Below are 57671 nucleotides of genomic sequence, written 5' to 3' on the forward strand. Positions count from 1 at the left end.
GAGAACGACGACATCGGTACGCTCAAACCCACCCAGGAACGCGCCATCCCCGATGGGAAGGGCGGCTGGAAGATGGTGAGCGACGCGGATGCCGCCAAGCCAGCTAGCCATCCCGCCCTACCGCCAGCGGCCAAGATCGATCCCAAGCAGCTGGGGCCGCTCAACGACAAGGGGGTTTATCCAGGCGGCGATGGCAATAGTTACGTGCGTGTCGGTGACGATCATTATCGGGTGAATTACGACCAGTCATTGAAGGGTTGGATGGTTGTCGATCCCAATCGGCCCCACGACTTCAGCAGGAGCGTGCCGGTCAAGCTGGATGGCAAGGGGGGTGTTGAGAAGGTCTTGCCTAAGCCGGAGCTTCGAGGAGGAATACATCCACGCATAGGCGAAAGAATGAAAGCCGAGGAAGACGTAAAGCAGAAAGAGAAAAGGGCTGACTCAGCTAAGGCTGAGTGGGAGAAAGCAGAGGCGAATTATAAATCTGATCAAGAAGAACACGCCCGAGCTAAAGCTGAATTGGAACAGCATTCAAAAAATTACAACTATATGGAAAGCGAATATAAATTGGCACACGATAAAAATTCGGAATTGGGTGAGTTAGCCACGCCACAAAACAAAGCTACAGAAGCTTACTTCCAAGGCCAAAAAAATCATCTGGGTGAAGTAGTTCGTAAGGATCAAGAAAAAGAGAGCTCTTGGGATTCGAAGGTCAAGGACGCTCGTACCGAAGCTGATAAAAAAAAGAAAAATTACGAGCAAGCCCAAAGCGAGCTTTCAGATGCGCAGAAAAAGTTGCGTGATGTTCAAGAGCGTCGCTGACAAAATCTCTCCACGAATCGCCAACAAGCCTTGGGCTACACCGCAGGCTCGATCCGTACCGGGGGTGTCAGCACCAATCTGAAGCAACTGCCACCTCCGGCCACGCGCACGTATTCGAGCACGGCCTGATTCGCCTCGGCCATCTGGCGTGCGAGATAAAGCCCGAGCCCGGTGCCGTACTCATGTGTGGTGTAGAACGGTTCAAAGATTTGCGCAGCCACTTTCGGTGCAATGCCGGGGCCGCGGTCGATGACTTCCAGGATCGGTACGCCATGTTCACCGTGACGAACCACGACCAGTACGCGGGCTGGCTCGCCGGGCATGCGGCCGTAGCGCAGCGCGTTCTGCACCAGGTTCCAGATCACCTGATGAAGCTGTTGCGGGTCGGCCACGGCGACGACCGGTTGTGCGCTGTTGTCGATCACGCGCAGCGAATCGTTGCCGATGTCGTTGCCTTGTTTGTATTCGTCGACGAAACCGTGCGCCCAGTCGCCGAGGTTCAGCGTTTCAGGGCGTGAGCGCTCGCGCCGCGACAACTGCAGGATGTTCTCGATGATGTCGTTGAGGCGGCTGCAGTGGTTGTTGATGATCTCCACCATGCGCAGGTCGGTGGAACTCATTTCATTCGATTCGGCCAACAGCTGCGCGGAGTAGCGGATGGCTGCCAGCGGATTGCGGATCTCGTGCGCGATAGAGGCGGAGAGACGGCCTAGCGAACCGAGCGTCAGTTCTTCTGCGCGGCGTGATACCAGCGAGGTGTCATCCAGGAAGATCAGCACCAGTGAATCATCGTTCGGCGCGAGGCGGCTGAAACGCGGCACCACTTCCGGCATGCCGTCGGCGAGCTGGGTGGCGGTTTCGTCCAGCTTGCCGGAGGTGATCCAGTGATACAGGCGGCGCGACAGTTCCGGCGCTACGCGGCCGAGGTCGCGCTGGTCGGACGAGGGATTGCCCAGCAGCATCCAAGCCGATTCGTTGATCTGGTGGATGCGGTTGGCGTCGTCCACCAGCATCACGCCGGTTTTCATGCGGCGGATGATCAGCTCATTGACCTGCGCCAGATTGACCAGATCGATGCTGCGCTGTTCGGCGAGCGCTTCGCTGGCGCGCAATTGGCGGCCAAGCACGTTACACAGCACCACGATCGCGAAATAGGCCATGCCGAACAGGCCTGATTCGAGGAAATCGCGGTCGTCGACAGAAGCCGGATGCGGCAGGGAAAACAGTGTGCGCCCAAGTACACCCAGCGTGGCTGCCGCGGCGAGGAATAGCGCAAGTCTCAGCGGCAGCAGCAGCGCACCTGCGGCCAGATTGACCGCCAGCATCATGGCGATGCCGATGCGTGCGTCGTTCATTGCGGCGATCGCCAACACCGCCGCGACGATATCCATCAGCAGCGTGCCCAGGATGCCCAGCCAGCCCAGCGCCTTGGTCAGGTGAGTGATGGAAATCACCGCCAGGGCGAACAGCAGGTAGCCGGCGGCAACCACTCGGGCCAGGTCGGCGCTGTCCAGATGCGGCCAGCCCATGCCGCTGGGTGTAAAGGCCAGCCCCATGTAGACCAGTGCCTGGGCCAGCCGGAAATAATTCAGAAACAGCAGCTCGTGACGGGTGGTCGTGCTATTGGGCGAGTCGACGATCGCGCGGCTGGACACGGTTGGCACACTCACGAGGAGAAGTGGGTAAATGCCCCTTTCCCTTCCGGGGAGAGGGTTGGGTGTGGGAATAATCTTGCGCTAGAACAACACCGAAGCGCACTCCGATGCAGCACTTTCGCAAGATTGCCCCCTCGCCTTAATCCTCGCCCCAAAGGGGAGAGGAAGCAAACACCACAGGCCCGCCCCTTTCCATCGCACCCCGCTTCCGCGAAAATACCGGGCCGTATTGCGCGGTTTTCCCCGACGCACTGCACGCGCCGGTAGTGCGTAACACCGCCGTCCGTTCTCCCAAGCCTGTGCTGTGGCTACCGCGCAGGCTCGATCCTTCCCCATTCACTCGAGGTAGCGAATGAATTTCCACGAGTACCAGGCCAAAGAGCTGTTCGCGCAGTACGGCATTGCCGTGCCGCCGGGCAAAGTCGCAAGTTCCCCCGACGCCGCCGTCGATGCCGCCAAGCACCTGGGCGGCACGCAATGGATGGTCAAGGCTCAGATCCACGCAGGCGGCCGCGGCAAGGCCGGCGGCGTCAAGTTCTGCAAAAGCCTGGATGACGTGCATGCCGCCGCCAAGGGCATGCTGGGCAAGAGCATGGAAACCTACCAGTCCGCCGGCCGTGCGTTGCCGGTGAACCTGGTGCTGGTGACCGATGCCACCAACATCGCCAAGGAGCTGTACCTGTCGATCCTGGTCGACCGCGACAGCAAGGCCGTCACCTTCATCGCTTCCAAGCACGGCGGCGTGGACATCGAACAGGTGGCCCGCGAAACGCCGGACGACATCCACACCATCGTGGTGGACTTCATCGAAGGCCTGCAGCCTTACCAGTGCCGCCAGCTCGGCTTCGCGATGGACCTGAATCCCAAGCAGGTCACGCAGCTCACCAAGATCATGCTGGGCCTGTACAAGCTGTTCAACGAGAAGGACCTGTCGCTGGTCGAGCTCAACCCGCTCGCCATTCTCGAAGACGGCAACCTCGCCGCCCTCGATGGCAAGGTCAATTCCGACGACAACGCCGAGTTCCGCCATGCGGACCTGGCCAAGATGCGCGACCTCACGCAGGAAGACGCCGCCGAAGCGGCCGCCGTGCAGCACAACCTCAACTACGTGACCATGGACGGCAACATCGGCTGCATGGTCAACGGCGCAGGCCTGGCCATGGCCACCATGGACGTGATCAAGCTGGCGGGCGGCGAGCCGGCCAACTTCCTCGACGTCGGCGGCGGCGCCACCAAGGAGCGCGTCACCGAGGCGTTCAAGCTGATTCTTTCCTCCGACAAGGTGAAGGCCATCCTGGTCAACATCTTCGGCGGCATCGTGCGCTGCGACCTGATCGCCGACGGCATCATCGCCGCGGTGAAGGAAGTGGGCCTGAAGATTCCGGTGGTGGTGCGCCTGCAGGGCACCAATGTGGAGAAGGGCCGCGAACTGCTGGCCAACTCTGGTCTGGCCATTACGTCGGCCGACGATCTCAACGACGCGGCGAAGAAAGCCGTGGCCGCCGCGAAGTCGAAGTAAGGAGCGATTGAACCATGAGCGTATTGGTCAATAAGAACACCAAGGTGATCGTGCAAGGCTTCACCGGCCAGCAGGGCACCTTCCACGCCGAACAGGCGATCGACTACGGCACCAAGGTGGTCGGCGGCGTGACCCCGGGCAAGGGCGGCACCGAGCATATCGGCCTGCCGGTTTTCAACAGCGTGGCGGAAGCCGTGGACGAAACCGGTGCGGATGCATCCGTCATCTTCGTGCCGCCGCCGTTCGCGGCAGACTCCATCCTCGAAGCCATCGACGCCGGCGTGCGCGTGATCGTGACGATCACCGAAGGCATCCCGGTGCTCGACATGCTGCGCGTGAAGAACGTGCTGGCCCAGCATCCGGAAACCGTGCTGATCGGACCGAACTGCCCCGGCATCATCACCCCGGACGAATGCAAGATCGGCATCATGCCGGGCCACATTCACATGGCAGGCAAGGTCGGCATCGTGTCGCGCTCCGGCACGCTGACCTATGAAGCCGTGTTCCAGACCACCAACGAAGGCCTCGGCCAGTCCACCTGCATCGGCATCGGCGGCGACCCGATCAATGGTCTGAACTTCATCGACTGCCTGAAGCTGTTCCAGGACGATCCGCAGACCGAAGGCATCATCATGGTCGGCGAAATCGGCGGCAGCGCCGAAGAAGAAGCGGCGGAGTTCATCGGCGAATACGTCAAGAAGCCGGTAGTGTCGTTCATCGCGGGTGCGTCGGCTCCGGCCGGCAAGCGCATGGGCCATGCCGGCGCGATCATCTCCGGTGGCAAGGGCACGGCGGCTGCCAAGTTCGCTGCGCTGGAGAAGGCGGGTGTCACCACGGTGAAGTCGCCGGCGGATCTCGGCAAGACGCTGGCGGGTTTGCTCAAGAAGTAATCAGTTGTGTTGCTACACATAGCAGAAGGGCCGCGGTGGCGCGGCCCTTTTGTTTCTTACGTCAGTCGAGATTGCGAAGCTTTACCCGGCATAGGCCTAAGTCTTCTGTATGAATTCTACGCCTTCAGCTGTATTTTTGGGATCAGCTGGTGAAAATTCGTAGGTGTAAGGACCATTTATTTTGGGACCTATTGATCCCATTGATTCCAGTGACACATCGTGTTTGCCGTTTCCTCGGATAGTTACGCTGCCGTCCTCGTTTGAAGTGACACTGGCGACGTCCTCGAAATGGGCGTTGATGGGTCCGTTTGCTTTGATGGGGTCATCTTCACCTTCTTTGAGTTGGGTCGTCCCGTATCCGGACATGTCAATGTTAAGAGCGCCGTCTGCATCTTCGGAGTAGTGGATCTCGGGAGGGCGAGGGTAAGAGTGTGCCGGTTCATCCGAGTGAGTGCTTGATGATTGCGGAGTGCCTGGTTGCGAGGGATTTGGAGGGGGCGGCTGCCAAGCAGGTGAATCCAAGCCCGAACCGCGTGCACTGGAAGAAGACGTGCCGATGGTTGAACCCTCAGAATGAGCGGGGAATGTGGCGTTGGAGGTGAGCGTCGGTGAGGATGTCTCGGGTTGCTTTGGCGCGGGCTGCTCAAAAGCATGGGTGGTTTGCTGAAAGTTATTCGGGTAATTCGGGGAGATGGTGGAAATTGACATATAGATGGGCTTCCCATGGTTGAGGATAAGCCTTGTTGGCAAGGCTCGATCAAAATATCCTCCGGACTGGCTAGCTGGCGGTATCGGCCTATCTTCCAAGCCGTGTTCCAGTCCACCAACGAAGGCCTGGGCCAGTCCACCTGCATCGGCATCGGCGGCGACCCGATCAATGATCTGAACTTCATCGATTGCCTGAACTTGCATTGCAGCGATCAAAACAAAAGGGCCGCGGAAGCGCGGCCCTTTTGTTTTCCTGATTCCCCGTTGGCGTTTTGCGGATCGCCACACGCTGGCAACTTCGTGCGCTTTTGATCAGTGACGGCTAACGTTGGTGCGGGTCGTCCACGCTATTTGATGCTCGTCACTACTGTTCGACTGGAACCATCTGGGACAGGAGGGCCATAGGTGAAATAGTAGGGGCCATTTCCGACGTATTGCTTGTTCCCTATGGACACGTTATACGGACCGTTTCCGCTGACAGTAGTAAGGTTGCCATCGCGCCAGAATTTAGCCTCCTTCCCGAAATGGGCGTCGTAGCTGCCGTTGATGTTGTAGACACTGGTATTGCCCATCGTGAGATGAGTGTTGCCGCGTAATCCGCTTATATCAATAGGCCCGCTATGAACAGATTCGCTATAAATTGGACTGTTCTTTGTTCTAACGTCAGGAGTTCCTGGCGCGGCAGGGTCAAAAGTGAAAGGCGACCCATTAGGCTGATCCGCGCGTGAGAACGAATGGCTCCCACGGTCAATGCGTATTTCGGGATTTGGCGACGAAGCTGGCGAGCTTCCGGCTTTGGCCATCTCGAATGAATCTGTTGTGTTGATCGGCGTAGCCAGCGAATTCGGAATTTGCATGATTCAGTACCTCACATAAATGGATCTTGCCCCTGAATGACGGACACTCCGTCAGTCGACAAAAGAGGAAAGCCTTGCCGATCAGGGTTTGGCCAACATAATTCCGGAATGGGTATGGGCAGGTGGTAGAGATTTGCACTGGTTGTCGGACATGCGTGATCTTCAGCATGGGCGGTCCTTATCCCTGGGGGATAGGGACCGGGTATATCGGGTATTGACCTGCGGGTGGCGGCGGATTGAGAGGGCGGGAGGGTAGGAAGAGTCCACCATCCTGTGGATTATCTTCTGGGGAAGGCTTTACCGGGTGAGCAGTAAAATAATGACTCATAGCAACAACCGTTCTGTGGAACTCATCCGTGATGGGGCCGTGGCTGGCAGGGCGGCCCTGTTGGGCGCCCGATGAGGGAGCCTGGTCGACTTGGCGAGAAGCGCGACCGCCTCCGTCCCCAGTGCTGATTGCAGGTCCGGAGGAGGAAGATAAGAACGGATTGGCTGCAGGGGTAAGCGTTGGCGACGATGCTTCGGGGGTGTTTGTCGCCGACTGCGCGGTATTGGGTGTCATGGTCGGCTGGAAATCATTCACATGATTGACGAGAGATGAATCGATACTTGGCATAACAGGAATCCAGATAGTTGACGATTGCCTTGGCGAAAAGCCTTGACCAGCATGCCTCTTCGCGTTCGTTGGCTGGCAGTACGGATTTACCGTTCCACGGATGTCATCGTTGAGGGCCGCTTTGCTTAAGAAGTCATCGGCTTCGCGATGCAGTGAACAAAAAAAGGGCCGTGACAACGCGGCCCTTTTGTATTTTTATGAGTTAACCAGGATTACGAACGGGTTCCCTTAGGGAAGGCTTATAGGTATCCGTTATGGAAGGCTTAGTCGTGGGAAAAGAGGAATCCATAGTCATAGGGCTAGGCCGCTCCATTGGGTAACGCGGTGGGTAACGACTATCGCTAGTGGACCTATCGGGAAGTGAGGAATCGACAGGGTCAGGCCGCGCCGCTGGGAAATACCCTGGGTCCATATCGGCAGCACTCATCGATGGTTTGGAATACGCCGGCTTTTGGGTGCCAGTGGACTGGCAGGAGCCGTTTCCGGCCTCAGATGACATGGGTCTGGACTGAGGTGGCAAGGCTTGGTTGCCTGATGATTGGTCCGTGCCTTGTTGGCTCGATTGCGAATAACCTTGTTGAAGAATTGCCAAACCCAGGTGTGGTCCATTCGGCGGCGCAGGATTATTGGAATTTATCCAGCCGGGTGTATCCAGGTTCGGACCTCGCGCTTTGGCGTCCATCGAACTGGTGCTGGTGGCCGATCCGGGGGAAGAGGAGAACGGATTGGCTGTAGAGGTAAGCGTTGGCGACGATGCCCCAGAGATGTCGGTTGCCGACTGCGCGGTATTGGATGTCATGGCCGGCTGGAAGTCATTCACATGATTGACGAGAGATGAGTCGATACTTGGCATAACAGGATTCCAGATAGTTGACGATTATCTTGGCCAAAAGCCGTGACCAGCATGCTCCTTCGCGTTCGTTGGCTGGCAGTATGGATTTACCGTTCCCACGGATGTGATCGTTGAGGGCTGCTTTGCCCGGATGGGCGGGACTCTTGAATGATCTGCAGACATGCTCTTGTCTTGCGGACTTCCACTACCATGTAGCGCCAGTCGAACCTGGATAAGCAACACATGGCCGTTCTTCGCCTGGCGCTGGCTCAATACGATTTCCCCGTCGGCGCCGTCGCCGCCAATACCGCCAAGGTCCGTGAGCTGATGGCGCGCGCCCGCGAAGGCGGTGCATCGCTGGCGGTATTTCCCGAACTGACGATCAGCGGCTACCCGCCTGAAGATCTGTTGCTGCGACCGAGCTTCCTCGCTGCCTGCCAGGAGGCCATTCAAGCGATTGCTACCGACACCAACGGGCTGGCTGCGATCGTCGGTTTTCCGCATAGCGTGGGCGAGGTATACAACGCTGCGGCGTTCCTGCGTGGCGGCGAGATCGTGCAGATCACGCACAAGCAGGCGTTGCCGAATTACGGCGTGTTCGACGACAAGCGCTATTTCCGCCCCGGCCGCACGAGCGCGGTGGCGGTGGTCGATGGGGTGCGCGTCGGTTACCTGATTTGCGAAGACGTGTGGCAGGCCGAGCCCGCTGCCGCCGCCGCCGCCGCGGGTGCGGAGCTGATCGTGGTGATCAATGCTTCGCCCTGGGATGACGCCAAGCAGGCAGAGCGCGAAGAAGTATTGGTGGCCCGCGCGAAGGAAACCGGCTGTGCCTTGGTGTATCTCAATCTCATCGGTGGTCAGGATGAGGTCGTTTACGATGGCGGTTCGCTGCTGGTCAATGGCGATGGCAGCATCGCTGCACGTGCACCGTCGTTCGTCGACGCGTTGCTGTGGGCCGATTTCGATACCACCACCCGCACGCTGCAGGCGTTGGACTGGCCCAGCGTGCCGGACACTTCGCATGAAGCGACGCTCTATGCGGCATTGGTGCGGGGCATTCGCGACTACATCGACAAGAACGGTTTCGGCGGCGTGTTGCTCGGGCTTTCCGGTGGTATCGATTCGGCGCTCACCTTGGCATTGGCCGTGGATGCGCTCGGACCGGATCGCGTCACCGCCGTCATGATGCCGATGCGCTATACCTCCGAGCTGTCGCTGGAAGGTGCGCGCGGACAGGCTGAGCGGATGGGTGTGGAATACCACGTGATCAGCATCGAGCCGGTCTACGAAGCCTTCATGGGGCAACTGACGCCTGTGTTCGCCGGCAAAAAGCCGGATGTCACCGAGGAAAACCTGCAATCACGCACACGCGGCGTGATGTTGATGGCGCTGTCCAACAAACACAGCCGCCTGCTGCTGGCTACGGGCAACAAGAGCGAAATGGCGGTGGGTTACGCCACCTTGTACGGCGATATGTGCGGGGCCTATGCGCCGCTCAAGGATGTGTACAAAACCGAGGTGTATCGGCTCTCGCGCTGGCGCAACCTGGCCGAACAGCGCAAACAGGGTGCAGAGGCGTGGGTCATTCCACCCGCCGTCATCGAACGTCCGCCGTCGGCCGAATTGCGCGACAACCAGACCGACCAGGATTCGTTGCCGCCCTACGATGAGCTGGATGCGATCCTTGCGCGTTTCATCGAAGAAGAGCAATCGCAGGCGGAAATCATCGCGGCGGGTTATGACGCGGCCACCGTCCATCGCGTGGTGCGGCTGGTGCTGGTCAACGAATTCAAGCGGCGCCAGGCGGGGCCAGGTCCGCGCGCGACGACACGCGCATTCGGCCGCGAGCGGCGTTATCCCATTACCTCGGGCTGGAAATAGCGCGAGTTGGGGTTTGCACCCTGATATATCTCCACGTTTTTCGAGCTGTTCAAGGATGGGCTTTTTCGCGGCCAATACTTAGCATTTTTACCTCGGTGTCATTCCGGCGAAGGCCGGAATCTATGGTGAATGCGAAGCATGGATTCCGGCCTTCGCCGGAATGACGACTCGGTCATTTAATAGATCTTGGGCAGCTTGCTGATTTTGTTTAGATCATCAAGCAGGAAACGTGAGGATGGCTGAGGGTTTGCACCTCAATCTACAAAAGAAAAAGCCGGTGGCTCAACGCACACCGGCTTTTTTTATAGAAGCCTGTTTGCTTAGTAGTGACCCGAGAACGGAATCATCTTGCGCAGCATCGATGGCGAATGCGGCCAATGCGGATCTTTGAGGTACGGATGATCCGGATAGTTGAGTGCCAATACTTGGCGTACCTGGTCGGCCTGTTGCTTCTCACCCAGCGAGAGGTAGCTGCGGCACATGATGGCCAGTGCGTCGCCAGCCTGCGGCGATTCCTGGTAGTGCTCGATCACGTACTGCGCACGATCGGCCGACGCCACAAAAGCTTTGTTGCGCAGGTAGAACTTGGCCACGTTGATTTCGTATTGGGCCAGCACGTTGCGCAGATAGATCATGCGTTGGCGTGCATCGGCAGCGTAGGCGCTATCGGGGAAGCGGCGGCTGAGTTCGGCGAAGTCGTCGAACGATTTCAGGTTGTAGCCCTGGTCGCGACGCGTCTGCTTGCCGACTTCCTGGCTGCTGAACGTGCGCTCGATGAATCCCGCGGTGCGGTCGAAGTTGATCAGGCCGCGCAGATAGTAGGCATAATCCACATGTGGATTGAGCGGATTCGACTTGATGAAGCGGTTGACCGTGGAATAAGCGTCGTCCGGCTTGTTGTTCTTGTATTGCGCATAAGCCAGTTCAAGCTGGGCCTGTTCATTGAACGGGCCGGACGGGAAACGGGCAATCAGACGCTGGTACGCTTTCTCGGCCGCCGAATAGTCGGCGTGTTGCAGATCGGTATGAGCCTTGGCGTAAAGCTGCGGCAACGGCAAGGTATCGAGCGGATCGCCGGTATGACGGAACCACGAGCAGGCGCTCATCGTCAGTGCCAGGACGAGCACGATCAGTACTTTAAGGGCAGATGTCGGGGCGACCGGCAGCTTGGTTACGCGCATGAGGTTAGGGGTTCAGATGTTTGAGCGAAAAGGGATCATAGCCGAAACCGGCACTCGGCCGGGGGGTCAGGGATGACCGGCTCCATCATTCGTCATGAGGCGGTCGTGCCCCTGTCTGCCGCAGGCCGGAGGTTCGACCAAGCTTTGGCCGAGATGTTCCCGGACTATTCCCGTTCGCGTCTGACCGGCTGGATCAAGGCCGGCGCGGTCACGCTGGACGGCGCCCCGGCCGCGCCGCGCCATCTGCTGAAGGGCGGCGAGCAGGTGCGGTTGGAGGCGGAACTGGAGGTCGAAGTCTCCAGCGCACCCGAAGCCATCGACCTGGATCTCGTCCACGAGGACGACCACCTGCTGGTGCTGAACAAGCCGGCCGGCCTGGTGGTACATCCCGGCGCCGGCAACCCGGCCGGCACGCTGCTCAATGCGCTGCTTCACCATGATCCGAAACTGGCCGAACTGCCGCGCGCCGGCATCGTCCACCGCCTGGACAAGGACACCTCCGGCCTGATGGTCGTCGCCAAGACCCTGGCCACCCACACCGCCCTGGTCGACATGCTGTCCCGCCACGACGTCGAGCGCCAATACGAAGCCATCGTGCTGGGCGCGCTGATTGCCGGCGGCACCGTCGACGCACCCATCGGTCGCCATCACAGCGATCGCCTGCGCCAGGCCGTGCGCGATGAAGAAGACGGCAAGCACGCCGTCACCCACTACCGCCTGCGCGAGCGTTTTCGAACGCACAGCTTGATTCAATGCAATCTGGAAACCGGACGCACGCACCAGATTCGCGTGCATATGGCGCATATCGGTCATCCGCTGGTCGGCGATCCGTTGTACGGTGGCAGCCTGAAACTGCCCAAGCGTGCCACGCCGGAATTGGTTACTGCTTTGCGAGGTTTCCGCCGGCAGGCGCTGCACGCAGAGCGTTTGTCGTTCGAACATCCAGTGACTGGCGAAGCCTTGTCGTTCGAGTCGGCGCGTCCTGAGGACGTGAACGCTCTGATCATGACGCTGCGTAGCGATCTCGCGGCCAACGGTCCCAACGAGTAATCACCGTGCCTTCCATGACCGATGCCTGGCTTTTTCCCGATTGGCCCGCACCGCGTGGCGTACACGCAGCGGTGAGCACGTGCGATGGGCCGGGTGTTTCGCAGGCACCGTTCGGGCGCTTCAACCTCGGTTTGCGCAGCGGTGAGGACGAGCAGACTGTGCGCAGCAATCGAAGCGCATTGCGCCAGTCGCTTGCGCTGCCGGCGGAGCCGCGTTGGTTGCGGCAGGTGCACGGCACCACGGTTGCGGAACTGGGTCCCTTGCCTAGTCCGCACGAGCCCGAGGCGGATGCAGCGGTGTCGCATTTGCCCGGCACGGTACTGGCGATTCTCACGGCCGACTGTTTGCCGGTGCTGTTCTGCGCCGATGACGGCGGCACCATCGGTGCGGCGCATGCCGGATGGCGCGGACTTGCTGCCGGCGTGCTGGAAGAGACTGTCGCGCAAATGCAGCGGCCGGCAGCGAATCTGCTGGCCTGGCTGGGGCCGTGCATCGGCGCGCCGTCATATGAAGTGGGCGAGGAGGTGCGCAAGGCCTTTCTTCATCACGATGCGGCGGCGGCATCCGCTTTCGTGGCGACGCGCACGGGTCATTACTTGTGCGATCTGGCGGTGCTGGCCCGACAGCGTCTTGCGGCGGCGGGCGTGACGCGGATTTACGGCGGCGGTTTCGACACCCGCGGCGATGAACGCTTTTATTCCTATCGGCGCGAAGGTGCGCGTAGCGGGCGGTTTGCCAGTCTGATTTGGTTGGAGCCGTAGGTTGGGGTGCAAACCCCAACGTTGCCATGCCACTGGGATCATGATGTTGGGGTTTGCACCCCAACCTACGCGGGCTTAACACCCCTTTGAGCCAAGCTTGAATCATTGCGCCGCGTCCGCATCTCTGCGGGCAGTGGCGGCACGTCCGCCAAAAACCTTTTGGGGATACCTCTGATGCGAATGGACAAACTCACCTCGCGTTTCCAGCAAGCGCTGGCCGATGCGCAATCGCTGGCGGTAGGACGCGATCACAACATGCTCGAGCCGGCGCACATCATGGCGGCCCTGCTCGACCAGCAAGGCGGTTCCACCGCGCCGCTGCTGACGCAAGCACACGTCAACGTGCCGGCCTTCCGCCAGCGCGTGTTCGAGCTGGTCGACCGGTTGCCGAAAGTCAGCGGGCAGGAAGGCAGCATCCACGCCAGCAACGAGCTGACGCGCCTGCTCAATCTCACTGACAAGCTCGCGCAGCAACGCGGTGACCAGTTCATCGCCAGCGAGCTTTTTGTACTGGCTGCGCTGGAAGACAAGGGTGAACTGGGGGCTGCGCTGAAAGCAGCCGGTGCCACCAAGGCGAACCTGGAAGCTGCGATTGAGAAACTGCGCGGCGGCGAAAAAGTGCAAAGCGAAAACGCGGAAGACCAGCGGCAGGCGCTGGAGAAATACTGCGTCGATCTCACCGCCCGCGCGGAGAGCGGCAAGCTTGATCCGGTGATCGGCCGCGACGAGGAAATCCGCCGCGTGATCCAGGTGCTGCAACGTCGTACCAAGAACAACCCGGTACTGATCGGCGAACCCGGCGTCGGCAAGACGGCCATCGTCGAGGGACTGGCCCAGCGCATCATCAAGAACGAAGTGCCTGAGGGCCTGCGCGACAAGCGCGTGCTTTCACTCGACATGGGGGCGCTGATTGCGGGTGCGAAATTCCGCGGCGAATTCGAGGAGCGCCTGAAGGCCGTGCTCAATGACCTGGCCAAGAACGAAGGCCAGATCATCCTCTTCATCGATGAGCTGCACACGATGGTCGGCGCCGGCAAAGCCGAAGGCGCGATGGATGCCGGCAACATGCTCAAGCCTGCACTGGCGCGCGGTGAACTGCACTGCATCGGTGCCACCACGCTGGACGAATACCGCAAATACATCGAGAAGGATGCTGCGCTGGAGCGCCGTTTCCAGAAAGTCTTCGTGGGCGAGCCGAGCGTGGAAGACACCATCGCGATCCTGCGCGGCTTGAAGGAACGCTACGCCATGCACCATGGCGTGGAGATCACCGACCCGGCGATCGTTGCCGCGGCCACCCTGTCGAACCGCTACATCACCGATCGGCAACTGCCCGACAAAGCCATCGACCTGATCGATGAAGCGGCCTCGCGCATCCGCATGGAGATCGACTCCAAACCGGAAGAGCTCGACCGTTTGGAGCGTCGCCTGATCCAGTTGAAGATCCAGCGCGAAATGCTGAAGAAGGAAACCGACGAGGCGTCCAAGAAACGCCTGGCGGATCTGGGCAGTGACATCGCGAAACTGGAGCGCGAGTTCTCCGATCTCAATGAAGTATGGAAGTCGGAAAAGGCTGCGCTGCAGGGCGCGACCAAGGTGAAGGAACAGATCGAACAGGCGCGTGTGGAACTCGAAGCCGCGCAGCGCCGGCAGGATTACGCCAAGATGAGCGAGATCCAGTACGGCCGCCTGCCGGAACTGGAAAAGCAGCTCGCCGCCGCGCAGGCCGCCGAAAAGCAGGAATTCAAGCTGGTGCAGGATCGCGTCACGGAAGAGGAAATCGCCGAAGTCGTTTCGCGTTGGACTGGCATTCCCGTCAGCAAGATGCTGGAAGGCGAGCGCGAAAAATTGCTGCATATGGAAGCCTCGCTGCACAAGCGCGTCGTCGGCCAGGATGAAGCGGTGCGCGCCGTCTCCGACGCGATCCGCCGTGCACGTGCAGGCCTATCCGATCCGAATCGTCCATACGGTTCGTTCCTGTTCCTGGGCCCCACCGGCGTAGGCAAGACGGAACTCTGCAAGGCGCTGGCCGAATTCATGTTCGACACGCAGGAAGCGATGGTGCGTATCGACATGAGCGAATTCATGGAGAAGCATTCCGTAGCGCGCCTGATCGGTGCCCCTCCGGGCTACGTGGGTTACGAGGAAGGCGGCTACCTCACCGAAGCCGTGCGCCGCCGTCCCTACAGCGTGATCCTGCTGGATGAGGTGGAGAAAGCGCATCCGGATGTGTTCAACGTGCTGCTGCAGGTGCTGGACGATGGTCGCCTTACCGACGGCCAGGGGCGCACGGTGGATTTCCGCAACACGGTCATCGTGATGACCTCCAACCTCGGCTCGCAGCTGATTCAGGAAAACGCGGGCGATAGCGAAGCGGACTATCTGCAGATGAAGGCCGCGGTGCTCGGCGTGGTGCAGGCGCACTTCCGGCCTGAATTCATCAACCGCCTGGATGAGCTGGTGGTGTTCCGCCCGCTGGAGAAAAAGCAGATCCGCAAGATTGCGCTGATCCAGCTCACCTATCTGGAAAAGCGTCTGGCCGAGCGTCAGCTCAAGCTGGAGATCGACGACAAAGCGCTGGATCTGCTCGGCAACGTGGGTTTCGATCCGGTGTACGGCGCCCGCCCGCTCAAGCGTGCGATCCAGCAGCAACTGGAAAATCCATTGGCGAAGGAAATCCTGGAAGGGCGCTTCGTATCCGGCGATACGATCTCGGTGGCGGCGGAAGGCGGGCATCTCGTCTTCCACAAGCACGCGTGACGCTTCTTTCTCTTTCGGGAGGCATAAAAAAATCCCGGCTCATTGGCCGGGATTTTTCATGCACGTATCGCATGTAATGCTTGGCAGTGGGCTTGTTGGGTCACCAGTGATAGATCACTTTGGTGTAATAGTAACGCCCATTGAAGCCCGCGGGTGAAAAATTTGAGTAAGGAATGGTGCCGTCGTTGTTGTTGGCGGCAATCGTCTTGTCCGGATAGCTGTTGGTGGCGTTGTCCAAGCCCAGCGTAAACGTCCAATCATCCAGGTTGTAACTGCCGGCCAAGTCCAGCACCCATTGCGGGCTATAGGTCTGGTTGAGCAGGTACGAACTGTTGCTGTACGCGGTGAAGCTGCCATAGCGGGTGAGATTGCCGTTGAACACCCAGTGGCTGAGCGTGTAGTTCTCGTTGAGTATCAGTTTGCTGCGCGGCGTGGAGTTGGCCAGCAACCCCTTGATGTCGCGATAAGTCACGCGCTGCAATTGCAGGCCCAGCGCATCCAGTTGTTCAGGGTTGGCTGCGACGTGCGTCACCTGTGTGCGGTTGTAGTTGTAGCTCAGCGTGCTGTTCAACACGCCGCCGCCCAGGTTGGAGCGGAAGCTGCCGACCAGGTCGCCGCCCTGCGTGCGTGTATTCACCGCATTGGTGAAGTACTGCGCCGAGCTGTAGGCCACGTCGGTGATGCCATTGGCAGCCAGGTAATCCACCACCACCGGCCGGTTGAGGCCGCTCAGCGTGCTGGAAAGCACGATGCGGTTGTAGATGTTGATCTGATACAGGTCGAACGTCAGCGTCAGCGGATCGATCGGATTGAACACCGCGCCCACGGTGTAGTTGTGCGAACGTTCCGGCCGCAACGCCTGCGCGCCCAGCAATTGCGCCACGGGGTTGCTCACCGGCAGCAGGCCGGTCTGATAGATGCCTGGTGCAATGCCGGGGCCTGCACTGCTCGGCGTGAGGTAGGCCGAGCCGATCTGCGAATAGTCTTCTTGGGCCAATGAGGGCGCGCGGAAGCCGCTCGATACGCTGGCGCGCAATGCAAAGCGATCGGTGAAGTCGTAACGGCTGGCCAATGCACCAGAAACGGTATTGCCGAAATCGTTGTAATCCTCATGCCGCACTGCGAACGAGGTGCCGAGTTTGTCGGTGAGGTTGGTTTCCAGGCTTACATATTGGGCAACGTCGCTGCGGCTCCACGAACCGACGTTCACCGGGCTGTAGCCACCGAAGCCTTGCGCTCCGCCGGTCACACCCGATGTACCCACGTAATACGAGGACGGCTCGCCTGCGGTGATCTGGTACGTGTTGCGCTGATATTCGCCGCCGAACGCCACCGTCACCGGATTGGGCAGCCAGCTGAGATTGAAATCCTTGGCGATGTCCACGTCCACCAATTGCTGTGCGTTGGAGACGATACCGTCGAAGAAGGTGGTAGGCGTGTAGCCGAAGTCGTGCAGATAGGCGTAGTTGGCGGTGTGGATGGTATCGAGCGATACGCGATTGCCGCCGTAGTTGGCACTCACATCCCAGCGCCAGCCGCCACTGGTGGTGCCACGCACGCCGGCCACCAACTGCTGGTCGGTGCTGCGCGATTCCAGCAGCGGCTGGTAGCCGTCCGGATAGAGCGCGTTGAGCGATGACTTGACCGAAGAGGGGTATCCAAACGGATTGCGGTACAACTCATCCGAAATACCATCGCGGAAGTGATAACTGCCAAATGCATAGAACTGGATGTTGCTGGTGATGTCGTACTGCGTGTTAAGGAACAGATTGTGCTGGCTCACCGTGGGGTCGCCGAACACCTGTTTCTCGCCCAGCTGCGGATAGCGGATATCGACACCGCCATGATTGGTCGGGTCCTGATGTCCATCATCTACGGAGATGCGCAACCAACCCTTGTCGCCGTTCAACGGGATGCCGACGTTGGCCGAACCCGTCCACTGCTTGCCGCCACCGCGCTGGTAACGGCCGCCATCCAGCTCGACCGAGCCGCCTTGCGCACCGTGCTTCAGGATGATGTTGATCACACCCGCGATGGCATCGGAGCCGTACTGCGCCGATGCACCATCGCGCAGCACTTCGATATGGTCGATCGCGGACAGCGGAATGGTGTTGAGATCCACCGGCGCCGAACCGCGGCCAATGGTGCCATCCACATTCACCAACGCGCTGGTGTGCCAGCGCTTGCCATCCACCAGTACCAGCACTTCATCCGGTGCCAGGCCACGCAAGGTGGCGGGGCGCTGCGAATCGGTCGCGTCGGTGGCAGCAGGGCGGGGGAAATTCAACGAGGGAATCAGGCGCGCCAGCGCCGCGGAAAGTTCGTTGGTGCCGGTGCTCTGCAGCGCCGAAGCCGGCACGACGTCAATAGGCGAGAGCGAACTGCTGTCGGTGCGGTTCTGCGTGCGCGTGCCGGTCACGATCACGGCCTGCAGATTTTTCGCATTGTTGGTGGAGGGTGTGCTGGTGCTTTGCGTGTTCTCCTGCGCAGCCGCCGAGGAAGCGAGTGCAAGCAGAAGGGAAGCGGTGAGTAGCGTGGTGGCGTTCCTGGCAGAGCCGTTCTGCTGAGACCTGGCCTGATGAGGCCGGTTGTTATCGTTAGTCATTGCGGATGGTTCCCCTAAGCTTTGTTATTGCTGCGCAGCAGCAAATTGCAGATTAATGACAATGCCGTTTGGCAGCAACCGATCATTGGGCGTCTAAAAGTCAAAATGGGAATATCCATACTGAACATGCAGTTACTGCACTCTTTGGCGCCGCTGCAAGCTCCTTTCCGATTTACGGCGGTGCCTGGGCGAAGACACATTCATCCGCCTGTGCCCGGCAACGAGCATCGTTATCCGCCCGTGTAGACCATGTCTAAAAACCCTCCAGCCGACAGACTAGGCGCGTTGCGGAGCACGCTCTAAGATGCTGCGGCCTGAGGTGACTGTCGGCGTTGCTGGCAGTTGAAACGGGAATCCGGTGCGTCACTTGCGTGGCCATGCCGGAGCTGCCCCCGCAACGGTAGGCGAGCAACGCGATTCGCACACGGCCACTGTGCTTGCACGGGAAGGCGTGAATCGGAAGGTTGTTCCTTCGCTCGCAAGCCCGGAGACCGGCCTCAAGCAGAAACCCACAGGCGGAGGGCCGTGTCGGGGCCACTGCCTCTTTCAGGTGTCGCCGCCGCTTTCCTCCGCTTGCACAGGCATACGGAGAACGACATGAGCGACCATCGATCACGCGACGATATGACGCCGGAAGAGCGCCATCGCGAACGCATGCAGCGCAAGAAGGAACTGGTCGATCGCAAGATCGCACGTGCCACCATCGACCGCGGCGTGCTGGTGGTGAACACCGGCAACGGCAAGGGCAAGAGCTCGTCCGGCTTCGGCATGCTGGCGCGCTCGCTGGGGCATGGTTTCAGGTGCGGCGTGGTGCAATTCATCAAGGGCACCTTTTCGACCGGCGAAGAAGCCTTCTTTCGTCACTTCGCCGGCGATCAGCTCGACTACCACGTGATGGGCGAAGGCTTTACCTGGGAAACGCAGGACAAAGCGCGCGACATCGCGGCGGCACAAGCGGCATGGAACATCGCGGCCGGCATGCTGGCCGATCCCGCGTACGACTTTGTGCTGCTGGATGAACTCAATATCGCGCTGGTGAAGCAATACGTGCAGCTTGAGCAAGTGCTGGATGCCGTTGCCGCACGACCATTGCAACAGCACGTCGTGATCACCGGGCGTGGCGCACCGGACGGCCTCATCGCCGTGGCCGATACGGTGACCGAGATGCGTGTGGTGAAGCACGCCTTCGATGCCGGCATCAAAGCGCAAAAGGGCATCGAATTGTGAGCATTCGCCGCTGCCCCGCCTTGCTGGTTTCCGCGCCTGCTTCCGGACAAGGCAAGACATCGGTGACGTCCGCGCTCGCGCGCTGGCACACGCGACAAGGCCGGCGTGTGCGCGTGTTCAAGACCGGGCCGGATTTTCTCGATCCCATGGTGCTTGCGCGAGCAGCCGGTACACCGGCCTATCAGCTTGATCTGTGGATGTGCGGTGAAGCAGACGTGCGCGCACGTTTGTTCGATGCCGCCGCGGATGCCGACCTGATCCTGGTGGAAGGCGTGATGGGGCTCTTCGATGGTGCGCCGTCCAGTGCCGATCTTGCGCAGCAACTGGGCTTGCCCGTGCTGGCGGTGATCGATGGCTCGGCGATGGCACAAACCTTCGGCGCGCTTGCTTGCGGGCTGGCCACTTATCGCGAAGGTCTGTCGATGTACGGTGTAGCAGCCAATCGCATCGGCAGTGCGTATCACGCGCAACTGTTGCGGGAAAGTCTGCCGCCTTCGCTGCATTGGCTGGGTGCATTGCCGCGCGAAGATCAGCTGTCGTTGCCAGAACGGCATCTTGGCTTGATCGCCGCAGGCGAGCTTGCCGATATCGATGCACGCCTCGATGCTTTGGCGGATGCATGGGCAATGCACGCCGCTACCGAATTACCGCCATCCGTTGCATTCGAAGCGCCGGTCGTCGAGACGGTTCCGCCACTGCTGAAAGGCAAGCGCATCGCCGTGGCGCGCGACGATGCGTTCTGCTTCCTGTACCCAGCCAACCTGGATTTACTGCGTGAAGCGGGTGCGGCGTTACATTTCTTCTCGCCCGTAGCGGGCGATGCGTTGCCGGCGTGCGATGCCGTGTGGTTGCCCGGCGGCTATCCAGAATTGCATCTGCAAGCCTTGTCGCAGCGGCATGATCTGAACGCCGCGCTGCGTGCGCATCGCGATGCCGGCAAACCGATGCTTGCCGAATGCGGTGGCTTGCTGTTTGCGCTCGATTCGCTGGCGGATCGGAATGGCCGTGCTGCAAACATGGCGGGCTTGCTGCCTGGGCATGCGGCGATCCAATCCCGATTGGCCGCGCTGGGCTTGCAAGGTGCTGCCTTACCGGAAGGGGAGTTGCGCGGACATACCTTCCACTATGCCCAAGCCTCCATTGATGCACAGCCGCTTGCTCACGCGTTCAACCCAAACCATGGGCCTTGCAAGGAGGCGGTGTATCGCGACCGGCGGTTTACCGCGAGCTTCGTGCACTTCTACTTTCCTTCGAATGCGCTGGTCGCATTGCAGCTGTTCTCGTCATGAGTACGGCACTGGCCATGCTCGCGGCGGTGTTGTTGGATCGCCTGCTTGGCGAACCGCGTCGCGGGCATCCCTTGGTGGCGTTCGGGCGTATGGCGGGCTGGATCGAACAGCATCTGTATGCGGACCGGCGCATGCATGGTTTGCTCGCGTGGTCACTAGCCGTGGTGACGTGCGTCGTATTGCTCGCCGTCATGCAGCGCCATGCGCCCGCATGGCTAGCCTGGTGCATGGCAGTAATCGTGTTGTATGCCGCTCTAGGCTTGCGCAGTCTCGGCGAGCACGCGCAACCGGTGGCGCACGCGCTTGCAGCGGGTGAGCTGGATGAAGCACGCAAGGCGGTCGGGCGCATGGTCAGCCGCAATACGGCACCGCTGGATGCGGGGCAAGTCGCCGCGGCGGCCATGGAGTCGGTGCTGGAAAATGGCAATGACGCCGTATTCGGTGCGCTATTTTGGTTCGCCATCCTGGGCGCACCGGGTGCCTTGCTTTACCGCTTGGCCAACACGCTGGATGCCATGTGGGGCTATCGCACGCCGCGCTACGAGCGTTTCGGTTGGGCAGCTGCGCGCATCGATGACGTGCTGAATTTCATGCCTGCGCGGCTTACCGCTTTTACCTATGCCTTGTGCGGACATTTCGAAGGCGCGATGCGCTGCTGGCATACGCAGGCGCCGCAATGGGACAGCCCCAACGCCGGTCCGGTGATGGCGGCTGGTGCCGGTGCGCTGAGAGTAAGGCTGGGTGGCGCGGCACCTTACGACGGGGTGTGGGAAGCACGTCCCGAGCTCGGTGAAGGTGCGACGCCCGATGCCGATGCCATCCATCGCGCGTTGCAGTTGCTGCAGCGTGGCGTCGTGCTCTGGCTTGCCATCGCAGGGTTGTTAGGGTTGGCGGTGCAAGGAGGCATGCATGCTTGAGCATGGCGGCCGCTTGCGGCGAGCAGCAAAGGAATACGGCATACCACTGGAGCGCTGGCTGGATCTATCGACCGGTATCAGCCCCTTTGGCTGGCCGCTGCCTGACATTCCCTCGTCGGCATGGCGGCGTCTGCCCGAGGACGATGATGGTCTGGCCGAAGCGGCACGTGCCTATTACGAAGCGCCGCACATCCTGCCTGTGGCGGGTTCGCAAGCCGCCATTCAAGCGCTTCCGTTACTGCGGCCGGCATCGCGCGTGGGCATCATCGCGCCGGGTTATGCCGAGCATGCGCATGCATGGCGACGAGCAGGCCATCACGTGGCGACTCAGCCTGTCGATATCTTGCTGGCGAACCTCGCTGCGTGGGATGTGCTGGTGCTGATCCATCCCAACAATCCAGGTGGCGAACGATTCGACCTGGACGAGCTGTTGTCGGTGCATACGGAGCTTGCAGCACGTGGCGGCTGGTTGGTGATCGATGAAGCGTTCATGGATGTAACGCCACAGGGAAGCATGTGCCGTTATACGGATCGCGATGGGCTGCTGGTGTTGCGTTCGGTCGGCAAGTTCTTCGGCCTGGCCGGTGCGCGCGCCGGTTTTGTGTGTGCAACCCCTGCGTTGCTTGAAGCGTTGCAGGAGCAACTCGGGCCGTGGACGTTGAGCGGCCCCACACGTCATGTATTGCGACATGCGCTGGCGGACCAGGCATGGCAGTTACAGGCACGTGTGCGCCTGGTGGAGGCGAGCGAACGTCTCGGCGCATTACTTGCGAGACACGGGTGGATGCCTGCTGCGGGTTGTGGATTGTTCCAGTGGTGCCGTGGTGATGACGCCTCGCGCGTACATGGTGCGCTGGCAGAGCGCGGCATTCTCACCCGTCTGTTCGACGCACCACCCAGTTTGCGCTTCGGCCTGCCGCCCGATGAGGCAGCCTTCGCACGCCTCGACCAGGCACTGGCGGAGGTGCTGCCATGACCGCGCGAGTACTGATGGTGCAAGGCTGCACCTCCGATGCCGGCAAGAGCACGCTGGTGACAGCGCTGTGCCGGTGGGCGCTTCGGCGCGGTGTGCGTGTTGCGCCATTCAAGCCGCAGAACATGGCCTTGAATTCAGCGGTGACTGTGGACGGTGGAGAGATCGGGCGAGCGCAGGCGGTGCAGGCACAGGCGTGCAGGCTGGAACCGAGCATCGATTTCAATCCGGTCTTGCTGAAACCGAATAGCGACGTGGGGGCACAGGTGATCGTGCACGGCCATCCCGTTGCCAATATGGATGCGCGCGACTATCACGAGTACAAGCGCCGCGCGTTCGAAGCCGTGATGGCTTCGCATCAGCGACTGGTGAACGCGTACGATGCCGTGATCGTCGAAGGCGCGGGCAGTCCGGCGGAAATCAATCTGCGTGATCGTGACATCGCCAACATGGGCTATGCGGAAGCGGTGGATTGTCCGGTACTGCTGATTGCCGATATCGATCGCGGTGGCGTGTTCGCGCATCTTGTCGGCACGCTCGCTTTGCTATCTCCCAGCGAACGTGCGCGCGTGGTCGGCTTTGTGATCAACCGTTTTCGCGGCGATCTGGCGTTGTTGCAGCCAGGGCTTGATTGGCTCGAACAAGAGACCGGCAAGCCGGTGCTGGGCGTGCTGCCGTATCTGCATGGCCTGCACCTGGAAGCCGAAGACGCCTTGCCACGCGGGCATCTGGACAAATCCGCAGCAGCATTGCGCGTGGTGGTGCCTGCGTTACCACGTATCAGCAACCACACGGATTTCGATGCGCTGCGTGCGCATCCTGATGTTGATCTGCATTTCGTCGGGCCGGGTGAGGCTATCCCGGCGTGTGGCCTCATCATTCTGCCTGGCTCCAAATCCACGCGTGCCGATCTGGCATGGTTGCGTGCGCAAGCTTGGGATGTAGCGATCGCACGGCATTTGCGTTATGGCGGCAAGGTGCTTGGTATCTGCGGCGGTTTGCAGATGCTGGGACATGCCGTGCACGATCCACAGGGTATCGAAGGTGAGCCCGGCTCCAGCGAAGGGTTGGGCTGGCTTGCGTTGGAAACCACGCTGGAGCCGCAAAAGCAGTTGCGTCGCGTGCAGGGCAAGCTCGCTTTTGCCGATGCCGGTGTGCAGGGGTATGAAATCCATTGCGGTGTCAGTCGCGGCGAGGCCCTGGCAAATCCGTTTGCGCAGCTTGATGATGGGCGTTCCGATGGCGCGCTGTCGATGGATGGCCAGGTGATGGGTAGTTACCTGCATGGCTTGTTTGATGATCCGCAGGCGCTATCCGCCTTGCTACGCTGGGCGGGTTTACAGGATGACGTCACCGTCGACGTGCGAGTCTTGCGGGAAAGCAGCATCGAACGGTTGGCGGATGCGGTGGAAGCGCATTTGAATACGCATTTGCTGGCGCAATGGTTATTGGTTTCAGGTTGAGGGCAATTTTGCGATGCAGTTCAATCGATATGCAGATGTAGGTTGGGGTGCAAACCCCAACATTGCCATGCGTGCATACATCGCGATGTTGGGGTTCGCACCCCAACCTACGACAAATGGACGGATCGCATGCGTACCTTGATCCTCGGCGGTGCCCGCTCGGGGAAAAGTGCGTTGGCGGAGCGGCTTGCTGTCGACGGCGGGCGCGCGGTTGCCTACATCGCCACTGCACAAGCGGGCGATGCGGAAATGGCGGTGCGTATCGCGCATCATCGTGAGCGGCGGCCAGGGCAATGGCTGTGCGTGGAAGAGCCGCTGCATCTTGCCGACGTATTGCGGAAATACGCGCGAGAAGATCGCTGCATTCTGGTCGATTGCCTTACGCTATGGCTCAGCAACCTGCTTGGCGATGACGACATGCAAGGTTTCGAGCGCGAGCGTGATCGACTGCTGGAAGTGCTGCCCGGTCTACCCGGCGACGTGCTGATGGTCAGCAACGAAGTCGGCCTCGGCATCGTGCCGCTGGGCGAATTGACACGCCGTTTCGTCGACGAAGCCGGACGCCTGCATCAAGCCATCGCCGCCGTCAGCGAGCGCGTCGTATTCGTTGCAGCTGGTTTACCTCTTGCCCTCAAAGGAACGTTGCCATGAGTCTCGATTGGCTTTCTGCACCCTGCGTTCAACCCGATACCGAATTGGCTGACGCGGCACGTGCGCATCAATTGCAATTGACCAAGCCACCGGGCTCGCTTGGCATGCTGGAGGCGGTAGCGGTCCAGCTTGCCTCGCTGCAGCGCACGGCGCAGCCGGCATTGGATCGCGTATGGATAAGTGTGTTCGCGGCGGACCACGGCGTGGCGGAGGAGGGTGTTTCGGCCTTTCCACAGGTGGTGACCGGCGAGATGGTGCGCAACTTCGCCACTGGCGGCGCGGCGATCAGCGTCCTGGCACGCAGCCTGGATGCGAAGCTGGATGTGGTGAACCTGGGCACGGTGAATGATCCGGGTGAGATTCCTGGTGTGCGCCGCGCGATCATTGCGCCGTCCACGGCAAATTTCTGTCGCGGACCGGCCATGAATGAAGCGCAATTGGAGGCTGCCCTTGCTGCCGGTGCAGACCGCGTGCGTGCAGCGCAAAAGGCGGATGCGCAGTTGTTTATCGGTGGAGAAATGGGTATCGCCAACACCACTTCCGCCGCCGCGTTGGCGAGTGCTTTGCTCGAGGAGCCGCCGTCGTGCCTTGCCGGTGCTGGCACCGGCCTCAATGCAGCGGGCATCCAGCACAAGGTGACTGTGCTTGAACGCGCGTTGGAACTGCATGCCACGGCCAACAACGCGTTGGAACAATTGCGTTGCCTGGGCGGTTTCGAAATCGCTGCACTCGTCGGTGCCTATGTGGCCGCGTCGCAGGCGGGCATCCCCCTGCTGGTGGATGGCTTTATCAGCACGACGGCAGCGCTGGCGGCTGTAACGATCCAGCCGGAGGTGCGCGCATGGCTACTGTTCTCCCATCGTTCGAAAGAACACGGTCACGCGCGGGTACTGAGGGCGCTGCAAGCCGAGCCGCTGATTGACCTTGGAATGCGTCTGGGTGAAGCAAGCGGTGCCGCGACGGCGGTGCCGCTGCTGCGTCTTGCATGCGCCTTGCACAACGGTATGGCGACATTCGAGCAAGCCGGTGTGTCCAATGTCGATTGAACTGCTTCGTCACGGCGATACCGGGCAGCGCAGTTATCGCGGCCAGCTTGACGATGCCTTGAGCGAGTTGGGCTGGTCACAGCTGCGCGCTGCGGTAGAAGGGAATACCTGGGATGGCATTGTTTCGTCATCGTTGCAGCGCTGTGCGTCGTTTGCGCGTGAGTTGTCACAGGTACGCGGCTTGCCGTTGCGTATCGACGCACGGCTTGCTGAATATCACTTCGGCGCATGGCAAGGCGTGCCGATCGAACGCATTGCCGAAGAGCAGGGCGATGCACTGGCGTGCTTCTGGGCTGATCCAGTCAAGCATCCGCCGCCGGGGGGCGAAACCTTCGAGGCGTTTCATGATCGCTTGGGCGCCGCGCTTGATGACATTGCACTGGAATCGGGTGGACGACGCATCCTGGTGATCACGCACGGCGGTGCCATTCGGTTGCTGCGCTGTCGGGTGGAGCAACGCAGTTATGGAGACATGGCTGGCATCGAGGTGCCGCACGCTTCGCTGCATCCTTTGCCTTGGCCCGTCCCGGTATCGGTGTAATGCGCGCCTTGTTGGTGGCGATTGGTTTTCTTACGCGGCTGCCGGTGCCGGCGCATGCGTATGACGATGCGCAGGCCAAAGGTGCGTCGCTGGCTTGGTATCCGCTGGTCGGCGTGTTGATCGGCCTGTTGCTCGGCGTGCAGGCGTGGTTGCTGCGCGACACGCCGGCGATGCTGTCGTCCGCGTTGCTGGTGGCTGCCTGGGTGGTGCTGACCGGTGCCTTGCATCTGGATGGCCTCGCCGATAGTGCCGATGCATGGATCGGCGGCATGGGTGATCGCGAGAAGACACTCGCCATCATGAAAGACCCCCGCTCAGGCCCAGCTGGCGTGGTGGCCCTGATGCTGACGCTGCTGCTGAAGTTTGCCGCGCTGGCGAGCCTGGGGCCGGCACCTTGGGCCGCGCTGTTGCTGGCACCGGTGCTGGCACGCGTTAGTCTTACCGCGTTGTTTCTCACCACACCTTATGTGCGCAGCGGCGGGCTGGGTACGGCGTTGACGGATGCGCCTCGCCGGGCGTGCGGGCTTGCCTTGTTGCTCACCGCGGTGGGGTGCGTGCTGTTTGGCGGGCGAGGTTTGCTGGCTCTTTTGCTCGCGGTGGCGGTATTCGGCCTGTGGCGGCAGGCTTGCGTGAACCGCCTGGGCGGCTGCACGGGCGATACGGCCGGCGCGCTGGCCGAGATGGTGGAAGTGGCGGTATTGGTGGGTTTGGCCGTACGCTGAGCGTCGCCAGATTCGGTTGAAATTGGCGCTTCCATCCCGATAATCACCCGCGGCCATCGACCCCGATGGCGTTTGCGCAGCCTTTTCTATGCCTATCTACGAATTCCAATGCAACGCTTGCGGTCATCGTTTCGACCGTCTGCAGAAACTGTCCGACCCCGATCCTTCCACCTGCCCGAGCTGTGGTGCCGAGCAAGTGCAGCGCCAGCTCAGTGCGCCGCAGTTTCGTCTCGCCGGCGGCGGCTGGTACGAGACCGACTTCAAGAAAGACGGTGATAAGAAGCGCAATCTTGCCGGAGATTCCGGCACCAGCGCGGGCGCGTCGTCGGAAACGAGCGCCAGTCCATCGCCGGCACCTGCACCTGCTCCATCGCCCGCATCGACATCGACGACCTGACGTAGGTTGGGGTGCAAACCCCAACATCGCCATCGCCCACGCATCGTGATGTTGGGGTTTGCACCCCAACCTACGGTGCTACACGGCGCGATGCTGCGGGGAATGCTAAGATTTCGAGCCTTTTCCACGTCAAATTCGCCGCCGCGGCGGCCCGGAGCATCAAGCGCATGCGCACGCATTACTGCGGCCTCATCAACGAGTCGCTGGTCGGCCAGACCGTCACCCTGTGCGGCTGGGTCAATACCCTTCGCCTGCAGAGCCACGTCGCCTTCGTTGACCTGCGCGACCACGAGGGCATCGCCCAGGTGGTGATCGAGCGCGAGAACGCCGATGCGTTTGCCGTCGCCGGCGAGCTGGGTTACGAATATTGCGTGCGCGTCACCGGCAGCATCCGCAAGCGCCTGTCGGCCAACGACAAGCTCAAGACCGGCACGGTGGAGCTGCTGGCGGAGAAAGTGGAGATTCTCAATGCCGCGAAGGATCTGCCGTTCGCGCTGCACGAGAATCCCAACGAGGACATGCGGATGACTTACCGCTACCTCGATCTGCGCCGCCCCGAGATGCAGCACATGATGCGCACGCGCATCAAGCTGGTGCAGACATTGCGCCGCTATCTGGATGCGCGTGGCTTCCAGGACATCGAAACGCCGATCCTCACCAAGGCCACGCCGGAAGGCGCGCGCGATTACCTGGTACCCAGCCGCGTGCATGCAGGGCAGTTCTACGCGCTGCCGCAGTCGCCGCAGCTGTTCAAGCAGATCCTGATGATGGCCGGCTTCGATCGCTACTATCAGATCGCCCGCTGCTTCCGCGACGAAGACCTGCGCGCCGACCGCCAGCCGGAATTCACCCAGCTCGACATGGAATTTGCCTTTGTGCAGGAGCGCGACGTGCAGGATTTCGTCGAGGCGATGATTCGCCACGTGTTCAAGGAAGTGGTGGATGTGGAGCTGGCCGCATCGTTCCCGCGCATGACCTGGGAAGAGGCGATGCGCCGCTACGGCTCGGACAAGCCCGACCTGCGCATTGCGCTGGAACTGGTCGACGTGGCCGACATGCTCAAGCACGTGGAATTCAAGGTATTTGCCGAGCCGGCCAACGATCCGGCCGGCCGCGTCGCTGCGCTGCGCCTGCCGGGCGGTGCCACGCTCAGCCGCAAGGAGATCGACCAGCTCACCGAATACGTTGCCAAGTACGGCGCGAAGGGGCTGGCGTGGATCAAGGTGGAAGATCTGGCCAAGGGTCGTGAGGGCGTGAATTCGCCGGTAGCGAAGTTCCTCGATGATGCAGCGCTGGATGCCGTGCTCAAAGCTACTGGCGCGCAGTCGGGCGACATGGTTTTCCTTGGCGCGGGCAAGTGGAAAGCCGTCACCGATTTCATGGGCGCGTTGCGTCTGAAAGCGGCCAAGGATCGCGGCCTGGTGGAAAACAGCTGGAAACCGCTGTGGGTCACCGACTTCCCGATGTTTGAATACGACGACGAAGAAAAGCGCTTCGTCGCCCTGCATCACCCGTTCACCGCGCCGAAGGTGGACGACATCGCCGATCTGCGCGCCAATGCAGCCGTCGCAGTGAGCCGCGGCTACGACATGGTGCTCAACGGCAACGAAATCGGCGGCGGTTCGATTCGTATCCATCGTCCGGACATGCAGAGTGCGGTGTTCGAGATGCTCGGCATCGCTGCGGAGGAGGCTGAGATGAAGTTCGGCTTCCTGCTCAAGGCGCTGAAGTTCGGCGCGCCGCCGCACGGTGGTATTGCGTTCGGCATCGATCGCGTTGCGGCGCTGATGGCTGGGACCGAATCGATTCGCGACGTGATTGCGTTCCCGAAGACGACCAGCGCGCAGGATTTGATGACCGATGCGCCGTCGGTGGTGAGCGAGATGCAGCTGAAAGAGCTGCATGTCGCAGTGCGGGCCTCGGAATAAGGTTAGATTAGGGCCGTCATTCCCGCGAAAGCGGGAATCCATTTCCGCTCTGCGCTCAAAGGCCATATGGATTCCCGCTTTCGCGGGAATGACGGCCTTCAAGCTTGTCGATCGCCGCGTGATTATCTCTGCATGACCGAACACGTCATCCTGCTGCACGGCCTGTGGATGCGCGGCTTCGCGCTGGGCCTGCTGCATCGCCGCCTGATGGAAGAGGGGTTTCGCGTTCATCGCTTCGACTACATGAGCGTGGCGGCGACCCAGGAGCACATCCTGCGCCGGCTGCACGCGGACATGCTCGATTACGCCCCCGGTCCGGTGCATCTGGTGGGCCACAGCCTGGGTGGTCTGCTTGCCCTGCGTGCCTGCCTGGAGACCAAGGATCTGCCGTCCGGACGCGTCGTCTGCCTTGGTTCACCCCTGAAGGGCAGTGCCGCTGCACGCGCCTTTGCCGGACTTGGGCGCGGTGTCGAGGTGTTGCTCGGCCATAACCGCGAACTGCTGGAATTGGGGCTGGAGGCCTGGAAAGGCCCGCGCGAGGTGGGCGTGATTGCCGGCTGCATGCCGATTGGGCTGGGGGCGATGCTCAGCCCGATTTCCGGCGAGCACGACGGCACGGTAGCGGTGGAAGAGACCCTCGTGCCGGGCCTGGCCGGGCACTGCGTGGTGGAAACCAGCCATACGGGGCTGCTGTTTTCGGCGGAAGTGGCGCGGTTGACGGCGAACTTCCTGCGCGAGGGGGGCTTTGGCCCCCTCTCTCCTGCGGAACTGGTCAAAAAACCGTAGACCCCTCGCGCTAGCCTTTGCCGGGGCGACGAGTACGAGTTTTTCGCCCGCAGGTTGGGGGAGAAGGAAGAGCGATGGCGCAATGCAGTAAAATCCCCTGCTTTCCACTTTCAAACCCAAGCCAGGTATCCCCATGGGTAGAGGCCCGTCCATCGAAGGTCGCAAGAACGCCGAAGACGCCAAGCGCGCCAAGGTGTTCACCAAGCTGATCCGCGAAATCACTGTTGCCACGCGCGCCGGCGTGCCCGACCCGGCGCTCAACCCGCGCCTGCGCACGGCCGTGGACAAGGCGCTGACCGCCAACATGTCCAAGGACACCATCGAGCGCGCGATCAAGCGCGGCTCCGGTGCCGACGGCGGCGCGAAGATGGAAGAGCTGCGCTACGAAGGCTACGGCCCGGGCGGCATCGCGCTGATCATCGAATGTTTCACCGACAACACCGTCCGCACCGTGGCCGATGTGCGCCACGCGCTGACCAAGCACGGCGGCAACCTGGGCACCAGCGGCTCGGTGGCGTTCCAGTTCACGCGTTGCGGCGAGCTGGTGTTCCCCACCAGTGGTGATGAAGCGAAGGAAGAAAAGATTCTGGAAGCCGCGCTCGACGCGGGCGCCGACGACGTGGTCAACGAGCACGGCGAAAGCACGGTGATCTGTGCGCCGGAAAACTTCGAAGCCGTACAGCAGAAATTGCTCGAAGCCGGCCTCGATGCGCAGCACGCGGGTGTGGTGATGCGTCCGAACAACCGCACTGCGGTGTCCGGAGAAACGCTGGAAACACTTACTGATCTGCTTGAAAAACTCGATGGTCTCGACGACGTGAGCGAGGTCTACCACAACGCATTGCTGCCGGCCGAGTGACAGGCTTTCGAGCCACCTCTCCATGATCCGCATCATCGGCATTGATCCTGGCAGCCAGCGCACGGGCATCGGCATCGTGGATGTCGATGCCGCCGGCAAGCTGTCGCATGTTTTTCATGCCGCACTGGTCGTAGCTGGCGAAGAGGATTTCACGCTGCGCCTGAAACGCATCTTCGAAGGCGTGGATGACATCATCTCGACGCATCGTCCGGTGGAGTGCAGCATCGAGCGCGTGTTCATGGCGCGCAATCCCGATTCGGCGCTCAAGCTCGGGCAGGCACGCGGAGCGGCGATCTGCGCGGTGGTGAATCGCGGCATTTCGGTGCACGAATACGCCGCCACCGAAGTGAAGAAGGCCGTGGTCGGTGGTGGCCGCAGCGACAAAACCCAGGTGCAACACATGATCGGTGTACTGCTCGGCCTGAAGGGCCCGATCCAGGCGGATGCGGCCGATGCGCTGGCGATTGCCGTCGCGCATGCGCATACCCGTTCCAGTCTCGAACGCGTGGGCATTCCGCGCATGGCATGGAGACGTCGCCGATGATCGGCCGACTTAGAGGCACACTCATTTCGAAGCAGCCGCCTTGGCTGCTGGTGGAAGTAGGTGGTGTGGGCTATGAACTGGAAGCACCCATGTCCACCATTTACGACCTGCCGCAAACCGGCAAGGAAGTGACGCTGCTTACGCACTACGCGGTGAAGGAAGACAGCGTGGCGCTGTACGGTTTCTTGCATGAATCCGAACGCGCTTCGTTCCGCAATCTGTTGAAGGTCAGCGGCATCGGCGCGAAGACCGCGCTGGCCGTTTTGTCCGGCGTGTCGACACAGGATTTTGCCCGGCTCGTGCAGGCTGGCGACGTGGTTGCGCTCACCAAGATTCCCGGCATCGGCAAGAAGACGGCCGAACGCATCGTGGTGGAGTTGCGCGATCGCGTAGACGGTCTTGGTGCGAGCATGCCGGGCCTTGCCGCTGCGCCGGGTGCACCGGCCGATCCAGCCGCCGAGGCCACCGTGGCGTTGCAGCAGCTTGGCTACAAGCCGGCCGAAGTAAGCCGGCTGGTGCAAAAAGTGGCCGAGCAGGGCGACAGCGCCGAAACCATTATTCGCAAGGCGCTACGCGCCGCACTTGGGAGTTGAACCGTGGGTAGTCATCAAGGAACGGTCGAAGCCGATAGCAAGAAACGACTGGCCGTGCTGGCGCTGGGCGCCATCGGCGTGGTCTACGGCGACATCGGCACGAGTCCGCTCTATACCTTGCAGACCACGCTGAGCTACGAGGGCAAAACCCCGCACCCGGACACTATCTATGGTGTGCTGTCGCTGATCTTTTGGGCGCAGATCATCGTGGTGTCGCTGAAGTACGTGGTGTTCATCATGCGCGCTGACAACAAGGGCGAAGGCGGCATCATGGCGCTGATGGCGTTGGCGCTGCGCGGCGTGGGTGGACAGCCGAAATTGCGTTGGCTGCTCGCGATCATCGGCATTTTCGGTGCGGCGCTGTTCTATGGCGATGGCGTGATCACGCCAGCTATTTCCGTGTTGTCTGCCGTGGAAGGCGTGAAGGTGGCGGCGCCCGGACTTGCGCACTGGGTGATGCCGGTCACTGCCGTCATTCTGTTCTTTCTGTTCGCGCTGCAAAAACATGGCACGGACAAGGTGGGCAAACTGTTCGGTCCGGTGATGGTGGTGTGGTTCATCGTCATCGCGCTGATCGGTTTGTACAACATCCAGCAATACCCGGGTGTGTTGCGCGCGCTTTCTCCGCATTACGGCCTGGAGTTTTTTCAACATCACGGTTGGGGTGCCTTCGTGGCCTTGGGTGGCGTGGTGCTGGCACTGACCGGTGCCGAAGCGCTGTATGCAGACATGGGGCATTTTGGTAAGCACCCCATTCGCATCGCTTGGTTTTATTTCATTTTGCCGGCGCTGGTGCTCAATTATTTTGGCCAGGGTGCGTTGCTGTTGCGTGATCCCAGTGCTATCGACAACCCGTTCTTCAAGGCGGTGCCGTCGGTGTTTCTGTATCCGATGGTCGGCCTGGCTACGGTGGCGACCGTGATTGCGTCGCAAGCGGTGATTTCCGGCGCGTTTTCGATGACGCGTGAAGCCATGTCCCTGGGTTACTCGATGCGTATGCCTGTGGTGCATACCTCGCGCGAAATGTCCGGACAGATTTTCGTGCCGTGGATCAATGCCTTCCTGCTGGTGATGGTGCTGGCAGCAGTGGTGGGCTTCGGCAGCTCCGATGCCTTGAGTGCGGCTTACGGTATCGCCGTGACCGGCACGATGAGCATCACCACCATGCTGGCATTGTTCGTCGCGCGCCATCAGTGGGGCTGGCCCCTGCCGCTGGTGATTCTGGTGGGTGCGATTTTGTTGGTTATCGACCTGTCGTTCTTCGGTGCCAATCTGCTGAAGGTCGAAGCAGGTGGCTGGTTCCCGTTGGTGCTGGGTCTGGGTGTGTTCATCGTGATGACCACCTGGCGTCGCGGCCGCGAGCTGGTGGTGCGCGAGATCAAGCAAGGTGGATTAGCCTTGGCGCCTTTCATCGACAACATCGCCGAGCATCCGCCGCTGCGCGTGCCGGGCACTGCCGTGTTCCTCACTGCCAACCAGAATGCCGTGCCGCATGCGTTGCTGCATAACCTCAAGCACAACAAAGTGCTGCATGAGCGCAATGTCATGCTGACGGTGGAAGTACTGGAAACCCCCGTAGCCGACCCCGGCGAGCGCATCCATCTTTCACCGCTGGGCAGCGACTTCTACAGCCTGGAAATTCGCTTCGGCTTTGCCGAGGACCCGAACATTCCGCTGGCGCTGTCCAAGTGCGCCAAGAGCGGCTTGCCGTTCGACCTGATGGACACCACCTTCTTCCTGTCACGCGAGAACATCGTGGCCGACAAGCGCCGTCCGGGCATGGCGCTGTGGCGCGATCGGCTGTTTGCTTTCATGTCGCGCAACGCGTTGCCGGCGACGGCGTTTTTCCAGATTCCCGGCAATCGCTTGATCGAATTGGGGACGCAGCTGGAGATTTGAGGGCAGGGGCTTCGCCCTTAAACCTCGGCGCTCCGTCATAATCGCCGTATGTCCGATCACCGCATCATCACTGCAGCCTCCCAGCTCGACGACGAAGCGCTCGAGGCGTCGATCCGTCCCAAGCGTCTCAACGAGTATCTGGGCCAGCAGGCAGTGCGCGAGCAGTTGTCGATCTACATCGAGGCGGCGAAAAAGCGTGGTGGTGCGCTTGACCATGTGTTGATCTTCGGGCCACCTGGCCTGGGCAAGACCACGTTGAGTCATGTGATTGCCAATGAGCTGGGTGTCAACATCCGTTCCACCTCCGGCCCGGTGCTGGAGCGTGCCGGTGATCTGGCGGCGCTGCTCACCAATCTCGAAAAGAACGACGTGTTGTTCGTCGACGAAATCCATCGCCTCTCGCCGGTGGTAGAGGAAGTGCTCTATCCGGCGATGGAGGATTTCCAGATCGACATCATGATCGGCGAAGGCCCTGCCGCGCGTTCGATCAAATTGGACTTGCCACCTTTCACCTTGATCGGTGCCACCACGCGCGCAGGTTTGTTGACCGCGCCGTTGCGCGATCGCTTCGGCATCGTGCAGCGCCTGGAGTTCTATTCGCCCGACGAACTCACCGCGATCGTGCGCCGCTCGGCGCGCATTCTTGGTATCCCCTGCGAAGTTGATGGCGCGCAGGAAATCGCGCGCCGCTCGCGTGGCACGCCGCGTATCGCCAACCGCCTGTTGCGTCGCGTGCGCGATTACGCCGAAGTGCGCGCGAATGGTCATATCACGCTGGAGGCGGCGCAGGCGGCGATGAACATGCTCAAAGTCGATGCCGAAGGTTTCGACGAACTCGACCGCCGCCTGCTCACCATCATCATCGAGAACTTCGATGGCGGCCCGGTGGGTGTGGAATCGCTGGCTGCTGCGTTAAGTGAAGATCGCGGCACGCTGGAAGATGTGGTCGAGCCCTACCTGATCCAGCAAGGCTTCCTTATTCGCACGGCGCGCGGACGGATGGCCAGCGCGAAAGCCTGGCGTCACCTTGGGCTCACGCCCCCGCCGCGACAACCGCAGCCGGGTGATCTTTTCAATGGCGGTTCCGATGTCTGAAACAGCTTTTACCTGGCCGGTGCGCGTGTACTGGGAGGACACCGACGCCGGCGGGGTGGTGTACCACGCCAGCTACCTGCGCTTCCTGGAACGCGCCCGCACGGAGTGGTTGCGTGCCCTGGGCGTGGACCAGATGGCGTTCAAACAGGCGACCGGGCTGGCCTTCATGGTGCACCGGATGGAGATCGACTTCCTCAGGCCCGCCCTGCTGGACGATGAACTGACGGTGGCGGTGGAAGTCAAAGATCGTCGTTCAGCCAGTATTCTTTTCGCGCAATCGATTCACCGGGTGGATGGCGCCGTGCTCATCAAGGCGCAGGTACGTGCGGCTTGCGTGGACTTGGCAAGAATGCAGCCCGCCCGGATCCCGGAAGACATCATGGGCCGGATTGCTCGAGGTTGATCCTCACATCCGGTCTTAAGTACTTGAGATAGCCCTATGCGGTGGAGAGCCCCCAAGCCATGAACGGTGGATTGAACGTTTTCGAGATCGTTTCGGACGCAAGCTGGCCAGTAAAACTGGTGATGCTGGCGTTGCTGGTGTTCTCCTTCCTGTCCTGGGTGATCATCATCCGCAAGTACGCGCAGTTGAAGGCGGCGATGAACAACGCCGAATCCTTCGAGGAGCGCTTCTGGTCGGGCGCCGACCTCGCGCAACTGTTCCGCGAAGTCAGCAACAACGGTGGCGACACCGGCGGCATGGAAAGCATCTTCGAGTCGGGCTTTCGTGAATTCGTGCGCCAGCGCCAGCGTCGCGGCGCCGACGTGCGCACCGTGATCGAAGGCTCCGAGCGTGCCATGCGCGTGGCCGGCACCAAGGAGATCGGCCTGCTCGAGCGCAACCTGGAATTCCTTGCCAACGTCGGTTCCATCAGCCCCTACGTGGGCTTGTTCGGTACCGTGTGGGGCATCATGGGCGCCTTCCAGGGCCTGGGTGAAATGAAGGACGTCACCATCGCCGTGGTGGCGCCGCACATCTCCGAAGCGTTGATTGCCACCGCGATGGGCCTGTTCGCCGCGATCCCGGCGGTATGGGCTTACAACCGCTACGCCAACAAGGTGGAGCGTGTCGCCTCGCGCTACGAAGTGTTCCAGGAAGAGTTCTCCTCGGTACTGCAGCGGCAGATCCAGATCGACGACAATCACTAAGAGGCCGCGACCATGCTCAGCTCCGCGCGCCATAAGCGTTTAAAGCTCAAATCCGAAATCAACGTCGTGCCTTACATCGACGTGATGCTCGTGCTGCTGATCATCTTCATGGTCACCGCGCCGATGCTCAACGCCAACGTCGACGTCAACTTGCCGCAAGCCAACGCCAAGTCGCTGCAGGACAAGAAAGAACCGGTGATTGTTTCGGTCGATACCCAAGGCCAGATGTATCTCACCCTGGGCACCAGCAAAAAGGAACCCATCGACGCCGATGCGCTGAAGGTGAAGGTCGGCGCGTTCGTCAAGCAGAATCCGGATGTGAGCGTGCTGGTCGCGGGCGATCGCAACGGCAAGTATGACGGCGTGTACCAGGTGCTGGCCTTGTTGCAGCAGGCTGGCGTGGCCAAGGTCGGTTTGATGAGTGCGCCGGAGTCAGGCAGCCCGAATGCGAATGGACGACCGTAATTCGAAGGGCACGCCGCTCGCGGTCGCGCTGTCGGCGGTACTCCATCTTGGTATCGTGGCCTTCCTGTTTCTGGCCATGCTGTCTTGTACCTCGTACGAGAAGTTTCTCAGTGTGCTGCATCTGCCCAACCCAATCACCTGTACGCCGCCGCCACTGCAGCTCAGCGGTCCGGTGATCGAGGCCACGCTGATCGGCAATACCGCTGCGCCACCGCCGAAATCAGAGAAGGTGAAGCCGATACCGAACACGGTGCCGCCACCGCCCTCCGTACCGCCGCCGCCACCCCCGCCGATGCAGCAACCCAAGCCGAGCCAGCTGCCACCGCCACCGGAGCATCCGGACGTGGTGGATCAGGAGCGCGTGGTACAGGATGCCTTGCAAAAGGCCGAGAACGCCAAGAAAGAACAGGAAGAAAAAGAGCGTCAGCGTCAGGCTGAGTTGGACGCCCAGGCGGCCAAGAAGAAAGCCGAGCAGGAAAAGGTGGATGAGATGTTCAAGCAGCTCGACGCCGCCTCCGCGCAAACGCAAAAGGCTGCCAACAAGGCCAAGCAGGCCAAACAGCAGCTTGAGGATCAAAAGAATGCGCAGTTGAACGGGCTGGAAAACCTGCCTGACGCCGCGCAGCGCCAGACCGGCAACAACTCCAACAGCACGCTCTTGTCGCAATACATGGCCGCAGTTCAGAACGCCGTCACGCAGAATTGGATCAGGCCGGATAACATGCCAAACGCTCCATGCGTGGTTCACATCGTGCAAATTCCTGGTGGCCAAGTGCTGAGCGCCAAGGCATCACCCAACTGCCCGTATGATGCAGCCGGCAAGAAATCCGTAGAGGATGCCGTGTTACGCGCGCAACCGCTGCCTTACCAGGGTTTCGAAAGCGTGTTCCGGCGCGAAATCGACTTCACCTTCATTCCGCAGTGAGCAAGTTCCCATGCGCAGATCATCCCGATCGTTATTGACCCTCGCCCTGCTGCTGATCGCAGCGCTGGTGACGGGGCCCGCCTTTGGCCAGGCGCTGAACGTGCAGATTGTCGGCGGCACCAAGTCGGCCACGCCGATCGCCGTGGTGCCGTTTGCCCAGCAGGGCGCGCCGCTGCCCACCGACGTTGCCGACGTCATTCGCAACGACCTCAACCGCTGCGGCAAATTCCGCTCGCTGGCGGTCAGCGAAATCGTTGAGCAGCCCACCCAGGGTTCGGACATCAAGTTCGCTACCTGGCGTTTGCTCAAGCAGGATTACATCGTGATCGGCCGCATCAAGGATGCCGGCAATGGCATGGTGACGGTGGAATACGAGCTGTGGGACGTCAACCGCCAGCAACGCCTGCTGGGTGAGGCCATGTCGCCGGCTGCCACCAGCGATCTGCGCAGCGTCGCGCATCAGATCGCCGACAAAATCTTCCAGCAGATCACTGGCATCCCCGGCGCTTTCTGGACGCGCATCGCCTACGTGACCATGGTGGGTAGCGGCAACAACGCCACCTATTCGCTGATCGTGGCCGATTCGGATGGCTACAACCCGCAGGTGGTGGCGCGCTCGCATGAGGCATTGCTGTCGCCCAAGTGGTCGCCGGATGGCACGCGCATTGCCTACGTGTCGTTCGAAAGCGGCAACTCGGCGATCTACATCCAGAACATCACCACCGGTGCCCGACAGCTGATTTCAGGTCGTGCCAAGGGCATCAACGGTGCGCCTGCCTGGTCGCCCGACGGTACCAAGCTGGCGCTTGCGCTTTCTTATACCGGTAACCCAGAGATCTACGTGATGGACCTGGGTTCTCGTCAGGAAACCCGCCTGACCCGCAGCCTTGCCATCAATACCGAGCCGGTCTGGGCGCCGGATGGCCAGAGCGTCTACTTCACCTCCGACCGGTCCGGCAAGCCGCAGATCTATCGCGTTTCTGCGAGCGGGGGCACGCCTGAGCGCATCAGCTTCCAGGGACAGCAGAATCTGGACTCCGCGATCAGCTATGACGGCAAGCAGATTGCCATGGTGCAGGCCAACGGGAACGTGTATCGTATCGCCATCATGGACCAGAGCCTCGGTGGGCAGGTGCGCTTCATCTCACCCGGTCCGATTGACGAATCGCCAAGCTTCGCGCCGAACGCCAGCATGTTGATCTACGCCGCCACCGATGGAACCCGAGACGTGCTTTACGCCGTATCGAACGACGGCCTGGTGCGTCAGCGCCTGGCGCTTGCAGACGGCGACGTCCGTGAGCCGGCCTGGGGACCCTATCGCAAGCAATAATGTAACCCCGTCGCAAGCCTTCAAGGCTTGCGGCTGGAAGACCCGAGGAGGGGCCGGAGCATGCGAATGTTCCGGTCGGGCGTGACCGTTTGCCATGTCTGTTTTGGTGGCCTCTGCAGTACAATGCGTGGCCGTAGTTTGTAGAAGCAAGAAAAAACAAAACAACAGCCGGCCCACCGGCGACGACTGACCCGTAACCGCAATCGTCATTGACTGTCGGAAATCAAACCCGTTTGAAGGAACGTCACCATGAATAAGACCGTTCGTATCGCCCTGGTCGCCCTGCTCTGTGTCGGTGCGGCCGCTTGCTCCAAGAAGCAGGAAGTGAAGCCTCAGCCGCAGCAGCAGGAAACCCAGCAGGAAGCCCCTGCCCAGACCGGTGAGCACAAGTACACCGCCGCTGACCTCGACACCGATGCCTGCCTGAAGGTCCGCACCATTTACTTCGATTTCGACAAGGACGAAGTGAAGCCGGAGTTCCAGCAGTACATGCAGTGCCACGCCAAGTTCCTGCAGGACGTGCCGACCGCTCGCATGCGCCTGGAAGGCAATGCCGACGAGCGCGGTACGCGTGAATACAACCTGGGCCTGGGCGAGCGTCGTGGTAACGCCGTGTCCAGCGGCCTGCAGGCCAATGGCGCGTCCTCCAGCCAGATCAGCGTGATCAGCTACGGCAAAGAGAAGCCGGTGTGCCGTGAGCACAACGAAGATTGCTGGAGCAAGAACCGTCGCGTCGAAATCGTCTACACCGCGACATAATGGTGTGTTGGTTGGCTAATCGCTTCATGGCCAATCTCAGCATGGCGGGCGCCTTGGCGTCCGCCATGCTGTTTATGGCACCTGCACACGCTCAGAACTCTCCCATGAGCCTGGCCGACCGCGTTGCGCGCCTCGAGCAGCAACAGCAGAACCAGGATCAGAACAAGGTCAACCAGCTCAATCAGCTGCAGCAAATGCAGCAGACGATGCAGCAGATGCAAGGCCAGATCGAAGAACTGCAACATCAAGTGCAGCAGTTGCAGGATCAGAGCAAGGCCCAGTACTCCGATCTTGATAGCCGCGTCGGCCGCCTTGAAAAACAGGGCAGCGCCAACCCGGCACCGTCGTCAAGCGCGCCCCCTGCGGCGAGTGCATCAACACCCGGCACCGCGGCTTCCGCCGCCGCGCCACCCGCAGCCTCCGCGCCTGCGGCCCCGGCCGAATCGGCAGCCGAGAAGGCAGCCGCGCTCAATGCATACAACACCGCATTCAAATCCTTGCGCGCCGGCGATTACGTCTCGTCATCGCGCGGGTTTCGTGAGTTCATCCAGAAATACCCCAACGACGGGCTGACGTCGAATGCGTTCTATTGGCTGGGTGAGTCTTACTACGCCACGACCAACTACCAGGTGGCCGTGGAAGCCTTCAAGCGTCTGCTGAGCCAATATCCGCAAAGCGAAAAAGCACCGGATGCCACGCTCAAGCTCGGCTATAGCCAGTTGGAAATGAAGCAGACGGATGCCGGCATCGCCACGCTCAAGTCGGTGGTGAGCAAGTATCCCAATTCCAATGCGGCCAAATTGGCCCAGGAACGCCTGCGGCGTCTCTCGCAGCAGACCACTCGGTGAAGGCTTAGGTAGTGAGCGGCAGTCCGGTAAACGTGGAAACCGCCACGCCGGCCGAACCTGCGGCCGAGCGCTTGCGCATTACCGAAATCTTCCATTCGATCCAGGGCGAAGCCGATGCCATTGGCTGGCGCACGGTCTTCGTGCGCCTTACCGGCTGTCCGTTGCGTTGTGTGTGGTGCGATACCGAGTATTCGTTCTACGGCGGCAACTGGCGTGATATGGACGACATACTTGCTGAGGTGGCATCGCATGGCGCTTCGCACGTGTGCGTCACCGGCGGCGAACCGCTGGCGCAAAAACGCTGCCTGACCTTGCTGCGCAAGCTGTGCGACGCCGGCTATGAAGTATCACTGGAAACATCTGGCGCGCTGGATGTTTCCGCCGTCGATCCGCGCGTGCGCAAGGTGATGGATCTGAAGGCGCCCGATTCCGGCGAAGCCAAGCGCAACCTCTGGTCCAACCTCGATCATCTGCTGCCCCACGATCAAGTGAAGATCGTGATCGCCAGCCGTGCCGATTACGAGTGGGCACGCAGCGTGGTGGCCGAACATCACATCGATCGGCGCTGCATGGTGCTGTTCTCACCTGTGCACGGCGCGATCGAACCGCGTGCGCTGGCCGAGTGGATCATCGAAGACAAATTGCCGGTGCGTTTTCAACTGCAGTTGCACAAGCTGCTGTGGAATGATGCGCCAGGGCATTGACGCAGAAGTTTCCATGGTCGTCATTCCCGCGAAAGCGGGAATCCATTTGCTCTGATGCAAAAGCAAAGATGGATTCCCGCTTTCGCGGGAATGACGGCCATGAAGGTATGTATTTACATCAGGAATTCCCATGAGCAACCGCAAAGCCGTCATCCTCGTTTCCGGAGGCATGGACTCCGCCGTCACCATCGCCATCGCACGCGAACAGGGCTATCAAGTACACGCATTGAGCGTGGCCTATGGTCAGCGTCACAGCTCCGAGCTGGATGCCGCCGCGCGCGTTGCGCGCATGCTCGGTGCCGTCGAACACAAGACGGTGCACGTTGATCTGCGCAGCATCGGCGGCTCGGCGCTCACGGCAGACATCGACGTGCCGGAGCAGGGCGGCGACGGCATACCTGTCACTTATGTGCCGGCGCGCAACACCATCATGCTGTCGATAGCGCTGGGCTGGGCCGAAGTGCTCGGTTCCACCGACATCTGGTGCGGCGTCAACGCCGTGGATTACTCCGGTTACCCCGACTGCCGTCCGGCTTTCGTCGAAGCCTTCGAACAACTGGCCAACGTAGCTACCAAGGCTGGTGTGGAAGGTGCGGGCATCCACATCCATGCACCGTTAATGGCCATGAGCAAGGCCGACATCGCTCGCGAAGGCCATCGCCTGGGTGTGGATTTCTCCGCTACCGTCAGCTGCTACCAGGCCGATGGCGAAGGCCGCGCCTGCGGCCGCTGCGACGCCTGCCGCCTGCGCGAGCAAGGCTTCCACGATGCTGGCCTACCCGATCCCACCCGCTACGCCTGAGAAATCGCCGAAACTGGCTGCATCGCTTGTGCCGCAGCCGTCCAGACCCTAAAATTACCAGCTTACTTTTTTCCGGGCCGTTAGCTCAGCCGGTAGAGCAGCGGACTTTTAATCCGTTGGTCGACAGTTCGAATCTGTCACGGCCCACCAACATCAAACCCGCAAGGTGCATAGGCCCTTGCGGGTTTCTTTTTGTCCGAAATGTTTAGCGCGTGCATGGCACACGACATCTTGGCGGCTGCATGGGAAGAATCCATTGGCAAAGTACTGCGCGAAGCCCAGTAAGTTACTGCCGCTCGCTATTTCTTCGTGCGATGTGTGCGACAGGGCGTTGGCATTACCAATGCACCATCACCCCGACATTGGCGCCCACTTCCCTTCGCCCTGCGTTGCCGCTGAAGTCATAGCTGAGCGAGCCATACACGTTGACGCGTCGTGTCATCTGTACCTTGGCGCCGAATTTCATCTCACCCCACGTGCCTTTCAGATTGGAGTGGAACGATACATCGCCATCGTCAGTGGGGTAAGTCGTGCGCGGGCTGGCGCGAAACTCATGCCAGGCGTTCAAGGCAAACCACCAATTCATGCCACCTAAAGTGCCTTCATGCGGTGTATTGGCCAACTGCACACCGATACGTGCAGCCAGTGAACCTACATTGCCGAATTGCACCGTTTCGAAATCATTGCTGGTGCCGTCAAGGCGCAGGTGCTGGTAGATCACTTGCGCTTGCGGTTGCAGCGTCAACGCGGGTGTCAGATCGAACTGGCGCCAGCTACCTTCGAACGATGCGCCCAATCCGGTGGCACGTGTGGAAAGATTTTCCACATCTTCGCTGGAGGTAATGCGTGCCGAGTCGTATCTGGTCGCTTGCAGTACACCGTCGACATAACTGCCGTCGTGGCCGTAATGCGTCCAGTAGACGGCGGCAGATGCCGCGTCGACACGATTGGTGCCGGCGGTGATGTTGCCAGTTATCAGTCCATCATGCGTGACTTTCGACGACAGATGGCCAAAGGAGCCGTAGATGCCCGCGTCATCATGCGGTGTGCCTTCATCGCCATTTCGATAGAGATGTGCACCTATTTGCACCGCAGCCAGGCTGTAATCGAACAGCGGACCGTTACCGGTGAGGCCGGTGCCCGATTGTTTGCCGCTTATCCCAAATACTCGCGCCCACACGGCAGGATCTGGCTGGCTGGCGGATGACGCTGATGCCTCATCGCCATACTGGCTGCCCACGCGGTCGTGCAGCGAACCAAGGAACGCGCGGCCCAGCTGCAGCATGTCGGAAGGCAGTGCGGTATTCAGCGAAACTTCGCGGTTGTAAATGGGCTTCTCAGGTACTGGTGTAGGCGTAGGCGTTGGAGCAGGTGTGGGAGTGGGTGTAGGCGTTGGAGCAGGTGTTGGTGTGGGAGTAGGTGTAGGCGTTGGAGCAGGTGTTGGTGTGGGAGTAGGCGTCGGTGTTGGAGCAGGTGTTGGCGTGGGAGTAGGCGTCGGTGTTGGAGCAGGTGTTGGCGTGGGAGTGGGCGTAGGCGTTGGAGCAGGTGTTGGCGTGGGAGTAGGTGTTGGAGTTGGAGTTGGAGTAGGTGTGGGTGCAGGCGTCGGTGTTGGAGTCGGCGCTGGTGCGGGCACGGGCACTGCATCACGCAGATACCAATTGTCCGGCGCAGTACCGTCCACCGCACTGCGAAACAGATCGAATTCGTAAGGTCCACGCACCAGCGGCCCACCGGAGAGCGCGAACGAACGCGGAAATGTGCTGGCACCATGGATGGCTTGCACCACCAAAATGCCATTGCCCAGGGTCAGGTCGGCGTTGCCCGTTGCATTGATCACCAGGGCTTGTATGCCGATGGCCGCCTCGGCATTTTTGCCATCGAGAAGAATCTTGTCCGAACTGGTTTCGCTATCGCCGAGCGTGGTGTTGAGCGTAATGCTGCCGGGGCCGAGGCTGGACAGCGAGCCAGTAACGGTCAGTGTTTTATATACGCCACCGGGTTGGAAGAAGATGCTGCCGCCATTGGAAACGTCGCCGTTGATAAGCGAGTCAGCCGTCATCCGCCATTGGCTGCTCGGATCAATAGTGAGTTTGTTGACATTGCTGATGGCGCCTACAAGCTCGCTGCCATTATTCAATGCAACATCGACGAAACTTGGGCCGCCAGGTGTATACGCATAGGCGTTATTGCGAACAATGATATTGCCAAGCAGCAGCGACTTGTCGGCAGTAAGCGTGGCATTACCGGGCGAGCCGGCGGTGTTCCCCGAATCGGGCACATCCTGCACTTCCATCGCGATTCCAGTGGCTGCTTCAACATTGGATTCATCCAACTGTATGTTGGCGGTGCCGCCATAGACATTGATGGCGTTGCCGGTGGCGGCAGTACCTGGCATGTCGCCCGTCGCAGGAATCGTGGTCAGTGTGCTGTTTATGATGGAGGCGTTGTTGGTAACGCCAGTACCTAGTGAATAGGACGACAGCGCAGCAGCGCCTATTCCTTTACCCGTGGCAACGACGCCGGTTGCGTCGATCGCGCCACCATCGCGCATGATCATCGCGCTGCTGTTTTGACCGTTGGCAATGATATTGCCTGTATTTAGCATCACCAGCGTGCCTGAGTCATTCGACGCAACGCCGGACGAAACATTGCTGACGATGCTGAAATTGTCGGCGTTGACCAGTGCGCTATCGAATGCATTGACGCCGAGCGCATTGTTGCCGGATGTGGCGATGCCAATGTCGTTGGCTGTTACTGTTGTGCCCGGGCCGCTTGCGAATAAGCCTGCTGCGTTATTGCTGCTGACCGCAATGGAAGGCGCAACACCTAAACTACTTTTGCCAAGCGTGACATTGGCGCCATTTTCGGCAACGACACCATTGGCCTCGGTGGTTCCAAACGCCGTGTTGATGGTGATGGCCGTTGCAGTGACTTGCGTACCGGAACCTATCGCGACAATGCCGGCTGCGCCGTTGGCATAAGTGTCGATGTTGAGTCGCGCCCCGTTTTGAGTGGTGTCTCCAGTAAGTGACATATGGGCGCCGCTTTCCGCATCTGCGCCGTAGGCATTGATGCCAGAGGTGGAGATACTGCTTAACGTTGCAGTGATGGCGCTAGGACCGGAAGCGCCCGTGCCTGTGGCATACAGGATCGTGCCTAAGGGTCCGGCATCAGCGCTTGAGTAGGTTAATGAGGGAAGCTGTGGCGATGGAAGATTCTTCACCTCGCCATTTGCAGCCACTACTTGCTGAGCCCTCACCGTCTGCAGCGCGTTCAAAATAAGCAGCGTGAGCAGGCATGGCATCATCATGCGCTGGCGTGCCGAACGAGGCGGCACGCTTTTCGTTTCAAGCGCATGAGTGGTGGAGTGCAAGAGATGCGCGATGGGCGCAGTCATACGGCATGCTTGCCACTTCATCACATGGCACGCAGCAAATCCGGGAAGAAGCAAGGGCGGAGAATCAGAGACGCCCTTGCTTTTATCGCGCAGCAACCGTTTCCGTGAGTCGCTCATAACCCCTTTCCCCTTGGGGCCAACGATCGCGGCATCCTTTCAATGCAATGGTGAAAACGAAGTCAAATATTGACGTTGGGCACCGTCGACGCAGTGGTTGGCGTGATCGGGAGATTCAATATCCTGGCCGCTTTAGCGGGACAGCAGCCGGTTTAAGACTGATCCCCGGCATCGTCCCTTCGTGACGCAGACGGATGCCACCGCAACTTCAACCGCTCCATCGCTAGCGGTACGAGCGACAGTAGCGCCAGCACGCCAAGCGGTGTGATCACGCTTGGATCAAAAATCAGTCCGAATCCCACTTTCTGTCCATGGGCGAGCGCATGCCCCAGGCCAGCACCTATCGATGTTTCGAATATCAGCATGACCGTACCGCCGAACCAGGTGGCGCCGAGGAACAACCACAAGGAGCAGCGCAACCAGGCGAGTGCCATGGTGACCAGGCCAAACGGCGCCACGGGCACCAGGCGTAGAAATAGCGTGTAGGCCACGGGATGGCGTTCGAAGCCGTGATGCAGTTTCGCTGCGATCGCAGGCGGGTGTTTGCTGCCGACGCCGAAGGCGTATCGGCTGGCAAGAAACAAAATGAGCGAGCCCAGGGTGAGCCCGATCGACGAATAAGTGGTGCCCTCGACGACACCAAAGGCGAATCCGCCGGCCAGGATCAGCACGATGGTGACAGGAATGCCGGTACAGGTCGCCAGGATCAACAGGCCGATGTAGACGAGCCGGCTCACCCACGGATGCTCGGCGATATCCGTGTGCATTTGATGTTGATGGGCGACGAGTTGCTCGGGGTGCATGCGATCGAAAACCCCCGACACCAGCAGCACGATGCCCGCTGCAATCAGCAGCAGCAGCGGCAACGCAGCACGCAGGCGGTTCAATAGCTTTCCCCGCGCGCGCCATAGGCGGCCAGTACGCTGCGCGCTTCTTCGCGCAGGATGTCGCGGCGTACGGTGATGCCGCGGCGTTCCAGCTCGCCGACCCAGTCAGCGGGCAGGGGGCCTTCGTCGAATTCCGTCAGCGATTCCACGTCTTCGCCGCGGGCACCAATCAGCAAGGTGTCAATGCCGGCCCAGAAGGTGGCGCCATAGCACTGGCAGCAGGGCTGTGCGCTGGTGGCGAGGGTGTAGTGGCCGCCTTGTTCATTCAATCGATAGCTGGCCAGACGCTGCTGGGCGGCCATATAGGCCAGCATTTCCGCATGGGCTACCGAACAGGTTTGCGGGATGACACGGTTGGCCGCCGCCGCGATCAGCCGTCCATGTTCATCAAACACAGCCGCACCGAAGGGGCCACCCTGGCCGTGTTCGATATTGCGCTGCGACAGCTCGATGGCCAGTCCTACACGCTCTTCGTCCGTGAGATAGCGTCGACTGGTGTCGGCGACGTCCTCGATCCACGGTGGCAGGGTGAGGTGGATCTGCAGCGGCAGCATCATGCCGAGAGCCTGCCCACGGCCTCGGCGCAGCCCGCGCCGGGCCGGTTTGCCCGTCGGACGGTGTCCTCACTCAGTTGTGTATCGACATACACGCCTTCGTTCCTCCTTGCCCCACAGTCGAACAGATCCCGGCGCGGGCCACGCCGAGACCGCAGGCAGGCTCTCAGCCCGCCTGTTTGGCCCAGGTGTCGCGCAGGGTAACAGCACGGTTGAACACGGGGGCCTCAGGCCGGTGATCCCGGCGGTCGGCAACAAAGTAGCCGAGACGCTCGAACTGGTAGTGCTGCTCCGGGCCAGCCTTGGCCGCGGACGGTTCCAGCCAACCGCGCACGATGCGCTTGGCATCCGGATTGATGTGTTCGATCCAGGTTTTGCCGTCGCTCTCGTCGTCCGGGGTGGGCACGTTGAAGAGGCGGTCGTACAGGCGGATTTCCGTAGCGACGCCATGCTTGGCGCTGACCCAGTGGATGGTGCCTTTGACTTTGCGCTCGGCGCCCGGCATGCCGGAGCGGGAGTCGAGGTCGAGGGTGCAATGCACTTCGCTGACGTTACCGTCGGCAGCCTTGATCACCTCGACGCATTTCACGATGCCAACACCGCGCAGGCGTACTTCGCCATCGGGTTTGAGGCGATGGAAGCCCTTCGGCGGCACTTCGGCGAAATCCTCACGCTCGATCCACAGCTCGCGCGAGAACGGTACATGACGCGTGCCGAAGCTTTCGTCCTTGGGGTGGTTGGAGAAGGTGAGGGATTCTTCGTGATCGTCCGGCAGGTTGGTGATCACCAGCTTGAGCGGATCGATCACGGCCATACGACGCGGCGCGGTCGCGTCGAGGTCTTCGCGCACGCAATTCTCGAGAATCGCATAGTCGATCACGCTGTTCTGCTTGCTGACGCCCAGGCGCTCGATCAGCAGGCGGATGCCGCCCGCGGTGAAGCCGCGGCGGCGCAGGCCGCGCAGGGTGTTCATGCGCGGGTCGTCCCAGCCATCGACCAATCCTTCGTTCACCAGCTGCGCCAGCTTGCGCTTGCTGGTGATCATGTAGCTCAGATTGAGGCGGGAGAACTCGATCTGGCGCGGCTTGGCCGGCTCGGTCTTGAAACCGGCGTCGCGCATGTGCTGCCACAGCTCCGGGTGGTTGGGCAGGTCCACTTTGTCCACGAACCAGTCGTAGAGCGGGCGGTGATCTTCGAACTCCAGCGTGCAGAGCGAATGGGTGATGCCTTCCAGCGCATCCGACAGGCAATGCGCGTAGTCGTACATCGGGTAGATCGGCCAGGTATCGCCGGTGTTCTGGTGGGTGACCTTGCGGATGCGATAGATGGCCGGGTCGCGCATGTTCATGTTGCCGGAGGCCATGTCGATCTTGGCGCGCAGCGTCTTGCTGCCATCCGGAAATTCGCCGGCGCGGACGCGGCGGAACAGGTCCAGGTTTTCCTCGACGCTGCGATCGCGGAAGGGCGAGTTGCGGCCCGGCTCGGTGAGGGTGCCGCGGTACTCGCGCATCTCATCGGCGGTGAGGTCGTCCACGTAGGCGTGGCCGTCCTGGATCAGCTTGAGTGCGGCGCGGTAGAGCACCTCGAAGTAGTCGGAGGCATGGCGCAGGTCGTGCCATTCGTAGCCGAGCCAGCGTACGTCATCTTTAATGCCCTCGACGAACTCCGGGTCTTCCTTGCCAGGGTTGGTGTCGTCCAGGCGCAGGTTGCACCAACCGGCAAACTCGCGGGCGATGCCGAAATCCAGGCAGATCGCCTTGGCATGGCCGATGTGGAGATAGCCGTTGGGTTCCGGCGGAAAGCGCGTGCGGATGGCAGTGTGCTTGCCTGACCCCAAGTCCTCGCGAATGATTTGGCGGATGAAATCACGCGGCGCGTCGGTCTCGGAAGTTACGGCAGGCGTGGCGGCAGCGGACGAGGTGGACATCGGATCAAGACTTCGCAGGAGCGGGAGCCCCCAAGTTTAACCGCTTGAAGGATTTGCGTAACTCTGCGCAGGTTAGGGCGCAAACTCCAACCTCGCCATGCACGGATCACTCATTGGCGTGCCGCTGCCAGCGCCAGGTAGTGCTGATGCAGCGCGGCAACCTGCGGCTCAAGCGCGGATTCCGGCCCGCTGTTGTCGATGACGTCGTCTGCCAGTGCCAGGCGCGTAGTGCGCGAAGCCTGCGTGGCGAGGATGCGCATGGCCAGGTCCTCATCCATGCCATCGCGCTGCATCAGTCGCTGCAATTGAGTGGCCTCCGGTATGTCCGCCACCACGATGCGGTCCACCCAGCGGTAATGTCCGATGTTCTCGGCCAGCAGGGGAATGGCCAGCATGACGTAGGGGCCTTCATCCGCTTGCACCTGTTCCAGCATCCATTGCCGTATGCGTGGATGCACGATGGCTTCCAGCGTTTTGCGGGCCGAGGGATCGGCAAACACGCGCTCGCGCATACGCGGCCGATCCAGGCGCCCGTGCGAATCCAGCATCTCGCTGCCGAACGCATCCACGATCGCTGCCAACCCATCGCTGCCTTGCTGCACCACCACCCGCGATGCCTGGTCGGCGTCATACACGTGCACGCCGTGCGCCTTGAAACGCTCCTCTACTGCGCTCTTGCCGGCGGCGATACCGCCGGTGAGGGCCACCGTAAACGGCTTGCCCTTGCTCATCGCATTCCAGTGAAGCTCATATAGGCGTGCCAGAGCTGTTCGCCCGCGACGAACCACACCCAACCCGCCATGGCGATAAACGGACCGAACGGCATCGGCACCTCCCGCCCATGCTTGCGCAGAGCGATCAGCGTGCCACCGACCAGTGCGCCGATCAGCGAGGAAAGCAGGATGGTCGGCAGCAGCGCCATCGGACCCATCCAGGCGCCGAGTGCGGCAAGCAGTTTGAAATCCCCAAAACCCATGCCTTCCTTGCCGGTGAGGAGTTTGAACAGCCAGTACACACTCCAGAGGCTGAGATAACCGATCGCCGCCCCGAGGATGGAGGCCGGAGCCGCCACGAACACATGGATCAGGCTCAGCAGCAAACCGGCCCAAAGCAAGGGCAGGGTGATCTGGTCCGGCAGCAATTGCGTGCGGAAATCGATGCCGGATAGCGCAACCAGCGCCCAGGTAAGGAACAGCCCCGCCAAGCCAGTCCAGGTAGGGCCGAATTTCCAGATGACGATGGCGCTGAGAATACCCGTCAGTAATTCAATCAGCGGATACTGGATCGAGATGGGCGCCTGGCAGTAGCGGCAGCGACCGCGCAGCAGCAGCCAGCCGAGTACCGGAATGTTGTCGTGCACCGCCAACGGATGCTTGCAGTGCGGGCAGTGCGACCCCTCACGCACAAGGCCTGGCGGCATGGATTCCGCCGGCAACTCCAACCCCAGCACTTCATGTGCCTCCCGCTGCCACAAAGCATCCAGCCGAGCCGGCAGTCGCAGAATCACCACATTGAGAAAGCTGCCCACGATCAGGCCCAGCACGCCTGCGATAACGATCCAGACTGTCAGCGGCAAATCGGGCATGCATGAACCATAGGTATGAAAACGCGCCACATTATCGCCGCTTGGCGGCAATGATGTGGCGCGTGTGTATGGGGCAGGATTAGAACGTGCCGGCGAGCTTGAAGATGGGCAGGTAGAGAGCAACGACGATACCGCCCACCACCGTGCCCAGGATCACCATCATCAGCGGTTCGAGCAAAGAGGCAAGCGAATCGACCGCGTTACTGACTTCCTCTTCGTAGAACTCGGCACATTTGAACAGCATGGCATCCAACGCACCGGACTCCTCACCAATGGCGACCATTTGCACGACCATGTTCGGGAAGAGGCCAGTCTGGCGCATGGATAGCTGCAACTGGTGACCGACGGCGATATCGTCGCGCATCTGATGCACGGCGTCGGCGTAGACAATGCTGCCGGTGGCGCCCGCCACGGCGTCCATCGCTTCCACCAGTGGTACGCCCGCACGGAACGTAACGCCCAGGGTACGTGAGAATCGAGCGATGGCCGACTGGCGGAGAATGTTGCCCATGACCGGGAGCTTGAGCGACAAACGGTCCAGGAAGTGGGCAAATTTTACCGATCGCTTCTTGGCCATGACGAGCGCCACGATGCCGCCGATAAGGCCTCCGAACACGATGTACCAGTATTCCTGCATGAACGCCGACATCGTTACAAGCAACTGTGTGGGCGCCGGCAGTTCTGCGCCCGCATCTTTAAATGTCTTCGCAAAAACCGGCACTACGAACAGCAGCATGATCATGATCACGGCGGCGGCCACAACCATCACCATGATGGGATAGAAGAGCGCCTTCTTGATCTTGCCCTTGATGGCCTCGGTTTTTTCCTTGTAGGTGGCTACGGTGTCGAGAATCGTATCGAGCACACCGGCCGATTCACCGGCGCGCACCAAGTTGCGGTAAAGCTCGTCGAATTGCACAGGATATTGGCCGAGCGCCTCATTGAGGGTAGAGCCACCCTCGATGCTCTGCTTGACATCCGTCAGCATCGTTTTGAAGCGCGGATTTTTCTGGCCATCCGCAATGATGTCGAAGGACTGCACCATCGGTACGCCGGAAGCCATCATGGTGGCAATCTGGCGGCTGAAGATTGCGACGTCTCGTGGTTTGACAGCTTTGCCGCTGCCGCCAAACAACGGCTTGGCACGCTCCTTCACGGTCTGGGGATTCATGCCCTGCCGGCGCAGTTCGGCCTTGACGAGCGAAGCGTTCTTCGCTGGCATCGAACCTTTCATGCGCTTGCCGCGCTTGTCCAGCGCCACCCATTCGTAAGTGGGCATCTGCGAGATCTGGGCGCGCTGTGCGCCCTGCTGCCGGGTGTTCTTGGTGGCGGCGGTGACCGTAGCCATTGTGTCTAATCCCCCAAATAATCAGATCCGCACCGGCGCGCCAGGCGCGCGGGCAAGCAAGATAATCACCAGCTTACGTCACTTTGGTGACCAATTTCGTGCCCCCCCGCGCAAGTCCGGTATGAAGCCGGTCGCGATCTTTCATCAATCCTTGGTCACGCGATCGATTTCCGCGAGGCTGGTGACCCCTGCCTTCACTTTCAACAACGCCGATTTGCGCATGTCGTTGATGCCTATCTTTTGTGCCACCTCGGCGATCTGCAGGGCATTTCCGCCTTCCAGCACGATTTTTTGAATTTCCTCCACCATCGGCATGACCTGGTAAATACCTACGCGTCCCTTGTAACCCTCGTTGCAATCCGGACAGCCAACGGCGTCGTAAAGCTCTATGCCCTCATCGATGTCCTTCTGGGTAAAGCCGGCCGCCAATAGTGCCTGCGAAGGCAACTCAATCCGTTTTTTGCAGCTATGCAGGCGCCGTGCCAGACGCTGGGCAATCACCAAAGTGACTGATGAAGTGATGCTGTAGGGCGGAATGCCCATGTTCATCAGACGAGAAATGGTCTGCGGTGCATCGTTCGTATGCAGTGTGGACAGCACCATATGGCCGGTCTGAGCGGCTTTGATCGCGATTTCTGCCGTCTCAAGGTCGCGAATCTCGCCGACCATGATGACGTCCGGGTCCTGGCGTAGGAAGGAGCGCAGTGCCGCCGCGAAAGTCATGCCGCGCTTAGTGTTCTGCTGGACCTGATTGATGCCTTCCACGCGGATTTCCACCGGGTCCTCCACCGTGGAGATATTGCGCTCCGCTGTGTTGAGGATGTTCAGCGCGGTGTACAGCGAAACCGTCTTACCCGAACCGGTAGGGCCGGTGACCAGCACCATGCCGTAAGGTTTGTGGATGGCGTCCAGGTAGAGCTTCTTCTGGACATCTTCGTAACCCAGCTTGTCGATACCCAGCTTGGCCGAGGAACTGTCCAGGATACGCAGCACCACCTTTTCGCCGAAAAGGGTTGGCAGGGTGCTCATTCGGAAGTCCATCGCATGGCTCTTGGACAGGTTGAGCTTGATGCGTCCGTCCTGTGGCACGCGGCGTTCAGCGATGTCCAAGCCGGCCATCACCTTCAAACGCGAGGCGATACGATTGGCCAGCTTCGTCGGCGGACTTGCGACGGCGCGCAGCATACCGTCCATACGCAACCGTACGCGATACTGGTTTTCGTAGGGCTCGAAGTGAATATCCGAAGCTCCCCGGCGGATCGCGTCAACCAGGATTTTGTTGACGAATTTCACGACAGGGGCGTCGTCGCCGCCAGTCGCATCAATGCCGCTACTGTTCGATTCTCCGTCTTCGTCTACTGACTCCAGGGCTAAGTCTTCGAGGTCACCCCCACCCAAATCGGGGGCCACGTTGTTAAGCGTGCTGACAGCAGCGTCCAGGGCGCGGCTGAGTTGTGCCCGCTCAACCAGCACTGGCTCTACCATGCAATTGGAATGAAACTTGATTTCATCCAATGCATGCAATTGCATAGGGTCGGCAATACCCACGAAGAGACGCTTGCCACGCCTCATCAGGGGAAGGGCCTGATGTTTGGTCATCAGCTCCTGGCTGATCAGGTTCATGGGCATGCTGGCCGGCGCAAGCGCCGAGACGTCGAAGATCGGCATGCCAAATTCCGCCGAGGCGATCTGCGTCAGGCGGCTGTTGTCGACCAGGCCTTGATCCAACAACCAGCCGGTCAAGGTTTTCTTCTGCTGGCTTGAGTCGGCAACGGCCTTGCGAACGTCGGCCTCCGGCAGCAAACCCTCAGAAACCAGTCGACGGGCCAGTCCGGACAGGCCAAGTGCGGTGGGCTGTGGTTGCGATGACATGATAAACCCTGCCTAACTCCCCTGAATGGCCTCGAATTTAGCGCACAACGGGCGGCTAGGCTATCTATGCAACCGTGACCCGTTGAGCAATGGTGAACGGCTAAGTCCAGACGCGATTTCAGAACCCTCCGGTCTATGCAAATAGTGCATCTGTCAGGTGACCGGCCCCACAGTTCAACGCGAATCCGGAGTCCCAGAGGAGTTCGATGACGTGCAAAGCGGTAATGCCGCGTTATGATCGACACTTACCCGGGGAAGCCATCTGTTTGAATAGTCTCAGCATCATCCTGCCCGCCAAGAACGAGGCGCCTGCGCTCACCCAACTCTTGCCACGCCTCCGCGCTGCACAACCGACGGCGGAGATCATTGTGGTGGACGATGGGTCCACCGATGACACTCGGGCCATCTGTGCAGAAAACGGAGCGCAATGCTTATCGTCACCCTACTCGATGGGAAACGGCGCTGCGGTCAAACGGGGTGCGAGAGCGGCAACCGGAGACATCTTGGTTTTTATGGATGGGGATGGGCAGCATGATCCGGAGGATGTAGCTCGCCTTGTCGAAAAGATGGAGCAGGGATACGACATGGTGGTAGGCGCCCGTGACTGGGGTAGCCAGGCTGGTATGGGGCGTGGGGTTGCCAATACATTTTACAATTGGCTTGCGACGCGTATGACAGGTCATGTGGTTGCTGACCTCACTTCTGGTTTTCGGGCTGTAAAGGCGGATCGGTTTCGAGAATTTCTGTATTTGCTCCCGAACGGTTTTTCTTACCCCACAACCAGCACCATGGCGTTTTTTCGCAGTGCTTATCCCGTTGCTTACCTGCCGATCAAGGCTGCGCGACGGGTTGGCAGGAGCCATATCCGCCCTCTGCGTGATGGCGTGCGTTTTCTACTGATTATTTTCAAAATTGCCACTTTGTACTCGCCGCTAAAGCTGTTCGTGCCTGCAGGTGCAGTGTTCTTCCTGTTGGGCTGCGTGAACTACACATGGACGTACCTGCATGACGGTCGACTCACCAATGGCAGCACTCTGCTGTGGAGTGCCGCGGTGATCGTGTTCCTGATCGGGCTGGTGTCGGAGCAGATAACATCCCTGACCTACCGACAGAATCAGCATTGATTACACGTTCAACATCGTTCGACCGAATAAGGGTTACCCAACCATGGGATCTCCAACCAAGCGTGCATTGATCACGGGTGTTACTGGCCAAGATGGTGCCTACCTGGCCGAATTTCTGCTCGATCGCGGATACGAGGTCCATGGCATCAAGAGACGCGCTTCGTCGTTCAACACCAAACGAATCGACCATTTGTATCGTGACCCGCACGATCCGGGGGTGCGCTTCTTTCTGCACCATGGCGATGTTACGGATTCCTCGAGCCTGATTCGCATCATGCAGCAGGTGCAGCCGGACGAGGTCTACAACCTTGCGGCGCAAAGTCACGTGGCGGTGTCATTCGAACAGCCGGAATACACAGCGGATACCAACGCACTCGGCACATTGCGTCTGCTGGAAGCCATTCGCATTCTCGGACTGCAGCAGCGCACGCGCTTCTACCAGGCGTCGACCTCTGAGATGTACGGGTTGGTGCAGGAAACCCCGCAGCGCGAAAGCACGCCGTTTCATCCGCGCTCACCTTATGCGGTGGCGAAGTTGTATGCGTATTGGATCACCGTGAACTATCGCGTGGCGCATGGCATCCATGCGAGCAATGGCATCTTGTTCAATCACGAATCTCCGGTACGCGGCGAAAATTTCGTTACTCGCAAGATCACCCGCGGTCTCGCGCGCATCAAACTAGGACTGCAATCGTGCCTGTACTTGGGAAACCTGGATGCAAAGCGCGATTGGGGACATGCGCGCGACTACGTCGTTGCGCAATGGCTGATCCTTCAGCAGGATAAGCCGGATGACTATGTGATTGCCTCGGGCCACCAGCACAGCGTGCGTGAGTTCGTCGATGCGGTCGCCCGCGAGATGGAGATCGATCTCACCTGGCGAGGCAGTGGCCTGGACGAACAGGGTGTGGATGGCGAAGGACGGGTGATTGTCGCTGTCGATCCGCGTTATTTCCGCCCGGCCGAGGTCGATACATTGCTGGGCGATGCGAGCAAAGCGAAGCGCGAGCTGAGTTGGGAGCCGAAGATCAGCTTCAACGAGCTCGTGCAGGAAATGGCGCAGACGGATCTGCATGCCGCACAACGTGATGCGCTGATCACACGGCACGGCTACCGCGCCGACGACTTCAACGAGTAATAGCATGCGGTTGGCGCGGAATATGGCAGTTGCGATGGCCAATTCGGTCGTCCTCGTGCTGATCAATCTCATCGCGTTGCCGTTTTATCTCCGTTTCCTGGGGATGGAGGCGTACGGTCTCATTGGGTTTTACGCGACGCTGCAAACTGTGTTGCAGGTACTCGACGTTGGTCTCGCGCCAACGCTAAGTCGTGAAATCGCACACGGCGCGGAAACAGGCCAGCAGCGACGTTCGGCCTCATTGCTGCGTACGCTGGAGGTCGTGTACGTGGCTGTTGCGATCGTAATCGCGGTATTCGTTTTGCTTACTGCACCGTGGATCGGTGATTACTGGTTGCAGGCGAAGACGCTGCCGACGGAAACCGTTACGCAGGCCGTGATGCTGATGGGCATTAACCTGGCATGTCGCTGGCCCATCAGCCTTTACCACGGTGGGCTGATCGGCGCGCATCGCCTCGCGCATTCGTCAGCAACGAGTATTGTGATCAACGTCTGTGCTGCGGTCACCACCATTGCCGTACTTGCATGGGGTATGCGCAGTATCCAGGTGTTCTTTGTGGTGCAGGCAGTGTTCGGCTTGTTGCAAGTTATTGTGCTGCGTGTGCTCGTGCGGAGAGTGTTGGGTGAGCGTGATGCGCCCTACGATTTCGGTGACCTAAAGCGAGTGTGGCATTTCTCGGCATGGGCAGGTGGCGTCGCAATTGCCGGCCTGTTATTGTCTCAGTTCGATAAGGTTGTGTTGAGCCGCATCGTTTCGCTTGAGTCCTTCGCGCATTACATGTTGGCCACATTGCTTGTCAGCGGCCTGCAGATACTTACGAGGCCGGCGTTCAATACGCTCTATCCGAAGTTCTCTGCGCTGATCGCTCGTGGCGATACGGCATCGCTCGAGTATCTTTATGATTCGGCGACGAAGTTGTTCGCGACAGCATTGTTCGCATTGGCATTCGGCGTGGTATTTCAGACGAAGCCGCTGGTGATGCTGTGGCTTGGCAACGCCAAAGTTGCGGAGGATGTTGCGCCAGTCGCCGCATGGCTTGCAATCGGTTCGGCCCTCAATGGCGTCATGTATTTTCCATACAGCCTGCAACTCGCTGCCGGTCAACCAAAATTGGCGTTCGCCACGGCAGCTGGCCTGCTGGTAGTGATAATTCCAGCTGTGCTCCTATTAGCGATGCGGTTCGGGATCTTGGGCGGTGCGCTAGGCTGGGCCTTGGTCAATCTGCTCTATGTAGTCGCTGGGACCTGGCTTACTGGTCGGAAAGTGATGGTGTTTGCAGGATGGTCCTGGCTGCAGCGCAACGTGACAGTTCCCGCGCTGGCGACGTTCATTCCGGCGTTGATTGGTGCGTGGATATGCAGCATGCTCGCCGTCGGGCCGTGGACGGCATTGGGGACCGGCAGTATTGCTGCGTTGATTGGTATTGCATTGGGTGTCGCGGGCAGCTTCGCGCCCAGTGAGTTCAGGCGCGTGGTGGCCATGGCATTCGGTCGCCCGACATCAGCGCAATAAATGCAGTGGGGTGGGGGATGCTGAGCAGAGTCATCGACTATCTGATAAGTCACAAAGACAGGCAGCGCATCGCGATTGCGCTGGCGAAGGGCAACGCATCTCGCGCAGCCCGTCGAGTCGATTTGCGACACCCGTCGACGTGGGAGTTTTCGGGCTTCAG

The 57671-nt window shown here is 60.5% G+C and carries 51 protein-coding genes, 1 tRNA gene, 1 pseudogene and 1 riboswitch (1 of these 54 running past the window's edge); of the genes and pseudogenes, 40 read left to right on the forward strand and 13 right to left on the reverse strand.

All coding sequences use genetic code 11. From position 1 onward, the window contains the following. A partial coding sequence (locus IEX75_RS11130; RefSeq protein WP_188794424.1) for a coiled-coil domain-containing protein occupies window positions 1-822 on the forward strand: 822 nt, incomplete at its 5' end. Between the two features lie 35 nt (window positions 823-857). On the opposite strand, the gene IEX75_RS11135 is transcribed toward IEX75_RS11130, so the two are convergent. Beyond that, window positions 858-2477: a sensor histidine kinase gene (locus IEX75_RS11135; RefSeq protein ID WP_188794425.1), complete on the reverse strand. Its 1620-nt coding sequence runs from the start codon at window positions 2475-2477 to the stop codon at window positions 858-860. Between the two features lie 352 nt (window positions 2478-2829). On the opposite strand from IEX75_RS11135, the gene sucC reads away from it, so the two are divergent. Next, on the forward strand, window positions 2830-3996 hold the full coding sequence (gene sucC / locus IEX75_RS11140) for an ADP-forming succinate--CoA ligase subunit beta (protein ID WP_188794426.1): 1167 nt from the start codon (window positions 2830-2832) through the stop codon (window positions 3994-3996). 14 nt (window positions 3997-4010) lie between these two features. Continuing rightward, a complete protein-coding gene (gene sucD, locus IEX75_RS11145) occupies window positions 4011-4886 on the forward strand; it encodes a succinate--CoA ligase subunit alpha (protein ID WP_188794427.1) in 876 nt (291 codons plus the stop codon). Window positions 4887-4982: 96 nt separating this feature from the next. On the opposite strand, the gene IEX75_RS11150 is transcribed toward sucD, so the two are convergent. Then, window positions 4983-5594 (reverse strand): hypothetical protein, encoded by a 612-nt coding sequence (locus IEX75_RS11150; RefSeq protein ID WP_229720781.1) that lies wholly within the window; start codon window positions 5592-5594, stop codon window positions 4983-4985. Between the two features lie 93 nt (window positions 5595-5687). Between IEX75_RS11150 and IEX75_RS24145 the strand changes: the two are divergent. Next, window positions 5688-5807, forward strand: a pseudogene (locus IEX75_RS24145) (succinate--CoA ligase subunit alpha); the annotation flags it as partial. Between the two features lie 134 nt (window positions 5808-5941). Here IEX75_RS24145 and IEX75_RS11155 read toward each other — a convergent pair. Further along, a complete protein-coding gene (locus tag IEX75_RS11155; protein WP_188794429.1) occupies window positions 5942-6451 on the reverse strand; it encodes a hypothetical protein in 510 nt (169 codons plus the stop codon). A gap of 1287 nt (window positions 6452-7738) precedes the next feature. Here IEX75_RS11155 and IEX75_RS11160 point away from each other — a divergent pair. Continuing rightward, the gene (locus IEX75_RS11160) at window positions 7739-7891 is read left to right on the forward strand and encodes a hypothetical protein (RefSeq protein WP_188794430.1); all 153 of its coding nucleotides are present in this window, start codon (window positions 7739-7741) and stop codon (window positions 7889-7891) included. Between the two features lie 251 nt (window positions 7892-8142). Then, on the forward strand, window positions 8143-9780 hold the full coding sequence (locus tag IEX75_RS11165; protein ID WP_188794431.1) for an NAD+ synthase: 1638 nt from the start codon (window positions 8143-8145) through the stop codon (window positions 9778-9780). 320 nt (window positions 9781-10100) lie between these two features. Here IEX75_RS11165 and IEX75_RS11170 read toward each other — a convergent pair whose 3' ends face one another. Next, window positions 10101-10961: an outer membrane protein assembly factor BamD gene (locus tag IEX75_RS11170; RefSeq protein ID WP_188794432.1), complete on the reverse strand. Its 861-nt coding sequence runs from the start codon at window positions 10959-10961 to the stop codon at window positions 10101-10103. 72 nt (window positions 10962-11033) lie between these two features. Here IEX75_RS11170 and rluD point away from each other — a divergent pair, with 72 nt between their 5' ends. The 3 genes from rluD (at window position 11034) to clpB (ending at window position 15532) form a co-directional block, all read left to right on the forward strand. Next, entirely contained in the window at window positions 11034-12011 is a 978-nt protein-coding gene (gene rluD, locus IEX75_RS11175) for a 23S rRNA pseudouridine(1911/1915/1917) synthase RluD (protein WP_188794433.1), read from the forward strand. 14 nt (window positions 12012-12025) lie between these two features. After that, window positions 12026-12772 (forward strand): peptidoglycan editing factor PgeF, encoded by a 747-nt coding sequence (gene pgeF / locus IEX75_RS11180; RefSeq protein ID WP_188795591.1) that lies wholly within the window; start codon window positions 12026-12028, stop codon window positions 12770-12772. Window positions 12773-12946: 174 nt separating this feature from the next. Continuing rightward, window positions 12947-15532, forward strand: coding sequence for an ATP-dependent chaperone ClpB (gene clpB / locus IEX75_RS11185; RefSeq protein ID WP_188794434.1), 2586 nt, complete (start codon window positions 12947-12949; stop codon window positions 15530-15532). Window positions 15533-15632: 100 nt separating this feature from the next. Here clpB and IEX75_RS11190 read toward each other — a convergent pair whose 3' ends face one another. Then, window positions 15633-18137 carry a TonB-dependent receptor plug domain-containing protein gene (locus IEX75_RS11190; RefSeq protein WP_188794435.1) on the reverse strand — a complete coding sequence of 835 codons (2505 nt, stop codon included), beginning with the start codon at window positions 18135-18137 and terminating at the stop codon, window positions 15633-15635. Between the two features lie 300 nt (window positions 18138-18437). Next, a riboswitch (cobalamin riboswitch) is annotated at window positions 18438-18651 on the forward strand. 110 nt (window positions 18652-18761) lie between these two features. On the opposite strand from IEX75_RS11190, the gene cobO reads away from it, so the two are divergent. The 27 genes from cobO to IEX75_RS11325 all read left to right on the forward strand — a co-directional run bounded on the left by cobO (window position 18762) and on the right by IEX75_RS11325 (window position 42199). Continuing rightward, window positions 18762-19364: a cob(I)yrinic acid a,c-diamide adenosyltransferase gene (cobO, locus tag IEX75_RS11195; RefSeq protein WP_188795593.1), complete on the forward strand. Its 603-nt coding sequence runs from the start codon at window positions 18762-18764 to the stop codon at window positions 19362-19364. Window positions 19365-19366: 2 nt separating this feature from the next. Continuing rightward, complete coding sequence (locus tag IEX75_RS11200; RefSeq protein WP_308422148.1) at window positions 19367-20653, forward strand: cobyrinic acid a,c-diamide synthase CobB; 1287 nt, start codon at window positions 19367-19369, stop codon at window positions 20651-20653. Continuing rightward, the gene (cbiB, locus tag IEX75_RS11205; protein ID WP_188794437.1) at window positions 20650-21570 is read left to right on the forward strand and encodes an adenosylcobinamide-phosphate synthase CbiB; all 921 of its coding nucleotides are present in this window, start codon (window positions 20650-20652) and stop codon (window positions 21568-21570) included. Before IEX75_RS11200 ends, cbiB begins: the two co-directional genes overlap by 4 nt. Continuing rightward, a complete protein-coding gene (gene cobD / locus IEX75_RS11210) occupies window positions 21563-22546 on the forward strand; it encodes a threonine-phosphate decarboxylase CobD (protein ID WP_188794438.1) in 984 nt (327 codons plus the stop codon). Before cbiB ends, cobD begins: the two co-directional genes overlap by 8 nt. After that, window positions 22543-24006, forward strand: coding sequence for a cobyric acid synthase (locus IEX75_RS11215; protein ID WP_188794439.1), 1464 nt, complete (start codon window positions 22543-22545; stop codon window positions 24004-24006). Before cobD ends, IEX75_RS11215 begins: the two co-directional genes overlap by 4 nt. Window positions 24007-24135: 129 nt before the next feature. Beyond that, the gene (gene cobU, locus IEX75_RS11220) at window positions 24136-24657 is read left to right on the forward strand and encodes a bifunctional adenosylcobinamide kinase/adenosylcobinamide-phosphate guanylyltransferase (protein WP_188794440.1); all 522 of its coding nucleotides are present in this window, start codon (window positions 24136-24138) and stop codon (window positions 24655-24657) included. Next, window positions 24654-25703: a nicotinate-nucleotide--dimethylbenzimidazole phosphoribosyltransferase gene (gene cobT / locus IEX75_RS11225; protein ID WP_188794441.1), complete on the forward strand. Its 1050-nt coding sequence runs from the start codon at window positions 24654-24656 to the stop codon at window positions 25701-25703. The genes cobU and cobT overlap by 4 nt, the downstream gene beginning before the upstream one ends. Next, window positions 25693-26244: a histidine phosphatase family protein gene (locus IEX75_RS11230; RefSeq protein ID WP_188794442.1), complete on the forward strand. Its 552-nt coding sequence runs from the start codon at window positions 25693-25695 to the stop codon at window positions 26242-26244. The genes cobT and IEX75_RS11230 overlap by 11 nt, the downstream gene beginning before the upstream one ends. Then, window positions 26244-26966, forward strand: a complete 723-nt coding sequence (locus tag IEX75_RS11235) for an adenosylcobinamide-GDP ribazoletransferase (RefSeq protein WP_188794443.1) — start codon at window positions 26244-26246, stop codon at window positions 26964-26966. Before IEX75_RS11230 ends, IEX75_RS11235 begins: the two co-directional genes overlap by 1 nt. A gap of 88 nt (window positions 26967-27054) precedes the next feature. Next, the gene (locus tag IEX75_RS11240; protein ID WP_188794444.1) at window positions 27055-27363 is read left to right on the forward strand and encodes an FmdB family zinc ribbon protein; all 309 of its coding nucleotides are present in this window, start codon (window positions 27055-27057) and stop codon (window positions 27361-27363) included. A gap of 167 nt (window positions 27364-27530) precedes the next feature. After that, window positions 27531-29291 carry an aspartate--tRNA ligase gene (gene aspS, locus IEX75_RS11245; protein ID WP_188794445.1) on the forward strand — a complete coding sequence of 587 codons (1761 nt, stop codon included), beginning with the start codon at window positions 27531-27533 and terminating at the stop codon, window positions 29289-29291. A 132-nt stretch (window positions 29292-29423) separates the two neighbouring features. After that, on the forward strand, window positions 29424-30077 hold the full coding sequence (locus tag IEX75_RS11250) for an alpha/beta fold hydrolase (protein ID WP_188795595.1): 654 nt from the start codon (window positions 29424-29426) through the stop codon (window positions 30075-30077). 133 nt (window positions 30078-30210) lie between these two features. Next, entirely contained in the window at window positions 30211-30936 is a 726-nt protein-coding gene (locus IEX75_RS11255) for a YebC/PmpR family DNA-binding transcriptional regulator (protein ID WP_188794446.1), read from the forward strand. A gap of 22 nt (window positions 30937-30958) precedes the next feature. Then, window positions 30959-31480, forward strand: coding sequence for a crossover junction endodeoxyribonuclease RuvC (gene ruvC, locus IEX75_RS11260; RefSeq protein WP_188794447.1), 522 nt, complete (start codon window positions 30959-30961; stop codon window positions 31478-31480). Next, window positions 31477-32073, forward strand: coding sequence for a Holliday junction branch migration protein RuvA (gene ruvA / locus IEX75_RS11265; protein ID WP_188794448.1), 597 nt, complete (start codon window positions 31477-31479; stop codon window positions 32071-32073). Before ruvC ends, ruvA begins: the two co-directional genes overlap by 4 nt. Before the next feature lie 3 nt (window positions 32074-32076). After that, the gene (locus IEX75_RS11270) at window positions 32077-33972 is read left to right on the forward strand and encodes a potassium transporter Kup (protein ID WP_229720782.1); all 1896 of its coding nucleotides are present in this window, start codon (window positions 32077-32079) and stop codon (window positions 33970-33972) included. Between the two features lie 48 nt (window positions 33973-34020). Continuing rightward, the gene (gene ruvB / locus IEX75_RS11275) at window positions 34021-35067 is read left to right on the forward strand and encodes a Holliday junction branch migration DNA helicase RuvB (RefSeq protein WP_188794449.1); all 1047 of its coding nucleotides are present in this window, start codon (window positions 34021-34023) and stop codon (window positions 35065-35067) included. Next, entirely contained in the window at window positions 35060-35470 is a 411-nt protein-coding gene (gene ybgC, locus IEX75_RS11280; protein ID WP_229720783.1) for a tol-pal system-associated acyl-CoA thioesterase, read from the forward strand. The genes ruvB and ybgC overlap by 8 nt, the downstream gene beginning before the upstream one ends. Before the next feature lie 59 nt (window positions 35471-35529). After that, window positions 35530-36216: a protein TolQ gene (gene tolQ, locus IEX75_RS11285; RefSeq protein WP_188794451.1), complete on the forward strand. Its 687-nt coding sequence runs from the start codon at window positions 35530-35532 to the stop codon at window positions 36214-36216. A gap of 12 nt (window positions 36217-36228) precedes the next feature. After that, window positions 36229-36681, forward strand: coding sequence for a protein TolR (tolR, locus tag IEX75_RS11290; protein ID WP_188794452.1), 453 nt, complete (start codon window positions 36229-36231; stop codon window positions 36679-36681). Then, window positions 36662-37606: a cell envelope integrity protein TolA gene (gene tolA / locus IEX75_RS11295; protein ID WP_423373037.1), complete on the forward strand. Its 945-nt coding sequence runs from the start codon at window positions 36662-36664 to the stop codon at window positions 37604-37606. Before tolR ends, tolA begins: the two co-directional genes overlap by 20 nt. Before the next feature lie 10 nt (window positions 37607-37616). Next, complete coding sequence (tolB, locus tag IEX75_RS11300; protein WP_188794454.1) at window positions 37617-38936, forward strand: Tol-Pal system beta propeller repeat protein TolB; 1320 nt, start codon at window positions 37617-37619, stop codon at window positions 38934-38936. A gap of 249 nt (window positions 38937-39185) precedes the next feature. Beyond that, window positions 39186-39695 carry a peptidoglycan-associated lipoprotein Pal gene (gene pal / locus IEX75_RS11305; RefSeq protein WP_188794455.1) on the forward strand — a complete coding sequence of 170 codons (510 nt, stop codon included), beginning with the start codon at window positions 39186-39188 and terminating at the stop codon, window positions 39693-39695. A gap of 104 nt (window positions 39696-39799) precedes the next feature. Continuing rightward, window positions 39800-40543 (forward strand): tol-pal system protein YbgF, encoded by a 744-nt coding sequence (gene ybgF, locus IEX75_RS11310; protein WP_308422128.1) that lies wholly within the window; start codon window positions 39800-39802, stop codon window positions 40541-40543. Window positions 40544-40575: 32 nt separating this feature from the next. Continuing rightward, complete coding sequence (gene queE, locus IEX75_RS11315; protein WP_188795599.1) at window positions 40576-41247, forward strand: 7-carboxy-7-deazaguanine synthase QueE; 672 nt, start codon at window positions 40576-40578, stop codon at window positions 41245-41247. Between the two features lie 130 nt (window positions 41248-41377). Next, a complete protein-coding gene (gene queC, locus IEX75_RS11320) occupies window positions 41378-42049 on the forward strand; it encodes a 7-cyano-7-deazaguanine synthase QueC (protein ID WP_188794457.1) in 672 nt (223 codons plus the stop codon). Between the two features lie 74 nt (window positions 42050-42123). Next, window positions 42124-42199 (forward strand) — tRNA-Lys (locus IEX75_RS11325). A 187-nt stretch (window positions 42200-42386) separates the two neighbouring features. On the opposite strand, the gene IEX75_RS11330 is transcribed toward IEX75_RS11325, so the two are convergent. From IEX75_RS11330 to pilB, 8 genes are all read right to left on the reverse strand, one after another. After that, window positions 42387-45446: an autotransporter family protein gene (locus tag IEX75_RS11330; RefSeq protein WP_188794458.1), complete on the reverse strand. Its 3060-nt coding sequence runs from the start codon at window positions 45444-45446 to the stop codon at window positions 42387-42389. Window positions 45447-45715: 269 nt separating this feature from the next. Beyond that, window positions 45716-46450, reverse strand: coding sequence for a TVP38/TMEM64 family protein (locus IEX75_RS11335; RefSeq protein ID WP_188794459.1), 735 nt, complete (start codon window positions 46448-46450; stop codon window positions 45716-45718). Beyond that, the gene (locus IEX75_RS11340) at window positions 46447-47004 is read right to left on the reverse strand and encodes a nucleoside deaminase (RefSeq protein ID WP_188795601.1); all 558 of its coding nucleotides are present in this window, start codon (window positions 47002-47004) and stop codon (window positions 46447-46449) included. Before IEX75_RS11340 ends, IEX75_RS11335 begins: the two co-directional genes overlap by 4 nt. 166 nt (window positions 47005-47170) lie before the next feature. Then, window positions 47171-48931: a glutamine--tRNA ligase/YqeY domain fusion protein gene (locus IEX75_RS11345; protein ID WP_188794460.1), complete on the reverse strand. Its 1761-nt coding sequence runs from the start codon at window positions 48929-48931 to the stop codon at window positions 47171-47173. Window positions 48932-49041: 110 nt separating this feature from the next. Then, window positions 49042-49662: a dephospho-CoA kinase gene (gene coaE / locus IEX75_RS11350; protein WP_188794461.1), complete on the reverse strand. Its 621-nt coding sequence runs from the start codon at window positions 49660-49662 to the stop codon at window positions 49042-49044. Then, the gene (locus IEX75_RS11355; protein ID WP_188794462.1) at window positions 49659-50516 is read right to left on the reverse strand and encodes a prepilin peptidase; all 858 of its coding nucleotides are present in this window, start codon (window positions 50514-50516) and stop codon (window positions 49659-49661) included. The genes coaE and IEX75_RS11355 overlap by 4 nt, the downstream gene beginning before the upstream one ends. Before the next feature lie 79 nt (window positions 50517-50595). After that, window positions 50596-51864, reverse strand: coding sequence for a type II secretion system F family protein (locus IEX75_RS11360; protein ID WP_188794463.1), 1269 nt, complete (start codon window positions 51862-51864; stop codon window positions 50596-50598). 144 nt (window positions 51865-52008) lie between these two features. Beyond that, window positions 52009-53736: a type IV-A pilus assembly ATPase PilB gene (gene pilB, locus IEX75_RS11365; RefSeq protein ID WP_188794464.1), complete on the reverse strand. Its 1728-nt coding sequence runs from the start codon at window positions 53734-53736 to the stop codon at window positions 52009-52011. 266 nt (window positions 53737-54002) lie between these two features. Here pilB and IEX75_RS11370 point away from each other — a divergent pair, with 266 nt between their 5' ends. The 4 genes in view from IEX75_RS11370 to IEX75_RS11385 are tightly spaced (at most 43 nt apart) and all read left to right on the forward strand, a layout consistent with a single transcriptional unit that may run on beyond the window. Beyond that, the gene (locus IEX75_RS11370) at window positions 54003-54860 is read left to right on the forward strand and encodes a glycosyltransferase family 2 protein (RefSeq protein WP_188794465.1); all 858 of its coding nucleotides are present in this window, start codon (window positions 54003-54005) and stop codon (window positions 54858-54860) included. Between the two features lie 43 nt (window positions 54861-54903). Next, window positions 54904-55998, forward strand: coding sequence for a GDP-mannose 4,6-dehydratase (gmd, locus tag IEX75_RS11375; protein WP_188794466.1), 1095 nt, complete (start codon window positions 54904-54906; stop codon window positions 55996-55998). Between the two features lie 22 nt (window positions 55999-56020). Further along, complete coding sequence (locus tag IEX75_RS11380; protein ID WP_188794467.1) at window positions 56021-57511, forward strand: lipopolysaccharide biosynthesis protein; 1491 nt, start codon at window positions 56021-56023, stop codon at window positions 57509-57511. A gap of 17 nt (window positions 57512-57528) precedes the next feature. Then, window positions 57529-57671: the 5' end (the start) of a class I SAM-dependent methyltransferase gene (locus IEX75_RS11385; RefSeq protein ID WP_188794468.1), read on the forward strand. 709 nt of this gene lie beyond the right edge of the window; 143 of the gene's 852 nt are visible here — the first part of the coding sequence; its start codon is at window positions 57529-57531; its stop codon lies off the right edge, out of view.

Source organism: Dyella nitratireducens (genome assembly GCF_014642835.1).
Taxonomy (GTDB): Bacteria; Pseudomonadota; Gammaproteobacteria; order Xanthomonadales; family Rhodanobacteraceae; genus Dyella_B; species Dyella_B nitratireducens.

Coding starts and splice junctions, on each gene's coding strand:
- cobU (WP_188794440.1), top strand. CDS start 24,136: ATGCGTACCTTGATCCTCGGCGGTGCCCGCTCGGGGAAAAGTGCGTTG.
- sucD (WP_188794427.1), top strand. CDS start 4,011: ATGAGCGTATTGGTCAATAAGAACACCAAGGTGATCGTGCAAGGCTTC.
- aspS (WP_188794445.1), top strand. CDS start 27,531: ATGCGCACGCATTACTGCGGCCTCATCAACGAGTCGCTGGTCGGCCAG.
- cobO (WP_188795593.1), top strand. CDS start 18,762: ATGACGCCGGAAGAGCGCCATCGCGAACGCATGCAGCGCAAGAAGGAA.
- gmd (WP_188794466.1), top strand. CDS start 54,904: ATGGGATCTCCAACCAAGCGTGCATTGATCACGGGTGTTACTGGCCAA.
- IEX75_RS11355 (WP_188794462.1), bottom strand. CDS start 50,516: ATGCCCGATTTGCCGCTGACAGTCTGGATCGTTATCGCAGGCGTGCTG.
- IEX75_RS11230 (WP_188794442.1), top strand. CDS start 25,693: ATGTCGATTGAACTGCTTCGTCACGGCGATACCGGGCAGCGCAGTTAT.
- pilB (WP_188794464.1), bottom strand. CDS start 53,736: ATGTCATCGCAACCACAGCCCACCGCACTTGGCCTGTCCGGACTGGCC.
- tolR (WP_188794452.1), top strand. CDS start 36,229: ATGCTCAGCTCCGCGCGCCATAAGCGTTTAAAGCTCAAATCCGAAATC.
- queC (WP_188794457.1), top strand. CDS start 41,378: ATGAGCAACCGCAAAGCCGTCATCCTCGTTTCCGGAGGCATGGACTCC.
- cobT (WP_188794441.1), top strand. CDS start 24,654: ATGAGTCTCGATTGGCTTTCTGCACCCTGCGTTCAACCCGATACCGAA.
- IEX75_RS11340 (WP_188795601.1), bottom strand. CDS start 47,004: ATGCTGCCGCTGCAGATCCACCTCACCCTGCCACCGTGGATCGAGGAC.
- IEX75_RS11150 (WP_229720781.1), bottom strand. CDS start 5,594: ATGTCAATTTCCACCATCTCCCCGAATTACCCGAATAACTTTCAGCAA.
- IEX75_RS11215 (WP_188794439.1), top strand. CDS start 22,543: ATGACCGCGCGAGTACTGATGGTGCAAGGCTGCACCTCCGATGCCGGC.
- ybgF (WP_308422128.1), top strand. CDS start 39,800: ATGAGCCTGGCCGACCGCGTTGCGCGCCTCGAGCAGCAACAGCAGAAC.
- tolA (WP_423373037.1), top strand. CDS start 36,662: ATGCGAATGGACGACCGTAATTCGAAGGGCACGCCGCTCGCGGTCGCG.
- IEX75_RS11190 (WP_188794435.1), bottom strand. CDS start 18,137: ATGACTAACGATAACAACCGGCCTCATCAGGCCAGGTCTCAGCAGAAC.
- cbiB (WP_188794437.1), top strand. CDS start 20,650: ATGAGTACGGCACTGGCCATGCTCGCGGCGGTGTTGTTGGATCGCCTG.
- rluD (WP_188794433.1), top strand. CDS start 11,034: ATGACCGGCTCCATCATTCGTCATGAGGCGGTCGTGCCCCTGTCTGCC.
- tolB (WP_188794454.1), top strand. CDS start 37,617: ATGCGCAGATCATCCCGATCGTTATTGACCCTCGCCCTGCTGCTGATC.
- IEX75_RS11155 (WP_188794429.1), bottom strand. CDS start 6,451: ATGCAAATTCCGAATTCGCTGGCTACGCCGATCAACACAACAGATTCA.
- IEX75_RS11330 (WP_188794458.1), bottom strand. CDS start 45,446: ATGACTGCGCCCATCGCGCATCTCTTGCACTCCACCACTCATGCGCTT.
- tolQ (WP_188794451.1), top strand. CDS start 35,530: ATGAACGGTGGATTGAACGTTTTCGAGATCGTTTCGGACGCAAGCTGG.
- IEX75_RS11165 (WP_188794431.1), top strand. CDS start 8,143: ATGGCCGTTCTTCGCCTGGCGCTGGCTCAATACGATTTCCCCGTCGGC.
- ybgC (WP_229720783.1), top strand. CDS start 35,060: ATGTCTGAAACAGCTTTTACCTGGCCGGTGCGCGTGTACTGGGAGGAC.
- IEX75_RS11380 (WP_188794467.1), top strand. CDS start 56,021: ATGGCAGTTGCGATGGCCAATTCGGTCGTCCTCGTGCTGATCAATCTC.
- ruvA (WP_188794448.1), top strand. CDS start 31,477: ATGATCGGCCGACTTAGAGGCACACTCATTTCGAAGCAGCCGCCTTGG.
- IEX75_RS11250 (WP_188795595.1), top strand. CDS start 29,424: ATGACCGAACACGTCATCCTGCTGCACGGCCTGTGGATGCGCGGCTTC.
- IEX75_RS11345 (WP_188794460.1), bottom strand. CDS start 48,931: ATGTCCACCTCGTCCGCTGCCGCCACGCCTGCCGTAACTTCCGAGACC.
- IEX75_RS11240 (WP_188794444.1), top strand. CDS start 27,055: ATGCCTATCTACGAATTCCAATGCAACGCTTGCGGTCATCGTTTCGAC.
- ruvC (WP_188794447.1), top strand. CDS start 30,959: ATGATCCGCATCATCGGCATTGATCCTGGCAGCCAGCGCACGGGCATC.
- pal (WP_188794455.1), top strand. CDS start 39,186: ATGAATAAGACCGTTCGTATCGCCCTGGTCGCCCTGCTCTGTGTCGGT.
- IEX75_RS11360 (WP_188794463.1), bottom strand. CDS start 51,864: ATGGCTACGGTCACCGCCGCCACCAAGAACACCCGGCAGCAGGGCGCA.
- IEX75_RS11235 (WP_188794443.1), top strand. CDS start 26,244: ATGCGCGCCTTGTTGGTGGCGATTGGTTTTCTTACGCGGCTGCCGGTG.
- IEX75_RS11170 (WP_188794432.1), bottom strand. CDS start 10,961: ATGCGCGTAACCAAGCTGCCGGTCGCCCCGACATCTGCCCTTAAAGTA.
- IEX75_RS11255 (WP_188794446.1), top strand. CDS start 30,211: ATGGGTAGAGGCCCGTCCATCGAAGGTCGCAAGAACGCCGAAGACGCC.
- ruvB (WP_188794449.1), top strand. CDS start 34,021: ATGTCCGATCACCGCATCATCACTGCAGCCTCCCAGCTCGACGACGAA.
- sucC (WP_188794426.1), top strand. CDS start 2,830: ATGAATTTCCACGAGTACCAGGCCAAAGAGCTGTTCGCGCAGTACGGC.
- coaE (WP_188794461.1), bottom strand. CDS start 49,662: ATGAGCAAGGGCAAGCCGTTTACGGTGGCCCTCACCGGCGGTATCGCC.
- pgeF (WP_188795591.1), top strand. CDS start 12,026: ATGACCGATGCCTGGCTTTTTCCCGATTGGCCCGCACCGCGTGGCGTA.
- cobD (WP_188794438.1), top strand. CDS start 21,563: ATGCTTGAGCATGGCGGCCGCTTGCGGCGAGCAGCAAAGGAATACGGC.
- clpB (WP_188794434.1), top strand. CDS start 12,947: ATGCGAATGGACAAACTCACCTCGCGTTTCCAGCAAGCGCTGGCCGAT.